This window comes from Betaproteobacteria bacterium, assembly GCA_009693245.1.
GTDB lineage: Bacteria > Pseudomonadota > Gammaproteobacteria > Burkholderiales > SHXO01 > SHXO01.
The window spans coordinates 1-53231 of record SHXO01000009.1 but is presented as its reverse complement, the minus strand read 5'-3'; the positions used below and the strand labels follow the sequence as shown (position 1 = coordinate 53231).

Below are 53231 nucleotides of genomic sequence, written 5' to 3'. Positions count from 1 at the left end.
GTGAAGAAACGCACGCGGGCTCCTCTGTTCTCACGTCTCACGTCTCACCTCTCACGTCGCTTCCTCCCCGGTCTTCAACTTACGCGGCTTGCGCTTCTGCTCGATACGCTCCTTGAGGTTGGCGGCCATTTCGCGGGCGCGCTCCTTGTCGCTTTCGCTCAAACGAGCTTCCAGGGATTGCATGTCCTTGGCGTTCAACGCGATGTCCTCCGTGTCCGCGGAAATATAGTAGCCGGCGGCGGTCGCGTACCACGCGTGGGCTTCAGGAATACTGGGCGGCAAGCCCTTGCCTTCTTCCATTAGGTGGCCGATGCGGTTCATGGCATAGGCGATGCCACGATCCGCCGCCAGGCTGTACCACTTCATGGCCGCCTTGAAATCTTGCGCGGCGCCCTTGCCACGCTCGTGCAAGGAACCCGCGTTGAACATGGCCAAACCTTCACCAGCATCCGCGCCGCGCTGGTACCACTCCAGTGCCAGCACATAGCTTTGCTCCACGCCCTGGCCACTTTCATACAAGTCGCCAATGTTGTTCATGGCCCAGCCGTTCCCGAGTTCCGCGGCTCGCATCCACCAATCGTAGGCTTTCTTGGGATTTTTCTCCACGCCATGGCCATTGGCGTAGAGCAAACCGATGTTGTTCATGGCCAGGGGATAGCCGCGCTTGGCCGCCTCCTTCCACCAGCGCATGGCCTCCTCGAAGTTTGGCTTCGGAAGACCCACGCCCTTCGCCCACAAAAGCCCAAGGTTATTCATGGCACGCACGTCACCGCGGTTGACGAGGTCGATCAGCTTTTGCGGATCCGCCGAGGTTTCGTTCGGGGTGATTTCGCTGAAGGTCTCTTCTTGAGCGCGGATGAGGCCCACGCTCAAGAAGAGCGTGAGGAGGAGAATTGTTTTCATGAAGGGCTCCATGTGGCAGGCTTCGATAGGACCTCTGTGCTTACCGGCAAGTTCGCGGCCCTCACTTCAAATATGCTTCGATGCGCCGCACGCCTTCCTCCAGCACCGCGATGGGCTTGGGATAGGAGAAACGCACATGCTCGGCGGCACGGTGGTGTCCGAAATCCACTCCTGGGGCGATCGCCACACCGGTGCGTTCGAGCAAATCGAGACAGAATCGGTAGCTATCCTGCGTATGCCTAGCGGCGTTGGCGTAGAGGTAGAAGGCGCCCCGCGGGGTCACCGGCACCTCGAACCCCAGGGCACGCACGGCGGGCAACAGAAAATCGCGCTGGGATTGAAAGGCCGCGCGGTTTCTTTCCGCCTCCTTGAGCGTATCGGGGTGGAAGGCCGCCAGCGCGGCCTGTTGCGCGATGTCTGGGCTGGAGATGAATAAATTCTGCGCCAGTTTTTCCAGCGCCTCCAAATACGGCACGGGCGCCACCAGCCAACCCAAGCGCCAGCCCGTCATGCAAAAGTATTTCGAGAAACTGTTGATGACGAACACATCGTCCGCGAATTCCAGCACCGAATGAGCGTCCTCGCCGTAGGTGAGGCCATGATAAATTTCGTCCACGATCAAACGCCCGCCACGCGCGGCCACCACCGCGTGAATGCGGCGCATTTCATCCTGGGGAATCATGGTGCCCGTGGGATTGGAAGGCGAGGCCACCATCACCGCCACGGTACGCGGTGTCCAATGCTGTTCCACCAGTTCGGCGGTCAGTTGATAGGCCGTGCCGGGGCCCACGGGGATGCACACCGCGCGGCCTTCCATGGCTCGCACGAAATGGCGGTTGCACGGATACCCTGGATCCGTCATCAACACTTCGTCGCCGGGGCTCAACAATACGCCCATGGTCAGTAGCAGAGCCGCCGAGGAACCGGTGGTGACGCCGATACGGCCGGGCGGCACCTTCGCCTGGTAGCGTGTCGCGTACCAATCCGAAATCGCCTCGCGCAGCGCGCTGGAGCCCATGGCTCCCGTGTAACGGATCTTGTTCTCGCGCAGCGCGCGCATGCCAGCCTCCACGATGGGGGCAGGCGTTGGAAAGTCCGGCTCGCCCACCACCATGCCGACGATGCCGCGGCCTTGCGCCTGCAATGCTTGCGCGCGCGTGACGAGGGCCACCACGTGGAAGGGTTCGATCTCGGCCATGCGGCTGGCCAATCGTGAAGGGCGCTCGGAACTATTCATCTGGCTGCGTCATGACAAGGCGTCCGAAAGGTTACCATTAGCGGGTCATGTCACAGGTCAAATGGCAGCAATGAAAATAGCGGTAATGGGCACGGGCGGAGTGGGCGGATATTTCGGCGGGAGGCTGGCCGCCAGCGGCGAGGACGTTACCTTCATCGCGCGCGGCGAACATCTCAAGGCCATTCGGCAAAATGGCCTGCAAGTGCTGAGCGCCAACGGAGATTTCGTGGTGAAGCCCGCCAAGGTGACGGACGATCCCAGCCAAGCCGGGCCGGCGGACGTGGTGATCATCGGCGTAAAGCTGTGGGCCACCGATGAAGCCGTCGCCGCCATCGCGCCGTTGATGGGGCCCAATTCTGTCGCGGTGTCGTTCCAGAACGGTGTCATCGCCAAGGACAAGCTAATCGCGGCCTACGGCAAGGAACGCGTGTGGGGCGGGGTATCCAACATCGCCGCATTGATCGAGAAGCCGGGCGTGATCCGGCACAACGGCACCATGGCCGTCCTAATCCCTGGCGAACTGGACGGCCGCCGCACACCGCGCCTGGAAGCCTTCATCAAGGCCTGCGAAAAGGCGAAGATCGAAACCCGCGTTCCGGAGAATATCGACACCGCCATCTGGGAAAAATACATATTCCTGGCGGCGATGAGTTCCATGACCGCCCTCACGCGGCTTCCCGTCGGGGCCATTCGCGAAGATCCAGATACGCGCGCCTTGCTGGTGCAATTGATGGGCGAAGTGCAAGCCGTGGGCCGCGCCAAGGGGGTGAAGCTGGACGACGGCACCCTCGCCAGACTGACCACCCGCATGGACGGCCTGCCGCGCCCCATGGTCGCCTCGATGCTGGGCGATCTGGAACGCGGTAACCGCCTCGAATTACCGTGGCTGGCCGGTGGTGTGGTGGAGATGGGTAAGGCCTTGGGTGTCCCAACACCGGCCACGAATTTTGTCTACACCGCGCTGAAGCTCTACGCTAACGGCCGACCTGCGGACGCACGAAACTAACCATATGAATTCATCATGGCAAATACTCCTGTTGTTCGAAACATCATCGCGCGCGCGGTCACCCCTCCATTCAAGCGCCCCCCAACCTCGGCCTCCGGCGCGATTCCCCATGCATCCTTGGTACTGATCGACGTGGAAACGGATGCCGGCATCACGGGTCGCGCCTACGTCTTCACCTACACCATCTCCATGTTGAAACCCATGGTGGAAACGCTGCGCGGCTTGGGCGAATTGATCAAGGGCGACGCCGTGGCACCCATCGATTCCGATGCGAAGGTGCGCGGGCGCTTGAAACTGCTCGATACGCCAGGCTTGATCGGCATCGCGCTCTCCGGCATCGATCAGGCATTGTGGGACGTGCTGGCGCAAGCCCGGGGCGTTCCACTAGCCGTGCTACTAGGCGGGCAAATCAAACCCATCCGCGCCTACAACAGTTGCGGCCTGTGGATTCAGCCGCCCGAATCCGCCGCCAGTGACGCGGAGAAATTGGTCGCCGAAGGAAACTTCAAAGCCATCAAGCTGCGCGTGGGACGCGACGATTTTTCGCAGGACGTCGCCGCCGCGCGCGCGGTGAAAAAACGCGTGGGAGACGGCATCACGCTCATGTGCGATTTCAACCAACGCCTCACCGTGGCGCAAGCCATCGCGCGCGGCCGCGCACTTGACGATGAGGGCTTGTATTGGATCGAGGAACCCACGCGGCACGACGACTACGAGGGTTACGCCAAAATCTGCGCGGAAGTGAAGACGCCCATTCAAACGGGTGAGAACTTGCTCAACACCTTCGAGCTTGTGCAAGCGCTGCAAGCGAAGTCCCTGGATTATGTGATGCCTGACGTGCAACGCATAGGCGGCGTCACTGGCTGGATGCGGGCCGCGGCCATCGCTCAAGCCCACGGAGTGGAAATGTCCAGCCACCTCTTTCCCGAATACAGCGCGCACTTGCTGGCGGTGACGCCGACGGCGCACTACTTAGAGTACATGGACTGGGCCAATCCCATCCTCAACGAGCCCATCCAGATCAAGGACGGCAACGCCTTGATCCCGGATAGGCCAGGGTCCGGCGTCACCTGGAACGAAGAAGCGGTCAAGCGTTACCAGGCCCCTTGAACATGACGGACCTTACGCCCGCGAGCGCCCATCCGTGGAGTTTGCCCGAACAGCACCTGAAAACACTCGTCGGGTTAGGTGCCACGCGCGCTTATCCCAAGAACACGGTCATCGTGAGCGAAGGCGATGAAAGCGACAGTATGTACGTCGTGTTATCGGGCCGGGTAAAGGTCTACCTCTCAGATGAAGCGGGCAAGGAACTCTTGCTGCGCGAAATGGGGCCCGGTGAATACTTCGGCGACGTGGTGCTCGATGACCAACCGCGCTCGGCATCGGTCATGACGGTGGAGCCCTCCAAGTTCTCCGTCATCAATGTGGGGCAGTTTCGCCGATTTCTCGCCGAGAATCCCGATGCCGCCTTCGAGATTTTGCGCAGTTGCATGCAGCGCATTCGCGACTTGACGCGCACCGTGGGTAATCTGGGGCTCATGGATGTCTACGGCCGTGTCGCGCAATTATTGATGGACCTCTCCACCGAGGAGGGTGGCAAACGCATCATCAAGGCCCGTCTCACGCAACAAGACATCGCCAGCCGGGTGGGATGCTCGCGCGAGATGATTAGCCGCATCTTGAAGGATCTGCGCGCGGGCGGATACATCACGGACGAGGGCAACAACATGATCATCGCCAAGAAGCCCCCCAAGGCCTGGTGACCTATCCCATCGTAGCCCGCCCCACCCAGCCCCCGGTCCCGAAGCCCCAGTCCCCGCCGCCGCGCCGTGAATTATTCACGGCGTGGATGGCAATACTGCCGCGATTCTCCCTTCGGTAGTACGTAATCTTTCGCACATGGGCAACGTGCTCATGAATCGAAAGGTTCGATCTCAACTCAACCGAATGGGGCTTTCAATGAACGCCAAACTCATCACCCTCGCCATCGCTTCCCTGGTTTCTTCCTCCGTTTTCGCCGCTGAATGCCCCGGACGCGCCGGTGTGTGCCACACCTACACCGCGACCCCTAGCAGGCCCGCCAGCTACGTGGGAACGCCTGTCTCCGAAGTCAGCGGCCGCGCCGGCGCGGCAATCGCCAAAGTCTCCTCGCCCAAGGCGAAAGAACCGGTCGTATCCTACGAACGCTTGTACAGGCCAGGACGCGCGTAACCGTTTCACTGAAATCCTTCTGCTGTCTCCTCCTCCCCCTTTACCCCCGAGCTATCCTAGGGGGTTTTTGTTTTCCGCGGCGAAAACCAACTCGTTTGATGCAAATGGCGCAATGGGAGCCCTTGGAGACTGCAGGGAGCAACGTGATTGCAAACGAGTTTAGGTGTATGCTTTTGCGCAATAGGGCCAAGCAACGCAGTTGGAAGCGCCGCCAAAATTCTAGAATCCGCGCACTCTCTTCGAACTGACAAGGGGCGAGAACTTGTCACTGTCCAGATCAGGACATAGCCAGTTTCTTGGCGGCTTTCGCCAAAATTAGGTGTTCCAGCGGGGGGGCGCAGTTAGGTGTATGCTCCAATAATCCGCTTTATACGCCACGGCAATTTGTACGAAGTACGGATTGGGAGGCAATGCGGCACGACCGGCGAAGAACCCGCGCACATAGGCGAAAAGGTCTTCGCCCGGCTAAAAGTCGGCAATACGGAGGAGCTTTTGAACCACCAAATACTTTAATTCCCATGCCCTGCCTTCGCGACTTGCGCGAACGCTGCTGACCAAAAATGGGCCAGTATCCGCCAAGTCCCAACAAAAATTCAAGAGTCCTGGATTCGATTCAACTCAGCCCGCCGAACGGTTGCGAAGGATGGGGTCAAGGCAGTAACGCTTCACATCCACAACTAGGAGGAAAGCAAATGGCTACTCAAAGGCACATCGGCGTTCATTTGAGCGACGAGGAATATAAAACAGTTACTCCAGCAGACGAAACCGCGTTCCACTCGCCGATCCCCACTCAAATCGTCTCCAATGGCGAATACAACCCGCTGCCGCAAACCGAGAGACAGGCCAAGGTCGAGGCCCTGATCAAGGAAATGGCGGACGTTCAGGCAAAGCGTCACGGCATGGACCGCCGCCAATTCCTGGCCACCAGCGCCGGGATGGCAACCGCGTTCGTGGCCATGAACAAAATTCATGGCGACATCTTCGATGTGTCCGAGGCGGAAGCCAACGACATGCAAATGTCGGATTACCGCAAGAAGCAGTTGGCGAACCAGTTCATATTCGACGATCAAACCCACTTCATGCGCGATGATTTCAAGCAGGACGGAATCCTGGGCCTGACCAAGTGGGCCGTTGGGGCGAAGGTGAACCCCAACATCAATAGCGCGCCCATGACCCTGGCACGCCTGAAGATGGAAAATTATCTGAAGGAGATTTTCCTGGACAGCGACACCAAGGTGTCCTTGCTCTCGGGCGCTCCTTTCGATGACCCGTCCTGGTGGTTCCTATCCAACGACGCCATCCAGAACGCCTGCCGTTCGGTGAACAAGATGGCCGGCAGCACCCGCATGCTGGGCCACACCATCATCACCCCCACGTACCCCAACTGGATGGACGAAGTGGATCGCGGCATCGAGACCCTCAAGCCTTGCAGCTGGAAGTCCTACACCCTGGGCGATCCCTTGGGGCCATCGAAGTTCGCTTGGCGCCTGGACGACGAAAAGGTCATGTATCCCTTCTACGAGAAGGCCATCAAGTCCGGTATCAACACTCTGTGTATCCACAAGGGCTTGATGCCGCGCGACTACACCAAGGCCTTCGCCGGGGTGTGGGAGCACGCTTCCGCTTGGGACATTGGCAAGGCCGCGAAAGACTGGCCGGGCATGAACTTCGTGATTTATCACGGCGCGCTACGCCCGTGGCTCGCGGACCAGCCCGACGCCGATCTGCAGAAGTTCATGGATACCGGCTATGTCGAGTGGTCCACCGATCTCGCCCGCATTCCCGAGAAGTTCGGCGTGAACAACGTGTACGCGGAAATTGGCACCACCTTCGCGTCCACCGCCGTCACCAATCCGAAATTCTGCTCCATGTTCCTGGGCCAGTTGGTCAATATGATGGGCCCGGAGCGCGTGGTGTGGGGCACGGACTCGGTGTTCTACGGTTCGCCCCAGTGGCAAATCGAGGCCATGCGCCGCTTGGAAATTCCCGACGACGTCATGAAGAAGATGGGCTGGAAAATCAAGCTGGGCGGTCCGAACAGCGAAGTCAAACAGAAGATCTTCGGCCTAAACTCCGCTCAGCTCTACGGCCTGGACATCAAACTTGCTCAGGGCCCGGCGTTCACCGAAGACAAGCTGGCAGCCATCAAGGCGGAGTACCTAGCCTTGGGTGGCGACACCGGCCGCAGCAACGCTGCCTACGGCTTTATTGCCAAGAAGTACCAGGTGGCATAAGCCGCTTGGTGTAGTTCGCTTCACCTAAAAGAGCCGGGTCTAACACCCCGGCTCTTTTTTTGTGAGAGCCAGTATCGAAGGCGGCATGCTTAAAAGCGGCCGCGAGAGATATTTTCGCGAGAACCCAGTTCCCATCGGCTTGCGGATTGGTGTAGTCTCTGTAGAACCTGCGCATGGCGTAAGGCAGGGGCCAGCTTAGCCCCGCCGAGAACCCCTTGCGAAACAGCGCGGGGCGCGAAAGGTAGGGCAAAGACTCAGCCATAATGCGCAAAGTGAATACCTCCGTGAAGGGGGTAGCCGTCAGAAAAAACTATTAGGAGGAGTCTATGAAATACCTAGTCCTTGGTTCCCTATGTCTAGCCTTCGCCATCAACGCAAGCGCGGCCGACAAGAAAGACGAGCGTGCGGGCAATTGCACTGATGCAAAGTCCCAGATGGACTACTTCTGTAACGAGAAGAACGCCGCGAACGACAGCATGGTCGCCATCGGGACTGCCTGCAATAATGCCAAGAAGAACGTGGCGGCGGCCTGCGAGGGTAAAGTCGAAGAAGACAAGGCCTATAAGTTCGATAAATAAAAGAATCTGGACCTGGTCCGCGCTGGCGCTGGATACCGGCTAGCCCAGATCAGGTCGAGAATGTAGCGCTACCTTAATAACACTACGAGAGGAAACCGAATGGCTATTCAAAGGCATATTGGCGTCCATATGAGCGACGAGGAGTACAAGACGGTGGTACCGGCCGACGAGGCCGCGTTCCGCTCGCCTATCCCTACTCAAATCGTCTCCAATGGCGAATACAACCCGCTGCCGCAGACCGAGAAGCAGGCCAAGGTCGAGGCCCTGATCAAGGAAATGGCGGATGTTCAAGCAAAGCGCTACGGCATGGACCGGCGCCAATTCCTGGCCACCAGCGCCGGGATGGCAACCGCGTTCGTGGCCATGAACAAAATTCATGGCGGCGATGTTTTCGACGTTTCCGAGGCGGAAGCCAACGACATGCAAATGTCGGATTACCGCAAGAAGCAGCTGGCCAACCAGTTCATCTTCGACGACCAAACCCACTTCATTCGGGACGACTTCAAGCAAGAAGGTTTGCTCGGTCTGACCAAGTGGGCCGTGGGCGCCAAGGTGAACGCCAACATCAACAGCGCGCCGATGACCTTGGCCCGCTACAAGATGGACAACTACCTGAAAGAGATCTTCCTGGACAGCGACACGAAAGTATCGCTGCTCTCGGGCGCTCCTTTCGATGATCCGTCCTGGTGGTTGCTATCCAACGATGCGATCCAAAACGCCTGCCGCTCCGTGAACAAGATGGCCGGCCAAACCCGCATGCTGGGCCACACCATCATCACACCCAAGTATCCCAACTGGATGGACGAGGTGGATCGCGGTATTGAAACCCTGCACCCCTGCAGCTGGAAATCCTACACCATCGGCGACCCCTTCGGCCCCTCCAAGTTCGCTTGGCGCCTGGACGACGAGAAGCTGATGTATCCCTTCTACGAGAAGGCCATCAAGGCCGGCATCAACACCATCTGTATTCACAAGGGCTTGATGCCACGCGACTACACCAAGGCCTTCGCCGGAACGTGGGAACACGCTTCCGCTTGGGACATTGGCAAAGCCGCCAAGGATTGGCCCGGCATGAACTTCGTGATCTACCACTCGGCGCTGCGTCCATGGCTAGCGGACCAACCCGAAGCGGATCTGCAGAAGTTCCTCGACACCGGATACGTCGAGTGGGCAACGGATCTGGCCCGCATTCCCGAGAAGTTCGGCGTGAACAACGTCTACGGGGAAATCGGCTCCACCTTCGCCTCCACCGCCATCACCAACCCAAAGTTCTGCGCCATGTTCATCGGCCAGTTGGTCAATATGATGGGCCCGGAGCGCGTGGTGTGGGGAACGGATTCCGTATGGTACGGTTCGCCCCAGTGGCAGATCGAAGCCATGCGCCGCATGGAAATTCCCGACGACGTCATGAAGAAGATGGGCTGGAAGATCAAGCTGGGCGGTCCGAACAGCGAAGTCAAACAGAAGATCCTCGGCCTAAACTCCGCTCAGCTCTACGGCCTGGACATCAAACTTGCTCAGGGCCCGGCGTTCACCGAAGACAAGCTGGCAGCCATCAAGGCCGAATACTTGGCCATGGGTGGGGACACCGGCCGCAGCAACGCTGCCTACGGTTACATCGCCAAGAAAGATCAGTCCGCCGCGTAATTTAGAAGACTGATCTGTGTTGCACACTGGAGCCGGGGCTTAACGCCCCGGTTCCTTTTTATGTCTACAGATCCCTGGCGACGCGAAATCCCACGTGATAAGCCCGTTGCGCCGGGTCCAGCGTGTGCCGGTAGGCGGAGCGCACGGTTTGGAACCCGTCGATCCAACTCCCGCCGCGAACGATGCGCTTCTCACAAGTGCTTTCCTGCCAAGCCGAACCATCCGCGGGCGCGCCGGTGTAATTCAGATGAAAACAATCCTCGATCCACTCGCGCACGTTACCCGACATATCGTGCAGTCCAAAGGCATTGGGTTTGAACTTTCCGGTCGGTGCCGTCTCCGCATAACCATCATCGCAGGGATGGGCAGACCATACGTACAAGGGATGGGCGGCGCTGCTGCTTTCGTCGTGCACGTTGGCGTATTGGCAGGTGCGCAATGATCCTTGGCTACCTTCGGAAACACCCCAGTACCAAGCCGTCGTAGTTCCGGCCCGGGCTGAGTACTCCCACTCCGATTCCGAAAGCAAGCGGTACTTCTTCCCCGTCTTTTGCGAGAGCCACTGGACGTAGCTTCGCGCCTCGCTCCAATTGATGTTGATAGCCGGCCTGTCACCCCGGCCCAGATCATCATCGCTCGCCTTCGGGCACTTGCCTTCCGCCGTGCAGGCATCCCATTGGTCGAAGGTCACCTCCAGCTTGCCCACCGCGAAAGGCTTCGCGATCTTCACTTTGTGCTGGGGCTTCTCGTCGGTCTGGCCGCTCTCCTCGATGGGCGAACCCATCACGAACTCGCCGGGGGGAATTACAATCATCTCGGGGCAAACAGGACAGTCCTTGAAGGTCGTACCGGGCTTAGCCTCTTGGGCGAAACCCCCGGTGGAAAAAACGAGAAGGATCATGATGCCGAAAATTGTCTTCATAATGGATTGGCGTTGTTGTATGAGCGGAAAAGATAGAGAGTAACGAAGAGCGTGCGGTTGATCCAGATCAACCGCCTCGATTTTAGAGGGTAAGTCTTCACCGGCATCCCAGCGCTGCTCAAGTAGCGCGGCTGGTACACTAGGGGCCACTGGAAAAAATCAAGGAAAACGCATGAACATGCCAGCCGAGCGCATTCAAACCGCCGTCGAAGAATTAAGGGCGCTACTCGGCAGCCGGCTTTCCACCAGCACCGGGGTGCGTGACCACCACAGCAAGGATGAGTCGTGGCATATTCCTCACCGGCCCGACGCAGTCGCCTTTCCCAATACGACCGAGGAAGTTTCCGAAATCGTGCGCATCTGCGCCCGGCACCATACCCCGGTGGTGGCCTACGGCACCGGAACCTCGCTCGAAGGCAACGTGATTCCAGAGCATGGTGGCATCGTGGCCGATATGGCCAACATGAACGAAGTGCTGAAGGTCAATGCCGAAGATCTCGACGTCACCGTTCAAGCCCGCGTCACGCGCAAGCAGTTGAACGATTACATCCGCGACCAGGGATTGTTCTTTCCCATCGATCCGGGTGCCGATGCGTCCCTTGGAGGCATGGCCGCCACGCGCGCCTCGGGCACCAATGCCGTGCGCTACGGCACCATGCGCGAGAACGTGCTGTCACTCACCGTGGTGCTGGCCGACGGGCGCATCATCCGCACCTCGCGCCGCTCGCGCAAGTCCGCCGCCGGTTACGACCTCACGCGCCTGTTCGTCGGCAGCGAGGGTACGCTGGGCATCATCACCGAAGTCACTTTGCGACTCTACGGTATTCCGGAAGCGATGGCGGCAGCGGTGTGTTCCTTCGATTCACTGGAAGGGGCCATCAGCACCGTCATCCAAACGATTCAACTAGGTGTGCCCATCGCGCGCATCGAGCTCCTCGACGATGTGCAGATGGATGCGATAAACCGCTTTTCCAAATTGAATTACCCAGTCAAGGACACGCTCTTCGTCGAATTCCACGGAACCGAAGCCGGCGTCAAGGAACAAGCCGTAACCGTGCAAGCCATCGCACAGGAGAACACCGGCGGCGAATTCAAGTGGGCCACCAAGGCGGAGGATCGCACCCATCTTTGGCAAGCTCGCCACGACGTCACCTACGCCAATAAGGCGCTACGCCCTGGGTGCGAGATCTGGGCGACGGACGTGTGCGTTCCCATCTCCCGCTTGGCGGAGTGCATCATCGAAACCAAGAAGGACCTGAAAGAGAGCTTCCTTACCGCCCCGCTCGTGGGTCATGTGGGCGACGGTAACTTCCACCTAGGCTTTCTTATTAACCGCGACGATCCCAAGGAACTGGCCGAAGCCGAGCGATTGAATGACCGCTTGGTCATGCGCGCCCTGGCCATGGACGGCACCTGCACCGGCGAGCACGGGATCGGCCTGGGCAAGATGAAATTCCTCGCGGCCGAGCACGGCGAATCCGTCAGCGTCATGCGCGCCATCAAGAAAGCGCTGGATCCGCTCAACATCATGAACCCTGGGAAGATCTTCACGGCGTAAGGCGCCGTTGCACACGTATAACTAAAGTCGTATAGGCAAACGCAGTCCGCGTAAGTAACGTTCGTCGCGCGGAGTTTCGTTACGACTCATGTGGTCTTCGGCCCACTCCAGCGCACTTTCCCCGGCGCCGGAACTACTACGTGACGAACTCCGCGTCCCTCCCTTCCCCCCGCTTGGCCCCGCCCCGGCGATACTGCATCCGCCGGGGATGACGGGCTCGTATATGGAATGTCGCGCCGCTCGCATGTAAGGACTGAGTGCGCCGGCAGACCAATGCTTTATACGAACAGGATCCGCCATGAATAGACGCCAATTACTCGTAAGCATTCCAGGGCTTTGGCTCTGCGCAGTGCTGCCCGCCACCGCCAAGGAAAACCGTGTGACTCCTCTTCAAAAACCTAAATCGGAGTGGAAAACTCTGCTTCCTCCCACGAGCTACAACGTGCTGTTCGAGGAAGACACCGAGCGCCCCGGAACCAGTCCTCTAGACAAGGAAAAGCGCGCCGGCACCTATGTCTGCGCGGCGTGCTATCTACCGCTTTTCAGCAGCGGCACGAAGTACGAAAGCGGCACCGGCTGGCCGAGTTTCTTCGATTCTTTGCCGGGTGCGCTCGGCACGAAGAAGGACAGGACCATCATCTGGGTACGCACGGAATATCACTGCGCGCGCTGCGGCGGTCACCAAGGCCACGTGTTCGATGACGGCCCGAAGCCCACGGGGCTGCGTTATTGCAACAACGGCGTGGCACTGCGTTTCGTGCCCAAGGAAGAGCAACTACCGGAGCTACGAACATGAAGCGATGGATCATGGGTTTTATCGGTGGTTTGCTGGCCATGGCGGCGCCGGTGAATGGCGCGCCAACCGATACTGCCATCTTCGCGGGAGGCTGCTTCTGGTGCATCGAAGCGGATTTCGAGAAGCTGCCCGGGGTGATCTCCGTCGAGTCCGGATATACCGGAGGCCAAACAGACAACCCAACCTATAAACAAGTAAGCGGCGGGGACACCGGCCACACGGAAGCGGTGCGCGTTGTCTTCGATCCATCGAAGGTCGGCTACGAACAGCTCGTGGAATACTTCTGGCGCCATATCGATCCCACCGTCAAGGACCAGCAATTTTGCGATGTGGGCTCGCAGTACCGCAGCGGCATTTATTATCAGGGAGAAGCTCAGAAGCGCGCGGCGGAAGCGAGCAAGAAGGCACTTGAATCCAGGTTCGCGCGCATTTACTCGGAAATCGCGCCCGCGGCGAAGTTCTACCCAGCGGAGGAATATCACCAGGATTACTACAAGAAGAATCCCGTGCGCTACAAGTATTACCGCTTCAGTTGCGGGCGTGACGCGCGCGTGGCCGAGGTTTGGGGAAAGTCCTAGCGCCTAAGGTCGATGTGCGATCACAGCCCACACGCGGTGCGGCACATGCAAAGGATCGCCCGGAAACCGGCTGGCCAGCGCTAAGCGGTGTTCATCATCGAAGTCTCTAACCTTGCTCTCACTCAGCACGGGGCCTATTCCAGCGCTTGCACGCACCCGGCCAAGCCACGCTTCATGGGAATACAGGGCATCGGTGTCGAAACTGAAAGTGCGCAATCCTTGAAAACCAATCTCCGAGAGGGCCGGCATGAAACGCGGATGAATCCCCACTCCTCCTGACAATTGCCATTGCGGACTGTGTTTCAAAATGAGTTGCTCCGTTAGCTGCACTACGCTTCCGGCGAGCGGTAACCAATCGAAGTGCGCGATCACCAAGCGGCCGCCCGCCCGCAGAATGCGAAGGGCCTCGGCCGCGGCGCGCGACCGGTCGAACCAATGCCAGCATTGTCCCGCGGTCACGACATCGTAACTTGCGCCCTCCAAGCCCGTATCCTCCGCTTGTCCTTTTAAGTAACGGGCACCGGCGCCTGCTTAGTCATCGAGCTGCTTGGCCTGCGCCAGCATGTTCTCTGAAATATCGATGGCGGTGACGTCGCATCCGCCCAGAGCAAGCTGGCGCGCGATGGTTCCAGTGCCAGTGCCAAGATCAACCACGCGCTGTCCCGACACACCGATGCCATGGCGTGCAAGCTCCCAATAAAACTCCGGCGGAAATCCAGCGCGGTGCTTGCCGTAGTCCGCCGCGGTCTTTCCGAAATCGACAGGTTTCATGCGATGTCTCCCATTACCTACCCGGCCTAGGCCGGGTAGGTCTCGTGAAGTAACTGGGCTAAGATGCCGAGCCCTCGGTGAGCATCCTCCGCGCAGGCGTGGCTGAAATTTAGCCGCATGGTACCCAGGCCTTCACCCTCCTCGGGATAGAACGCCTCTCCGGGCATGAAGGCCGCACCGCGCTCTATCGCCTGGGACAGTAGGCTGCGAGTATCGATCCTGTATTTGAGAGCGAGCCAGAAGAACAATCCGCCGGGCGGTGCTTGCCACGTGGCCAAGTCACTCATGTAACACCGCAAAGCATGATCGAAAGCATTGCGCTTGCGTAGATAAGTGGCGTCTAAGCCATGCAAGCGCTCCCCGCGCCCGGGATTGTTCAAATCTTGCAACACCAGCCATTGGCTGATTCGGTTGCTGTGCAAATCGGCGGCTTGCTTGAGCCGCGTGAGATGGGGCACGAGATCCGCGGACGCGGCCAGGAAGCCCAGACGCAATCCCGGCGCGAAACTCTTCGAGAACGAACCTTGGTAGATCCACGATGCGCGCTCGAGCCGTGCGCACACCGGTGTTCGGTCGCACGCCTCATAGACCAAATCGCGGTAAGGGTCGTCCTCTAACAACACCACTTCGGCGGCATCGCAGGCTGCCGCCAGGGCATCGCGCTGCCGTGCCGAATAACAATATCCCGTTGGATTCTGAAAGGTCGGGATGATGTAGGCTAAGCGGGCTTGGGAGTGTTCCAGAGCGCCGGCCTCCATGGCGCCGGGACCGAAGGAAACGAAGCGCGCGCCAAAGTACCGCAACACTTGCAGAGCGGCGAGATAGGTAGGGGATTCCACCGCGACCGGCGTACCGGCGTCCACGAAGAGCTTGCCGGCGAGATCGATGCCTTGCTGCGAGCCGGAAAGAATCAGCACTTGCTCCGCCGTGCACTTCATTCCCAATTTTCCGAGCTCTTCGGCCACACGGGAGCGCAGTGCCGGCTCCCCTTCCGTGGGCCCGTATTGCAGATAGTTCGCGGGGATCTCGCCGGGATTGATGCCCGGAAACGTTTCCGGCGCTGGCAATCCGCCGGCGAATGAGATCATGCCCGGCCGCTCGATGACGGCCAGGATCTCGCGGATGGGCGAGGCATGCAGGTTTCGAGTGCGTTCCGATAACAGTACTGGCATGGCGTCCCTCCGTAAACGTCAATATACTTGCCCTATCTGCAAGATACCCGCGCTCAAATGGTAAGTCAATATGATTGACCTAAATCTCCAGGCCCAGCTCCGAGAGGCCATCGAATTGTTCTACTTCGGTTACCGCGCCTTCACGGCGCACCCGGACCGCGTGCTGGAACAGCGCGGCCTTGGCAGGGTGCATCACCGCATCCTGTACTTCGTGGGGCGCAATCCCGATACCAGTGTGAACGCGCTCCTCGGTGTATTGGGCGTAACCAAGCAGGCATTGAACGGCCCCTTGCGCCAGCTCATCCAAATGAAGCAGATCGCCATGCGAACGGCGCCCCACGACGGGCGCGTCAAGCAACTGCGCTTGACCTACGAGGGAGAGAAGCTGGAGGCGCGCCTCACTCAAACCCAAATGAAGCAACTCGATGCGGTATTCTCCGAGGTTGGACCTCAAGCCGAAGCCGCGTGGTGCGCGGTGATGCACGCGCTGTCGAAGCAAGAGTAATCTGGCTGGGCACACGTACAATCGAAAAAATCCTCGGAGGAGACCAAGATGGACCTGAAGGGCAAAGTGGCGCTCGTGACCGGCGGTAATGGCGGCCTCGGCCAGCGCATCTGCCACGCGCTGGCGCGTGCGGGCTGCGATGTGGCGGTGATCTATGCAAGCAGCCAGGCCGATGCCGAAAAAGTCGCGAAGGATTTGCGGATCACCGGGGTTCGCGCGCAGGCCATGGCGTGCGACGTGACCGACCCCTCGCAAGTGCAGGCATTGTCAGAGCGCGCGCTGAACGCCTTCGGGCGGGTGGACATCCTGGTCAACGACGCCGCCTACAACAAATGGATTCCCTTCAGCGATCTGGACGCCATGACGTTCGATGAGTGGCAGAAGATCTTGTCGGTGAACCTCACCGGCCCCATGCTGTGCATCAAGCACCTCGCCCCAGCGCTGCGCCGCAACGGCACGGGGCGCATCGTCAACATCTCGTCCATCGCGGGATTGGGCCCTCAGGGCTCTTCCATTCCCTACGCCGTCTCCAAGGCGGGCCTGATCCATCTCACGCGCTGCATGGCCGTGGGGTTGGCGCCCGCTGTCCTGGTGAATTGCGTGGCGCCGGGCTACCTGGAGGACACGCGCGCCACCAGCAATCTCGATCCAGCCTACCGGCAACGAGCGCGCGAAGGTTCCATTCTTAAGCGGGCGGCGGACAAGGACGACGTAGCGCGCCAAGTGGTCTCTCTATGCGAAACCGACAGCATCACGGGGCAGACCATCGTGGTGGACGCCGGCCGGTTCTTCCACTGAAGGCGCGCATCGTGAGTCTCGATACCTTCGATTACTCCGCGCTACTTCGTGCGGACCTGCCTCCCGCGGCGGTGAAATGGGCCGGCTTTCCAAAGTACAACTTCATTGGCGGGCACAACGATTCGGCGAGCGTACCGGTCGCGGATCTGATTTCCGCGGCAACCCGCGTCCTGGAGCGAGAGGGGAAAACGCTCGCGACCTACGGCCTGCAAAGCGGCGCGTTAGGCTACCGGCCCCTGCGTGAATTCATCGTGCGCAAACTCGCCAAGGATGCGGGAATTCAGTGCACCGCGGATGAAGTGCTTATCACGTCGGGTTCGCTGCAAGGCCTCGACTTGGTGAACCAGGTCCTCCTCAATCCGGGAGACACGGTCATCGTGGAGCAGATGACCTATGGCGGAACTCTCACCAGGTTGAACCGGCTGGGCGCCCAGATCATCGGCGTTCCGGTGGACAAGGAAGGTCTCGATACCGATGCGCTCGCGAGCGAGCTGGCCCGCCTTAAGAAGCGCGGCATTCGCCCCAAATTCATTTATACGATTCCCACCGTGCAAAACCCCACGGCCACGATCATGACCATGGAACGGCGCCGTAAACTGCTGGCGCTCGCTGAAACTCATGGCGTTCCAGTGTTCGAGGACGAGTGCTATTCCGATCTGGTGTGGGATGGCAAACGCCCCCCTGCCCTCTACGCCATGGCTCGCGACGATCGCGTGATTCACATCGGTTCGTTCTCCAAGTCCATCGCGCCCGCCCTTCGCACCGGCTACCTCGTGGCGAGCTGGCCCATCATGAGCCGCATTCTCGCCATCAAGAACGATGGCGGTTCCGGCGCCTTGGAGCAGATGATCCTGGCCGAGTATTGCAACGAGCACTTCGACACCCATGTCGCCGAACTGAGGAAAACATTAAGGCGCAAAGCCGAAACGCTGATGGATGCGCTTCGCGCCCAGTTTGGCCCGGAAGTCCAATTCGACGATCCTTCCGGCGGAATTTTTTTGTGGGTCACGTTGCCCAAGCAAGTCAACACCACTCAACTCGCGCTGACTGCCTCCCGCGCGGGAGTGGCCATCAACCCTGGCGCCGAGTGGATGACGAGCGAAGCGGAAGGCAAAGTGCGCGCGCGCATCTGTTTCGCGCACCCATCGGAGCAAATCATCCGCGAGGGAATCGCCGCCTTAGCCGAGGTGTGCCACCGGGAGTTCGGGGTTCCGAAACGGGAGAGCGGAGCGCACCGGTGACCGATAATTTAGCGCCAGTAATTTAGCGCTTCTGCTCGCGAACGAATTGGGCGAGGCTTGTCGCTCTGCGCATGACACGGCGCGCGTCCTTGCTATCGCGAATGCGTACGCCGAAGCGCTTGCTGATAGCGACCGCGGCCTGCAAAGAATCGAGGGAATCCAGTTCCAATGCGGAGCCCTCGCCCTGGTCTTGCCAGCTCCATTGGGCCCCAACAACGCGAAGAAATCGCATTCCGCGACCGCTAGGCTGGCACCATCCAAGGCGGGACGGGAGGCGCCCCGGTACGTCTTGCCAAGCCCATTGATCTGGACCGCCACCGTGGAGCCAGTGCTGATCAAGTAGTTCGCTCCGCCTCGATAATAGAGGCAGACACCGCCGTCGAAATAATCCTCCCAAGAAAGAGTCCCGCGCTGGCCAGGAGAAATTCGTACTCTTCCGCCGTTCGCTCTTTCCCGCCAGTTACCAGCATCATTTCAAGATCGATGAACTTGGAAGGATGAGGCTCATTGCCCGCTGGCACCACGTGCTCCACGACGAGTACGCGGCCATTGTCTTGCATGGCCTCGCGTATGTGGCGCAGGATCGTGATCGCATCCGCATCGTTCCAGTCGTGCAGAACGGTGGAGAGCACATAAATATCTCCGCCCGATGGAACCCCAGTGAAAAAATCTCCCGCTTGCGTCGCGCAGCGGCCAGCCACATGATCCAACACGGCATCCGCGCCGGATAGCACCTCGGCCCGGTCCACGAGCAGGCCGCTCGCATGCGGGGCAGCCTCGAGGATGGCGGCTAGCAAGGTTCCTTGGCCACCGCCTACGTCCACAATCAATCCAGCATTACTGAAATCGTAGGCATCCACCACGGCGGCGTGCACATGCGCCGCGTAGCCCCCCATGGCGCCATTGAATATCGCCGCCGATCGCTCGTGCACGGCCAGATACTGGAAGCAGTTCGGCGTGCCGTGCATCAGAGTCATCGCGGACATACCAGAGCGAACGCTTTCGGCGATGGCCCCCCAGGCTTGCCAGTGCCACGCATCGCCCTGGAAGCGCGAGAACGCCGCGAGATCGCCCGGCATGTCACTGCGCAACAGCGCGCCCATCGGCGTTTGCGCGAAACTTCCTGGGGCAACCTCGGTAAAGATTCCCACGCTGGCGAGCGCGCGCATCAGCCGGTAAAGCGAGGGTTCGTGGGATTGCGTCAATCGCGCCAGCTCACCTACCGGGCGGCCTTTCTTGCCAAGCAAATCGGCGATGCCCAGTTCGGCCGCCGCGTAGATCGCCTGCCCAACCCAATAGCCTGAAATGAGATGCAGCAACTGGCCCGCAGGCTAGTATCCCTGCACCGGACTGGCGCCGTCTTGCTCGTGATTGGACAAAGAAGTCTGGCTACCTGTATAACGACCGCGCTCGGATGATGTCGTGCCTTGCCGGACGCAAGGCGGCGAATCCTACCAAGAAATCCCATCCCGAACCACCATTTGGCTACGGCGTGCCGTCTTGCAAGGTTCGGCGCCATTCCCCCGTGCTCGCGCATAATGCGAGGCACGTGAGCAACTTCGCCGAGGAAGGAAAGGAACGACATGAAGGAAATTTGCCGGGGCTTGAGATTTCCTGAGGGACCAGTTGCGATGGCGGATGGTTCGGTCATCTTGGTCGAGATCGAGCGCCGCACACTCAGCAGGGTGACTCCCGAAGGCGAGATCGGCGTAATCGCCCATTGCGGCGGCGGCCCGAACGGCGCGGCCATGGGCCCGGATGGCCGCATGTACCTATGCAACAACGGCGGATTTCAATGGACTACGCAAGGCCCCATCCTGCGTCCTGGTGATGCCTTGGCACCCGATTACCAGGGCGGCAGCATCCAGGCGGTGGATATCGAATCGGGCAAGGTCGCAACTCTCTACACCGCTTGCAACGGCGAACCATTGAAGGGGCCCAACGATCTGGTGTTCGATGCCAATGGTGGTTTTTATTTCACGGATCTAGGCAAGCGCCGCGGGCGCTCCATAGACCGGGGGTCAATCTATTACGCCCGGCCCGACGGCAGCTCCATTCGCGAGATCGTTCATCCCATCGACACACCCAACGGTATTGGCCTCTCGGCGAACGATTCCACGCTCTACGTCGCGGAGACTGGCGCAGCGCGCTTGTGGGCCTTCGATATCGAAAGCCCCGGCAAATTGGGCCCCGCGCCGCACGCCTTTTGGCCCGGCCGCCTGCTGTACAAGTTCACCGGTTACGAGCGCCTGGATTCGCTGGCCATGGATTCTGAAGGCAATGTCGTCGTCGCCACCTTGGGTACCGGCTGCGTGACGGCCATATCGCCAGACGGCGTGGTGCGCGCGCGCATACCGGTACCAGAGTTCGATCTCATGGTCACCAATGTGTGCTTCGGCGGCCCGGATCTGAGAACGCTATACATCACCTCGTCGGGCCTAGGCCGTCTATATGCCATGCAATGGCATTGCCCAGGCTTGCCGCTGAATTTCTTGCAGCGGTGATTCCGCTGGCGCGCAAGAGCGGGGATAAGCCACAAACCTAAGCTGCCCGAAAGGGTGGCTGTTGCGTAGTACGCCGCCTCAGACCGGCGCCTGTGCCATGCTAGATACCTCATTGGTCATCGTCGTGCGGCGCATATCGCGCATATCGCGCGGATCGTAGCGGCGCGCGCGGTGCATCGTCACCCGGTTGTCCCACATTACCAGGTCCCATTGGCGCCACACATGCGCGTAGACGAACTGGCGCTGGGTTGCGTGTTCCATCAGGTCACGCAAAAACGAGCGCGCCTCGGGCACCGGCCAGCCTTCAATCGTGCCGGCGTGGCCCGACAGGTACAGCGACAAGCGCCCGGTGGTGGGATGCCTCCGCACCAGGCGCTGGCGTACTGGCGCCCACTTCGCGCGCTCGGCCTCGGTGAAGTCATCAAAGCCCAGAATACCGCGCGAAAAAATCTGGCTGTGCGTGCAGATCATGTCGTGCACTTCCCGCTTCGAAGAATCGTCCAGCGCATCGTAGGCGGCGCGCATGTCGGCGAACTCGGTATTGCCGCCGGTTGGCGGAATCTTGCGCGCCGAGAGCAGAGAATACTTGGCCGGCACGTCCTTGAACGAACTGTCCGAGTGCCAAAGCATATTGCCCAAACCGAACAAGCGGCGCCGGTCGTCGCGGGGCAGCAACTCGCCGTGCTTGTCGAGGTTGGAAATGTCGTTCACTTCCATGCTCAAGCGGCGGTCCTGCACTGGCATGATGTCCCCAGTCGCCTGTTCGAGCGGCCCAAGCTGGCGGCTGAAAGCGACCTGTTGCTCGTCCTCCAGGTGCTGGTCGTGAAACACCAGCACGCCAAAGCGGTCCATGCCGGCGTGAATGGCGGCTACCTCGGCGTCTGTGAGGCGGCGCGTCAGGTCGATGCCTGAAACCTCGCCGCCGAAGATGGGCTTGGCGGGATCGATGGGTTGGATGGTGTGGGGCACGGGGCACTCAGCGTGGGATTTAACGAGGGATTATTCTCGCGCAATTTGAACCGGCCAGGGGTGAGCTGCGAATCACCGGCCGATTACCGATGATCTGGAAGGGAGGCGCGGCACATGACGCGCTATCTGCTCATAGCCACCTTACACTCCGGCTAACACGGCCCCTCGCGTCATAGTGACGCCGGCGCTTGCCAACGGCAATTTCGCATCGCCGGATTCGATGAGGACGAGTGACCCGTCCACCCCCCCGGCGATAGACCTCGATGCCGTATGGTGGGTGCGAATTGACGAACACCAATTCCTCGAGGTTCGCGATCGTGCCGTAGACCGCGAACTTTTCCGTGCGGTCGAATTCCTCGGTGCTAGGTGACAGCACTTCGATGAGCAGTTTTGGATTTTCAATCTCGGTTGCTTGCGCTGGGAGCGGCGGCCCGCAATGGACAAAACGTCCGGATAGAAATACGCGGTCTCGGTGCGGCCCGCGGCGGCGGCGACCCGCAACCGCATGTCCGCCATGTAGGGTGCGCGAGGAGTGCCCTGCAACGCCGCGTTCAGCGCCGTGGCGATGTTGAGCGAAATGCGATGGTGGGCACGAGAACCCCCAGCCATGCTTTCCGGTACTTGCCCTTGCCAAGCATAGATCACCCCTTCGAGATACTCGTGCTTGGTGCGGGCACGCGTTTCCAGCGCCAGATACTCGTCGGCGGTCAAGAAGGCGGCGGCTTTGCGGGCGTATCCCATAGGTTTGCGGAAAAACAAAGTCTGTGAGCGGAGATTGTACCGACATAAGCCTTCTTTGCAGTGAGCGCGGACTATGATCCGAAATAGGACAGACCACATTTGTACAATGCTACGCTGGGTGAAGAACTAATGCCATACTTCGCCGTGCGCGGCTGAGGGCCGCCGCGATACATTAGTCAGCGTGGCAAAAACTGCGGCCCCCTTGCGCGATCCGCGCGACTACCGCTGGGCAGATCTTCGTGCGGATGCCAATACCCGCAAAGATGCCCCGGCCACGCAGATGCAATGCCGGGACCTCAGCAGGAAATAGGGTAATCAGGTTCAAGGCAGCCGCATCCAAGTGGACTGGAAGGCCGTTAAAACTCTATGCTGCGGAAAAGCCGCGCAAGGGCTGATATGCGATGATTACGCCTCGACATTCACTTTGCATGCCATGACTGAATCCATTCGTCACGAGAACGCCGGCCTCGGCGATGTGCGACTGCATTATCTGATCGCGGGCAAGGGGCCCGCGGTGGTACTACTCCACGGCTGGCCGCAGACCTCGCACATGTGGCGTGACATCATTCCCGGGCTGGCCGCGCGCTACCGTGTCGTGGCGCCCGATCTGCGCGGCCTGGGCGATTCATCACGACCAGCAACCGGCTATGACAAGAAGACCGTGGCCAACGACGTGTGGCGGCTGATGCACGACGTGCTGGGCGAGAAGCGGCTATTCGTGGTTGGCCATGACTGGGGCGGCCCCACGGCCTATGCGCTCGCGGCGCAGCACCGCGACGCCGTGCGCCGCATGGTGATCCTCGATGTGCCGGTGCCGGGTGATGGCACGCCGGTAATGTTCAACAATCGCTGGCACCACGGTTTTCACTGGGAAGCGGACATGCCAGAGGAACTCACCGCCGGGCGCGAGCATATCTATCTCGGCTTCTTCTACAAGATGTGGGGTGCGCGGCCGGACGTGATTTCGCCCGAGGCGCAGGCCGAGTACATCCGCTGCTACCGCCAGCCGGGAGCGATGCACGCCGGGTTCGACTACTACCGCGCCACGCCGCGGGACGTGAAGGACAACGAGGCTTTCCTCGCGCAGGGAAAGCTGGCAATGCCGGTTCTTTGCTATGGCGGAGACAAGGGCCGCGGCCGCGGCATGCTCGCGATCGAATCTTGGCGGCGCGTGGCGGAGAACGTGACCGGCGGGGTGGCCGATGGCTGCGGCCACTGGATTCCCGAAGAGAAGCCGGAGTGGGCGCTGCGGCGGATTCTCGATTTCTTCGGCGAGGAGAACGATTAACCGGCTCTGGCGGCGTCTATTGAGCATTCCCAAATACGTGACAGGCCAGGTTCATTGCCACCGTTTCCCTCACCCTCGTTCCCTCTCCCGGAGGGCGAGGGAGGAAAAGCCCTTCTCCCTCCGGGAGAAGGGGCCAGGAGACAACTGCGTTGGGCTACCGGCTTGGCGCCCTCGGGACCTTGGCGAAGACTGCACGAGCGGTTCGTGCGGGCTGAATCGAGCCAGGGCGTGATGGCTTGTAGCAGCGCCGGTGGGCGCTCGCTACGCGGTATAACCGAGCCCGCGATCAGCGGCCCGCCTGGCGTTTCGAGCACTAGCAACACACGCCGTGTGCCAAATATTGCTGCCACTTCTTTGGTGAGGAATGCTCGCATCTCGCCCTCGGTTCGCAAGCTGTTCATGCGCACACCCAAGTCCTCCAGGCGGTCAAGGGATATGCGCCGGTTAGCTGGGGTCTTGCGCTTCTTTTTTGGGGACGGCATCAGCCCTGAGTCGTTCGTCGACGATGAATGCATCGTATCAGTTTCTCGGATCTTCTCTTCTTCCAGCCTGCGGGGGCGCCTATCAAGGCTAGGCTGTTGGTTATGCCGTAGAGGTTTCAAGAAGGCGCACCGAGTTAACGCAGCGTGGCCGCGATGTTGGTGGACGTGATCCTGCGCCTCGTTCGCGCCAACGCCAAGAAAGACGGCCCCATCCCATAGGGACAACCAAGATCCTCCGCGCGTCACGGAACGAGCTAAAGAATCACCGGTCAAGCCTTCCGTTCGTGGTGAGCTTGTCGAACCATGAACGGAAGGCTTAGTCAGGCCAACGTATTGCCAGGAATGCACTTCGATCGTTCGACAGGCTCACGATCAGGGCGAACGTGCTTAATCAGCGTTTCCGTATTCAACCACCGCTCGTTGTTATGTACAATTACACGTACATTAAAAGAGTGCTCCCCAATGGACACCATAACTTACTCCGCGGCACGCGCAAACCTCGCCAGCACGATGGACAGGGTGTGCAATAACCATGAAGCTCTGATCATCACTCGCAACGGCGAGCAGTCCGTCGTAATGCTTTCACTCGAGGACTTCAAGGCCTTGGAAGAAACGGCGTATCTACTGAGGAACCCGGCTAATGCGAAGCGCCTGTTGTCGGCCGCCAACCAGTTGAACTCCGGTAAAGGCGTTGCACGAAAGCTGGCCAAGTGAAACTTATCTTCGCGAATGAGGCATGGGAAGATTACCTCTACTGGCAAAAGCAAGACAAACGTATGCTGGAGAGAATCGACAAGCTGATACGCGAGACACAGCGCGAGCCGTTCGCCGGGGTTGGCAAGCCTGAGCCCATAAAGCATGCCCTATCTGGATATTGGTCACGGCGAATCACCGACGAACACCGCATGGTCTACAAGATCGAAGGTGACGGCCTTCTCCTGGCGCAGTTGCGCTACCACTACTAAGGCGCCAGGCCTGCACACCGCGGCCATTGTCAAGTGCTACCATCCTCCCAGAGCAATTTGACCGAGGCTAGGCCATGTCCGCCGTACTAAACCCACCCCCCGCCCAAACAACCAAGTTGTACGACGTCACCCATTACATAGGTGGCAAGCGCGTGCCATCGCAGTCCGGGCGCCATGGGGATATTTTCAATCCCTCCCACGGCGGCGTGGCGGGGCGGTTGCACTTAGCAAATGAGGCAGAAGTGGCGGCGGCGGTGGCCAACGCCAAGGAAGCCTTTTCAGCTTGGTCGCAAACGCCCGCCTTGGGCCGCGCGCGCATCCTGTTTCGCTATCTTCAGTTGCTGCAAGACAAGCGCGATGCGCTGGCGGAGTTGATCGTCGACGAGCACGGCAAGGTGTTCTCCGATGCCGTGGGCGAAGTGATGCGCGGCATCGAAGTGGTGGAGTTCGCCACCGGGATTCCCCAGCTTCTAAAAGGGGAGATCACTGAGCAGGTGGCCCGCGGCATCGACGCATGGTCCATTCGCCAGCCACTGGGCGTTTGCGCGGGGATTACGCCTTTCAATTTCCCGGTGATGGTGCCCATGTGGATGTACCCCGTGGCCATTGCCTGCGGCAACACTTTCATTTTGAAGCCCTCGGAGCGCGATCCCTCGCCCAGCCTGATGATGGCCGATCTGCTCAAGGAAGCGGGCCTGCCCGATGGCGTATTCAACGTGGTGCAAGGCGATAAAGTAGCGGTGGACGCGATTCTCGCCCATCCAGATATTCAGGCCGTGAGTTTCGTGGGTTCCACGCCCGTGGCCAAGTACATTTACGCGACCGGCGCGGCTCACGGCAAGCGCGTACAAGCGCTGGGCGGCGCCAAGAATCACATGGTCGTCATGCCTGACGCCGATCTGGACCAGGCCTGCGATGCGTTGATGGGTGCGGCATACGGTTCCGCGGGCGAGCGTTGCATGGCCATTTCCGTGGCCGTGGCGGTGGGCGACGCGGCCGACAAGCTGGTGAACGCGCTGGAACCGCGCGTGAAAGCGCTGAAGATCGGCGAAGGGCACCAGCCGGGCGTCGAGATGGGCCCGGTCGTAACCGGTGCTGCCAAGCAGCGCATCGAGACGCTCATCGGCAAGGGCGTGGCCGAAGGCGCTAAACTCGCCGTGGATGGCCGCGCCTGCAAGGTGGCTGGGCTGGAGAAAGGTTTCTTCGTGGGCGGCACCTTGTTCGACAACGTGCAAGCGAACATGAGCATCTACCGCGAGGAGATTTTCGGCCCGGTGCTGTGCGTGGTGCGCGTGCCGGATCTGGCCGGTGCGGTGAAGTTGATCAACGAGAATGAATATGGCAACGGCGTGGCCATCTTCACCCGCGATGGAGGCGTGGCCCGCGAATTCGCGCACCACATTCCGGTGGGCATGGTGGGGGTGAATGTGCCCATCCCCGTGCCCATGGCCTTCAATAGCTTCGGCGGATGGAAGAAGAGCCTCTTCGGCGATCATCACGCCTACGGCCCCGAGGGCGTTCGCTTTTACACGCGGCAGAAAGCGGTGATGCAGCGCTGGCCGGATAGTATTGCGAAGGGAGCGCAGTTCGCGTTTCCGCAACTGAAGTAAGAATCTGCCCCCACCCTAGCTCTCCCCCGCAGGCGGAGGAGGGAATGAATGAGAGGTCCCCCGCAAGCGGGGGAGGGAATTAAGCCGGGGACGGAACGCAAGGAAGATTAGAGGAGACATGACCAGCTTTACGGTGCAAGAAGCAAACGCTGTGGCGGGCCTAGAAGCCGAACGCTTGGAGGACGTGCGTTCGCGCGCACGCGCGGCGGCGGATGCGCACTGGGGTAAGACTGTGAGTTACTCGCGCAAGGTCTTCATTCCGCTAACCACCTATTGCCGCAACACCTGCGGCTATTGCACTTTCTACAAGGTGCCGGGGCAAGCGGGGGCGCGTTACATGACACCGGAAGAAGTGCTGGACGTCGCGCGCAAGGGCGAACGGCTGGGCTGCAAGGAAGCGCTGTTTTCCCTTGGCGAAAAGCCAGAGCTGCGTTACCAGGAAGCGCGCGCTGCGCTGGCCAAACTGGGCTACGAACGCACCCTCTATTACCTGCGCGATATGTGCGCCTTGGTTCTGCGCGAGACTTCGCTCATTCCGCACGTCAACGCGGGCACGGCCACGGTGGAGGATTTGTTGGCGCTCAAATCCGTGTCCGGCAGCATGGGCATGATGATCGAGAACGTGAGCCGCCGCTTGACCGGCGCGGGGCAGGTGCACCACGCGTGCCCCGACAAGACGCCTGTGCAACGCCTGCGCACCTTGGAATCGGCTGGAAAAGCCGGCGTACCGTTCACCACGGGAATCTTGATTGGCATCGGCGAGACCTGGGAGGAGCGTATCGAGAGCCTCGCCGCCATCGACCAGTGCCATCGCAAATACGGCCACATCCAGGAAGTCATCGTGCAGAATTTTCGCGCCAAACCCGGCACGCCCATGGCGAACCATCCAGAACCTTCCCTTGATGACATGGAACGCACCTTGGCAGTCGCGCGGCTGTTGCTCTCGCCAGAAATTAGCCTGCAAGCACCGCCCAATCTGGAAGATGACTTCGAGTCCTATCTCGATTGCGGCATCAACGATTTGGGCGGCATCTCGCCGCTCACCTTGGACTACATCAACCCCGAGCGCGCCTGGCCCGCGATCGCGGAACTCGCCCGGCGCACCCAGGCGAAGGGATACGGGTTGCAAGAGCGCCTTACGGTCTATCCGCGCTATCTCAAGCCCGGGCAAGGCAGCCGTTTTCTCGACCCGCGTCTGGCTCATCTCCTGTCGAGAATGGCCGGCCCGAGCGGCATGGCGAGCGCACAGGTGCTGTCATGACGGACGCGCTAAACAAGGCCTCCACGGAAGTGCGTGCCATATTGGAGCGCGCGCTCGAAGGCAAGGAGATCTCCCGGGAGGAAGGTGAGGTGCTGTTCCGGGCGCAAGACGCCGATCTCGCCGCCTTGCTCGCCACCGCCGACCAAGTGCGCCGCCAGCTTGTGGGCGAGAACGTGAGCTTCGTCACGGTGCGCAACATCAACTTCACCAACGTATGCTACATGGCGTGCCGCTTCTGCAATTTTGGGGTGCACCGGGAAGCGCCCGAAGCGCAGTGGTTGTCCCTGGAGGAAGTGGCGCGCCGCGCGCAAGAAGCGTGGCAGCGCGGCGGCACCGAGGTGTGCATTCAAGGCGGGTTGCATCCGGATCTTCCCGCGGATTACTACCACCGCTTGGTGGAGGCGGTGAAGGCCAAGGTGCCGCGCATGCACATTCACGCCTTCTCGCCTTTCGAGATATGGTATGGCGCGAAGAAGGCGCGCATGACGCCGCGCGCCTTGCTGAGCGAATTGAAAGCGCTGGGTCTGGGCACTATCCCCGGCACGGCGGCGGAAATTCTCGACAAGGAGATTCGCCTGCAGCTCACGCGCAACAAACTCTCCGCCGAAGAGTGGGTAAGCATCGTGCGCGATGCCCACGCCGTGGGCCTGCGCTCCACCGCCACCATCATGTATGGCCATATCGACGGCCCGCGACATTGGGCGGCGCACATCGATTTGATTCGCTCCATTCAGAAGGACACCGGCGGTTTCACCGAATTCGTGCCCTTGGGCTTTATCCACGACCAGACGCGCTTGTTCGCGGAGCATGAAGATGCACGGCCTGGCCCCACCCTGGACGAACATCTGCGCATGCACGCGGTTGCGCGCTTGATGCTCGCGGGGTTCATCGACAACATCCAAGTCTCATGGGTGAAGCTCGGGCCGCAAACGGCGCAAGCCATTCTCACCTGCGGCGCCAACGACATGGGCGGCACCTTGATGAACGAGAGCATTTCGCGCGCGGCGGGCGCCAAGCACGGCCAGGAGATCACGCCGCTGGAAATGGTGGAGATCATCCGCGCGGCGGGCCGCATTCCCGTGCAACGAGACACGCTCTATCGCACGCTGGAAGTCTTCGACGATCACGATCCGCCCGAGATTCCCCCGCTGGTGGAGCGCAAGCCTGGAGTGAGTCCCGTCGCGTTTCTGCATCGCGCTCGCGCGCAGGTGGCCTCATGAGCACGCTGCTGATCGTTCCCATGAAAGACCCCGCCAGCGCCAAGACGCGCCTGAGTGCCGCGATGCACGCGGAGGAGCGCGAGAACTTGGCCAGGATGCTATTCGCCAACACGCTTTCCTTCTTTGCCAAGCAGCACCCAACGATGCCCCGGTTGGTGGTGACGGAATCCGAATCCATCGCCTTCGCGAGCCTGCGCCAAGGCGCGCAAGTGCTGCGCGAAACCCATCGCCGAGGATTGAACGCCGCCGTGGAAGCCGCGGCTCTGTGGGCGGTTGAGCGCGGGTTCACCTCGACCCTCATCGTCGCCGCGGACGTGGCGGTGTGGGAGGCGAGCGAGGTGCAGGACTTGTTCGTCGCCAGTATCGGGCGCACGGTGGTCATTGCCGAAGCGGTGGACGGAGGCACCAACGCGCTGCTGCTGCCCGCCCCCAATGCCTGCCCGTTCCGCTATGGCCCTGGCTCGGCCCTGATGCACGAGATCGCCGCCAAGCAACGCGGTTATCGCACGCAGCGGCTGCATCTGCCTTTTCTCGCGCGCGACGTGGATACGCCGGGGGATTTGGAGTTGTTCGAGATTCCCGAACGGCGCGGACCGAGGACTCAGAGAAGCGAGTAGTTCGTCCATGGAGTTCGGCATCACCTTCAAGGGCTTCGTTGAACCGGACAGGGCTCGCTATCTCGTGCGCATGGCCGAGCACGCGGGCTTTGGCTATTGCTGGTTCTACGATTCGCACATCTTGTGGCGCGAGTGCTACCCGGCCATCGCCATGTGCATGGAACACACGCGCACCATGCGTTTCGGGCCGCTGGTCACCAACCCGGACGTGCGCGATTGGTCGGTGGCCGGTTCCTTGTTCGCCTCGCTCGCCAAGCAAAGCGGCGGGCGCATGGACGTGGCCGTTGGGCGCGGCGACAGCTCGCGGCGGGTTATGGGCAATAAGCCCGCGACCCTGGAGCGGGTCGCCAAGTTCGTGCGCGCGATGAAGGCCATGGCGCGCGGCGAGGACGTGAGTTATCCGGAATGCCAGAATCCAGTGAAATTGGCCTGGGCAGCGGGATACGACATGCCCGCGTGGATCGCGGCGTACGGCCCGCAAGCGCTGAAGTGTGCCGGTGAAAATGCGGATGGCTTGGTGCTGCAAATCGCCGATGTGGGCCTGTGTAAATGGTTCACGGACCAAGCCTTGGCCGCGGGACGCGCCGCGGGGCGCGACATGTCGAAGTATCGCTCCATGGCTGCCGCGCCCGCGTACTTTGGATCCGCGCAACAATGTTTCGAGGCCACCAAGTGGTTTCCCGCCATGGTGGGCAATCACGTGGCGGACATCGTGGAGAAGTACGGCAAGGATGCGCACGCCGTTCCCGAAAGTCTCACGGCCTACATCGAGAAGCGGCGCGGTTACGACTATTCCAAGCACGGCCAAAGCGACAACCCATATCTGGACTTCATCACTCCGGACGTGGTGGAGAGCTTCTGCGTGCTGGGAACCGCGGAACAGCACGTAACCAAGCTGCACGCGCTGAAAGCGGCCGGCATCACGCAGTTCAACATTTATCTGGACAACGGCGACGAGGAAAACATCATCGCCACCTACGGGTCGAAAGTGATCCCATCCCTTCGGTAAATCATGCTCAAACTCGGATACAAAGCCTCCGCCGAACAGTTCTCGCCCAAGCAGTTATTGGAGTACGCCTGCTTAGCGGAGGAACTGGGCTTCGACTCGGTGTTCATCAGCGATCACTTTCAGCCCTGGCGGCACACGGGTGGCCACGCGCCCTTTTCCCTATCGTGGCTGGGAGCGCTCGGCGCGCGCACTTCGCGCATCGTCATGGGTACCAGCGTGCTCACTCCCACCTTTCGCTATCACCCTTCCGTCGTCGCTCAGGCCTTCGGCACCTTGGGGGATATGTTTCCCGGCCGTATTGTGCTGGGCGTGGGAACTGGCGAGTCGCTCAACGAAACGCCGGCGAGCGGCATGGTGTGGCCAGAGCAGAAGGAGCGCACGGCGCGCTTTCGCGAATCCATCGCGCTCATCAAGCAGTTGTGGCAAGAAGAACGCGTGTCCTTTCGCGGACAGTATTACCGCACGGAAAACGCAACCATCTATAACCGCCCGGAGGAGGCCGTGCCCATCTACGTAGCGGCGGCAGGGCCGGTCATTGCCCAATTCGCGGGCGAGCACGCGCAAGGTTTCATCTGCACCAGCGGCAAGGCGGAGGGACTTTACCGAGACACGCTGATGCCCAGCTTGAAGACAGGGCTGGCGAAGTCGGGCCGCGCCCAGGACGACATCGACCGCATGATCGAAATGAAAGTGTCCTTCGATACGGAGCACCACCGCGCCCTACACGACACGCGTCATTGGGGCGCGCTGGCGCTCTCGCCGGAAGAAAAAATGAACGTGGAGGACCCCATGGAAATTGAGCGTCTCTCTGACGCTATGCCCGTGGAACGCACCGCCAAGCGCTGGATCGTCTCCACGGACCCGGAGGAGCACGTAGAGAACATCGAGCCCTATATCGATCTGGGGTTCAATCACCTGGTCTTCCACGCCCCTGGGCCCGATCAAGAGCGGTTTCTTCGGCTATACGCGAAAAGCGTGCTGCCCTTGCTGCGTGAGCGCTTCGGTACTTGAGGATTTCCTAATCGATGGCATGGAGAATTTATTCAAAATGGTTTCCCTCATCCCCACCATTCTCCCGGAGGGAGAAGGGCTTTTTACTTCCCACTCGGCATTCTTCCCGCTCGGGCGGGAAGCACGACGCTCCCTTCTCCCTCCGGGAGAAGGGATGGGGATGAGGGAGAGGGACTGAGGGTGAGGGAAAGAGCATGTCATGATTTACGAAGAGGCCGATGGAGGAACACCCTGTCTAACGCTCAGAGCACTCCAAGGCATCGGAGAAGTTCGTCCCGGCCAGTTGATCGAGGACATCCTCATCGAGGCCCTGGAGCGCAACGCCATCGCGCTCGCGCAGCACGATGTGGTGGCGGTGTGCCAGAAGGTGGTGTCGAAATCCGAAAACCGTTATGTGGATCTCGACAGCGTTGAGCCCAGTACGAAAGCCCTGGAACTGGCGGGGAAGTGCGCAAAGGATGCGCGTTACGTGGAAGTGGTGTTGCGCGAAGCTACTGCCGTGGTGCGCTGTGTGAAGGACGTGCTCATCGTGCGGCACAGGTTGGGATTTGTGGTGGCCAACGCGGCCATCGATCAATCCAACGTAGAAGGGGGCGATCACCGAGTCTTGCTGCTGCCGGAAAACCCGGACCACAGCGCGGCGCGCTTGCGTGAAGCCATCATGAAGCGCACGGGCACTGACGTCGCGATCATCATCACCGATAGTTTTGGGCGCGCGTGGCGCATGGGCGTGTGCGGCGTGTGCATCGGTTGCGCGGGGCTGATGCCGCTTGCCGACCAGCGCGGGAAGCCTGACCGCTTCGGCCGTGCGCTGCGCATCACGCAAGTGGCGATTGCCGACCAAATCGCCAGTGCGGCCACCCTCGTCATGGGAGAGGGCAGCGAAGGTTTGCCCATGGTGATAGTCTCCGGTGTACCGTCCCAGGCATTCGGGCGGCCGGCGCCGGCCAGCGCGTTGATACGTCCCGCCCAAGAAGACTTATTTTGCTAGGAGCACCTATGCGCACAGATACATTGAGCATCAACGGCCAGCGCCTGTGGGATTCGCTCATGGAACTGGCCAAGATCGGCGCCACGCCCAAGGGCGGCGTATGCCGCCTGGCCCTCACCGATTTGGATAAACAGGGGCGCGATCTCGTCGTGTCTTGGGCCAAGGCAGCGGGGCTGCAAATCACCATCGATAAGATCGGCAACTGCTTCATGCGCCGCCCGGGCCGCGATAACAGTAAGCCGCCCATCTGCATGGGCAGCCACATCGACACGCAACCGACGGGGGGCAAGTTCGATGGCAACTACGGCGTGCTGGCGGGGCTTGAAGTGATGCGCGCATTGAACGACGCCAAGGTGCAAACCGAAGCGCCTTTGGAAGTCATCTTCTGGACCAATGAAGAAGGCTCGCGCTTCGTGCCGGTGATGATGGGCTCGGGCGTGTTCTGCAAGGACTTCACCTTGGAGCACGCCTACAACTCCAAGGACGTGAACGGTAAAACCGTGAAGGAGGAACTCGCCCGCATCGGTTACGTCGGAACCGAGGAACCTGGCCAACATCCCATCGGCGCCTACTTCGAGGCGCACATCGAGCAAGGCCCCGTGCTGGAAGCCAACGACAAAGTGATCGGCGTGGTGGAAGCGGTGATGGGGCTGCGCTGGTACGACTGCATCGTCACCGGCTTGGAATCTCACGCGGGTTCCACGCCCATGGAAACCCGCAAGGATGCGTTGCAAGCCGCAACCCGCATCATGCAGGAAGTGGTGGCCATCGCCAACCGTTATGCCCCCAACGGGCGCGGCACCGTGGGCTTCGTGCAGGTTTTCCCCAACAGCCGCAACGTCATCCCTGGGCAAGTGAAGTTTTCCATCGATTTTCGCCATCCAGAAAAAGACACCCACAACCGCATGGACGCGGACCTGCGCGCCTTCATGGCCAGAGTAGGCAAGGACACGGGATTGCCCATCGAGTTGAAAGAAGTGTCCTACTACCCACCCGTGCCCTTCCACGAGGCTTGCATCGGCGCCGTGCGGCGCGCCACCGAGAAACTTGGTTACTCCAACATGCCCACGATATCGGGACCTGGCCACGATGCCATCTTCATGGCACGCTTGGCACCCGCTGGTATGATTTTCATTCCGTGCAAGGACGGCATCAGTCACAACGAAATTGAAGATGCGAAAGCCGAGCACATCGAAGCGGGATGTAACGTGTTACTGCACGCGGTTCTGGAACGAGCCGGCGTGGCCAACTGAAGTGGTCTAAGCGAGGCGGTCTAACCGAGGCAGTCCAATTGTCTAACGTAGGAAAAATGAACAAGAGAGCACTTATCAATTTACTCATAGCCGCTACCGCCCTGGGACTTTCCGGCGGGCTGCGCGCGCAAGCCAAGATCAAAGTGGCCGCCATCTACACGGTCCCCGTGGAGCAGCAGTGGGTGAGCCGCATTCACAAAGCGCTGAACGCCGCGCAGTCGCGTGGAGACATCGAATAAGTCTTCTCCGAAAGCGTGGCCAACGCGGATTACGAAAGGGTGCTGCGCCAGTATGCCGAGGCGGGACATCAGTTGATCGTGGGAGAATCCTTCGCGGTGGAAGCCGCCGCACGCAAAGCCGCCAAGAGTTACCCGAAGATTTCCTTCCTCATGGGTTCTTCGGGCAAGCCTCAGGCGCCGAACTTTTCCGTGTTCGACAACTACATCCAGGAACCCGACCATGCGCAGCGCTTAGGGTTGCAGGGGCGCGTGACCGGATCGCACTTGACCTCCATGCACTCCATGGACAACTACTATGTGTCCAAGCTGCTTCCACTCATCAAGGAAGCCGGCGTGTCAGTGGTGGCCAATCCGCTCATCAACATCACCATTCAGGGACGCCACGATACTTATCCGAAGCGGCGCGGTATGACGCGCGTGCCGGAAATGCTCGCCGCCGGCATTGCCGTGGCCTTCGGTCACGACTGCGTGATGGACCCTTGGTACAGCCTTGGCTCGGGCGATATGCTGGAGGTGGCCCACATGGGCCTGCATGTGGCGCAGATGACTGGACAAGAAGCCATGGCCGCGTGCTTCGCCGCGGTGACCGAAACTCCGGCGCGTATTCTCGGACTGGATGGCTACGGCATTGCACCGGGATGCCATGCGGATCTGGTCGTACTCGATGCACGCAATCCCATTGAAGCGATTCGGCTGCGCGCTCAAAGGCTGCTGGTGATGAGGCGCGGACAAGTCATCGCTCGCAGCGCTCCGGCACACTCGCGGCTCACGATAGCCGGACGACCTCCGGCGGTGGATTTTCGGCTGTCAGCGTAATGTTTGAAACTAGAGGACACTCCCATGGCGAGTAACGAACAAAACTTTGTCGCGCACCCCAGTCATCAGCGCAAAGCCTCTGTTGAAGAAGCCTCGGCTTTGCTACCCGGCCCGGAAGCCAAGCCGCGTTCGGCGGGAGTGTTTCGCCACGGCTCCATGCTGGTCAAGTTATTTGCCCCGCGCGGTGCCGATGTGCAGACGCCGCACAAACAAGACGAGCTGTACTTTGTCGCGCGCGGGTCAGGCTGGTTCGTCAACGCAGACACGCGCACCCGCTTCGGGCCGAACGACATGCTATTCGTCCCTGCCAATGTAGCCCATCGCTTCGAGGAGTTCAGCGACGACTTGATGGTGTGGGTCGTGTTCTACGGGCCGGAGGGCGGGGAATAGTGGTGCAAGACAGTTCCAAAACCGATTTCTGGGAAACACGCTAGCATCATCCAACTCGACGATTTTTTCGAGTTCGGTTTCGGGGCACCCTACGATGTGGTCTATGAGCGCACATTCCTCTGCGCCTTGCCACCCAGCATGTGGGATCGCTACGGCAAGCGCATGGCCCAGATCGTCAAGCCCGGTGGTTTGCTTGCCGGCTTTTTCTTTTTTGGCGATACACCGCGCGGACCGCCATTTGGTATTGGCAAAGAACGCTTGGATGCACTCCTCGTACCCAATTTCGAACGGGTGGCGGACCGCGAGGTACACGACTCTATCGCGGTATTCGAGGGCAAGGAACGCTGGCAGGAGTGGCGGCGGGGCTAGTGATAATATTCATTCAGGGTGGATGGCGGAAAAAAGCAGACTCTTAGTAGAAAAGTCACCCGCCTTTTATTTTATTTTCTATCGGAGACATTAGTGAAAAGCGGTATTTCTCAGCCTGAAACTTCTCATTCCAGTTGCACTTCCTGTGCGGAATTGCTCACCACCAACTTCGGCCGCCGCCGTTTTCTCAATGTGGCCGCCGGTGGATTGGCCATGGCTGCGTTCGCGCCCATGGGCGTCTTCGCTGCCTCCGGCAAATACGAAGCGATGGTACTTTCCTGCATCGATCCGCGCTTCCAGGAACTGGTATCCAAGCACACCGCCTCGCGCAAACTCACCGGCAAGTACAGCCAATTCACCATGGCCGGTGCCTCCGTCGGAGTGGTGGCCCCAGCATTCAAGGATTGGCACAAGACCTTTTGGGATAATTTGGGCGCCTCGATCCAGTTGCACAAGATCGATAAGGTCATCGTGATCAACCACCGAGATTGTGGCGCCGCCAAGATCGCCTATGGCGAGGCCGCGGTTGCTAATCGCGACACCGAAACCAAGACCCATCGCGAGGCCTTTGCCCAGTTCCGCAAGGAATTGGCCGCGCGTTTTCCGGCGATAAACGTGGAAACCGGGCTCATGGCCTTGGACGGAAGTATCGAGTTCCTCTCTTAAGAAATCTCGCGCGCCGGCGCAACGCCCGCATGCTTCATGCGGGCGTTGTTCTTTGTTGGACGAGCTACTTGCCCGTCCGGCTGAGCTGGACGCCCTGATCTCTCCGGGCAGGCGTGTACGCCCGGCGAACACCTCCAAGGATTCACGTGACGTAGTATTCCTTGCCCCGAGCCGGTCCGAACACAGGCCGCCAGATCGCGGCCACACCCCACATCGCGCCGATCGAGCATAGCGCGGTTCCAGTTCGCTGCTGGTCGCCCAGTAGATAGGCGAGGCAAAGGCGCTCATCGGTGGCGAGGTAGGCCCAGCCAAAGCGCATGAAGGTGGCAACGATCTCAACATGGATGACGCCGCGCGCTATGGGAGGGCATCGATACCACGATAGGGAGGTCGCGCTTCCCGCGAGCAGCGGTACGCTCAGAAACTTGGTGGCGTCCCACAAGATGTCCAAGCGCGCGCTGTCCAGCGTGCTGGGCAACATCCACAGTGTCATGGTGGCGGTGGCGATGAGCAGTCCAGTAGCGCCCCAGCGGTTTGCAAGTTGCAGGCGCCCGGTCACGGGATGATGCGCTATTCGCCTTCCCAAGATCCATCCAATGGCGATGAGTAGGGGAAATTGCAGGATCATGTGGCGAAACATGGATGCCTCGAACCAGTTTCTCAGGGGCGGTAGAAAAAGCACCGCCCACAAGAACAGGGCGCACATTCCCGCGGTTCGTGGATTAACGCGGCCGAACATGGCGAATCGCCTCCTCGGTATCTCCCACATTGGCAATCGCTTGCAGGCGTCCCTCGGGATTGACGACGTGGATCGCCGCATTGTGCGCAAAGCCGCCAGCCCCATCGGGGATAACCACCACACCGAACGAGCCGAACCAATCCTGCAGGTCCTCCAAGGAAGGACGCGCCATGTCCCATCCTAGGGCCGATACGCTGTGACGCGCCCGGTACGCCAATAGTTGCGCGGCGGCGTCGCGAGCGGGATCGAAACTCACCGAGAGCAAGCGCACATGCCCAGAGGCAATCTCGCCGCCCAAGCGTTGCTGTAGTTGCGCGTACACGGAACCGAGCGAAGTGCACAGCGTCTGGCAACCCGTGTAGATGAAATCCACCAGCACCCACTGGCCGGCGTAGCGTTGAAGTTGGACGCGCTCGCCTTCCGGTGTCGCGAACGCCAAGTGAGTGACCGCGCGTGGCGCACGCAATGCTTCCAGGCGGCGGGCGGACTCCAGCGTGAAAGCCTGGAATCCGTCCGTGACCCTCGCGCCAACGCCGAGAGCCGTGGCGAGTGCAATGGCGAAAGCTAGAGCGGTGGCAAGCGTGCTTGCTGGCACGTCGAGATCAAAGCACCGCGTGAGGCAAACGCCTGAGCAACTTCGCGCCGAGATGCAGCGCCGAGATCACCACCAGAATCGCCGCGGCCGCGCCGGTCTTGGCATAGGGCACCCACTCAGTCGCGTGCTCGGCGAAACGGCGCGGCGTACTCTGCACGCCTCCAGCCAGAAACATCATGCAGAACACCAGGCCCGCCACGCCGTATACCCAGAACATCGCCTGGTCGGCACGGCTCTCTTGCCAGTTGTTGCGCGTGGTGGCGTAGAACAAGGTGCCGAGCAACATGGGCAGCAGTCCCAGCAACAGGTAAAGATGGAAATGCCCCGGCACCCACAAGGTGTTGTGCATGACAAGATTCACGCGGATGGTGGCATCCACGATGGCAGGGATGACCACTATGGACCAACCCAGCACCGAAAACACCAACAGTCGCAACGGCAGATCCCATTTCACGCCGGAGCGATGAATGTTGGCAAGCAAGCCCCATGTGGTGACCAGCAACACGGGAATACCGCTCACGTAGGAGAGCACTTGGCCAAGAACCAATGCCCAAGGCGGCATGACGAAGTCCATCAGCGTGTGATGGGGATAAACGGCGAGTACCACCAGCGTGACGGCGGCCCAGGCGGCGAGGAAGGGACGGCTAATCTTCCACGGCCGCCCCGTATAGGCGGGAACGATCTCATACACGCCGATGACCGCCATGTAGATAGTGGCGTTGATGAACACGTGGCCGAAGAAGAAGATCATGTTCTTGACCAACAACGCATCGAGCGCGAAAGACGGCACGTACAAATTGACGAGGCAAATCACCAAGACCACCGCGCCCGCCAGGATGCCCAGGATGTTGATGATCGCCACCATGGTGCTCGCCACCACGGTAGGCGGATGTTCCGTATCGATGCGGCCGCTGAATAGCTGGTCCAGGCCAAGCCCCTTTACCAGCGAGCCATGGCGTTTGATTATGGCGATGGCGCAATCAAGGTAGAAGAGCAAGAAACCCACGCCGATGAAGAGTAATCCGCCGATATATCCAGCCGCGGCGTGCGCACTCCACATGCCGTTGCTCTTGGCGGGCAGCGGAAACAAGAAAGTCCATCCGGCCGCGAAGCCTCCGATCAAGATGGCCGCGAGGATCATCACCACGCCAATCAAGGACAGCACGAGCATCGTCACGAAAATACCCGTGGAAAGCTTCACGTACTTGCGCAGGAAATACCACATCACCGCCGCACCCGCGAGACCGGCCGTGCCCACCATCCCCGCACCGTGCAGAGTCATGATCTGATAAAACACGTTAGCGGGAATACCGAGCCAGGTCCCTTGCGCCATGCGCAGTACCGCACCCGCCAGCATCATGAGAAGAAACACCAGTACGCCGGTGCCCGCGTAGGATTGAAAAGCGAGCTTCGCCCCGGAAGTGTTTGCCGTTGCCGTATTCATGTTCGCTCCTCCTATTTCACGATGATCTTGGCGGCCATGCCGTGATGCGCCACCCCGCAATACTAAAGACAGAGCACTTCGTACTCGCCGGGCTCGGCGAACGTGTAGCGCAGCTTATTCACGTATCCCGGCATCACCTGGGTTTGGGTGAGGAGTTGGGTCTTGTTCCTATAGAGGGCGAAGCCGTGATTGACATCCGCGCTGGTCACCTGAAACTCGACTTCCTGCCCCGCGGGGACCGTGTCCTGCGACAGATCCCAGCGCCACTGGTGGCCGGTGACCTTGATCACAACATCCGGGGCGGCGGCGGATTTGGCGTGTGCCACCAGCGGCCATGGCGTAAGCGTCTGGTATGCGATGACAGCACCGGCGGCGAGGGCGATCCAGAACAAAGGAACCCTTAACCGGTAGGGGCTAGCGCTAGCGGCGGATTTCGCCGAGGCGTTCCATACAACCCACATAAAGATTGCGACAATGACCGCCATCAAGAGCAAAGATACCGCCCAAGCTGTTTGCTGCATGGTTGCCTATCCTATAGAAAAGACGAAACAAGCGCCCTAAATACGAATCGAAACGTACCTCCAGATCATGCGTTGCCCCACGCCGGGAAGGGTGGTCAAGGATTGCCTCGTGCGATGCTTGCCTAGAAAATAGATACGAAGTCCCATACTACTTTACTGTTTGGGTTGTTCCTTCTGCTCGGAACTTTTTTCTTCCTTCTGCTCTTCCGCCGCGGGTTTGCTAGGCGGCGCGATCTTGGCGCCCGAAGCGGACATCTTGTTCCCGCCCAAGGCGGGTGCGACACCGGCTTGCGCGGCCAGAGCGGCCAGCTCCAAGGCCCCGGCAACTACGGCGGTCAATCTTTTCATCATGGAAATTCTCCAAATCAGGGTAGGCTCAAGGAACCCCGCTGAGGATCATGACGAAGGCTGGCGGCGTCAATCTCGCTACCCTGGTCCCGCCAACAATACCGTGTGAATCCGCTACACTCCGCGACTCCATTAGCTCTCCCTCCCATGCTTGGCACCCGGCCCAATACCATATACCTGCGGGACTACGCGCCCCCTGAGTTCGCAATCTCCGCGGTGGATCTAGACATCGCTCTGTTCGGCGATCACGCCATCGTCAAGGCCCGGCTCGCCGTTCAGCGCCGGACTACAGACACGAAACTACCCCTGATATTGCAAGGCGATGAGTTGCAACTCATTTCGGCCAGCGTGGATGGGCGCACGCTCGGCCCCGGCGATTACGACTGCGATTCGAACCAGCTCACGTTACCGGACCTGCCGGATGGGTGCATGGTGGAAACCGTGTGCAGGATTCATCCCCATGAGAATACCCAGCTCATGGGGCTCTACGCCTCGAAGAACGGGTTCTTCACTCAATGCGAGGCGGAGGGGTTCAGGCGCATCACTTATTTTCTCGACCGGCCCGACGTAATGGCGAAATACACCACGACCATTCACGCGGACAAGGCAAAGTACCCTTTCCTGCTCTCCAACGGCAATCCCGTGGCGAGCGGTGACGAGGCGGGCGGGCGGCACTGGGCGAAATGGGAAGATCCCTTCCCCAAGCCTTCCTACTTGTTCGCCATGGTGGCAGCGGATCTGGACCGGCTGGAAGACAGTTTCACCACGATGTCGGGCCGCGAGGTGAAGCTCTCCATCTTTGTCGAACACGGCAAGCTGGACCAAAGCAACTTCGCCATGAAGGCGCTGAAGAAATCCATGAAATGGGATGAGGACGTCTTCGGCTTGGAGATGGACCTGGATAATTACATGATCGTGGCCGTGGGCGATTTCAACATGGGCGCCATGGAGAACAAGGGCCTCAACATCTTCAACACCAAGTACGTGCTGGCACGTCCGGATACCGCCACGGATTTGGACTACATGAACATCGACCGCGTGGTGGCGCACGAATACTTTCACAACTGGACGGGCAACCGCGTCACCTGCCGCGATTGGTTTCAGCTCTCGCTCAAGGAAGGGCTCACCGTATTTCGCGACCAGGAGTTCGGCGCGGACATGTATTCGCGGGCGGTGCAGCGCATCCAGGAAGTACGGGGCCTGCGCGCGGCGCAGTTTCCCGAGGATGCCGGGCCCATGGCGCACCCGGTGCGGCCGCAATCCTACATGGAGATCGGCAACTTCTACACGGCCACCGTTTACGAGAAGGGCGCCGAAGTGGTGCGCATGATCCACACCCTTGTTGGCAAGAAGAATTTTCGCACGGGCATGGATTTGTATTTTGAGCGCCACGACGGACAGGCGGTGACCACCGACGATTTCGTGCAAGCTATGCAAGATGCGAGCGGCGTGGACCTCGCTCAATTCAATCGCTGGTACGACCATGCCGGCACACCCGCTCTGGATGCAAAGGGAGTGTACGATTCGGCCGCGAAGACCTACACGCTGAGCGTTACGCAGTCTTGCGGCCCCAGCCCAGGCCAGCCGGATAAACAACCTTTCCACATTCCCTTGGCGGTCGGGCTGGTGGGACCCGATGGCAAGGACATCCCGTTGCGCTTGGAAGGGGAGCCCGAGGCTGCGAATGGAACGCGTGTACTTTCTATGAGGAATGCCACGGAAACTTTTTGCTTCGTAGGCGTTCCCGCCAAGCCGGTGCCTTCGCTGCTGCGGCAATTTTCCGCGCCCGTGGTCCTCAAGCACGATTACAGCGACGGAGACTTGGCGCATCTCATGGCGCACGACAGCGATTCCTTCAACCGCTGGGAAGCCGGGCAGCGCCTCTCCATGAGTTTACTGCTGCGAGGCATTAGCGCGCACCAAGCTGGCCAAGCACCGGAGTTACCCGAGGCCTACTTCCACGCCATGGCGCGTTTGCTGGAAAACGCTGCGCAAGACCCGGCGTTCGCGGCGGAAGCCTTGTCGCTGCCATCGGAAGGCTACATCGCGGAGCAGATGAGCGTGATCGACCCCGATGCCATCCACGCCGTGCGCACCATGCTGCGCACGCGGTTGGCGCGCACGCTCTCAAGCGAATTGCTGAAGGCTTATCACGCTTTCCGCACGCCGGGCGCCTACAGCGCCGGTGCGAAGTCCGCCGGGCGGCGAGCCATGAAGAACTTGTGCCTGTCGTACTTGATGGAGTTGAATGACACTGCCGCGCGTGCGCTGTGCCTCGCGCAATTCGATGGTGCCAATAACATGACGGATTCCATGGCCGCGCTCACGGCCTTCGCCAACACGTCTTGCGACGAACGTGAAGCCGTCATGCAAAAGTTCCATGACCGTTGGAAGGATGAAGCCTTAGTGCTGGACAAGTGGTTCGCGGTGCAGGCAACTTCGCGGCTACCGGATACTCTTGGTCGCGTCAAAGCGCTGCTGGCTCACTCCGCCTTCGATCTGCGCAATCCCAACAAGGTGCGCGCCGTGATCGGGAGTTTCTGCCAGGGCAACCAAGTACGCTTCAATGCCGCCGACGGTTCGGGTTATTGGTTCGCCGCCACCCAGATCGGTGTGCTGGACAAACTCAACCCGCAGGTGGCGGCCCGATTGGCGCGAGCGTTCGATCGTTGGAAAAAGATCGACACAACCCGGCAGCAGCATGCGCGCGCCGCGCTGGAGACCATCAGAGGTCTTGACGGTCTGTCGAAGGACACCATGGAGGTGGTGACCAAGGCCCTCGCTTGATGAGCATTTCCACATACGTGAAAGGCCGGGCCGCCGTTTCCGTCACACTCGTTCCCTATCCCGGAGGGCAAGGGAGAAAAAGCCCTTCTCCCTCCGGGAGAAGGGTAGGGATGAGGGAAAATAACGCGTCATGAGCCAAGAAAACATCATTAAAACCCAAAAGCCTCGCGCATGACGTGATAGATCCAATTCTGTTCCATGGAACCATGCACCAGATGCGACTTGGGTCCGGTGGCATAGATGGCGACATCTTCGCCGCCGTGGGTTTCAGCGCCCTCGGTGGGAACCGCCGCCTCCTGCAAGAAGCTGGGGCCCGCGGTATCCACGGCGCTCAAGTCAGGGCGCTTGGCACCGCTGGCGAGCGCGTCGCGCCAGCCTGGCCCGTTGGCATATCCCAGGGTGGTGTAGGGTAAACCCAGGCGGTCTTTCTTGGTCTGAGGCGTTTCGCCATCCTTGTTGGGCACCTCGCGCACCAGACCGAGGATGTTGTTCCCGCGATGCGGGTAACCGGCGATCGTGAAGGTGTGGCTGTGATCGGCGGTGACGATGATGAGCGTTTCCTCCGGGTCGGTCATCTCATAGGCTTTCTTGATGGCGCGGGAAAATTCGATCGTATCGAGCAGCGCGCGCTTGGCATTGCCGGCGTGGTGCGCGTGATCGATACGCCCCGCCTCCACCTGCAAGTAGAACCCCCTCGGATTCCTGGAGAGCAGCTTGATTGCTTTCTCCGTCATTTCGGCGAGCGATGGTTCACCCGCCTTGTCGTTGCCGCGGTCCGCCTCGTACTGCATGTGCGAGTTCTCGAACAGCCCAAGCAGGTACTCTGTATGAGCGGGATCGATGGCATCGAATTGCGCCTTGTCCCACACAAAGCTTGTCTTGGGCCCCCGGGTGCCTACCCATTCGGCGGTGAGGTCGCGGCCATCCTTGCGCCGCCCTGGCGCGCCGTTCTCCGGATCTTTCACGCTATTGGGCAAGAAGTAGGTGCGCCCTCCGCCCATGGCCACCTTCAAGCTCCGCTTGGCGCTTTCCGGGAGTTCGATTAATTGGCGTGCGATGTCCTTGGCGCTCACCGTGCCGCCCGGCAATCCATTCTCGGCTTCGTAGTCGCGAATCTCCTTGTCGCTCTCCCAATCGCGCACGGCGGTGTGCGCGTAATTGGCCGCCGGCGTGGCGTGCGTGAGACGTGCCGTGGACACCACTCCCGTGTGCTTACCGGCGGCAGCCGCTTGTTCGAGAATGGTCGGCAAGGATTTCGCGGCGATGGTTTTTGCGTCGCTTTCGAAACGCGCCGTCGTGTGATTCACCGACAACATGCCTTCGCGCGCCTTGTAGCCCGTCACCATGGCCGTCATGGTGGGGGCGGAATCGGACGTCTGCTGGTCCCAAGAATAGGTCTTGCTGAGAGCAACGTAGGGAAAGGTCTCGAAGAACAGACGGTTCTCCTCGCCGGGCTTGCCATTGAGTTGCCCTTCCAGAATACGCGCGGCTGTGACAGTGGAAACGCCCATGCCGTCGCCCACGAATAGGATCACGTTCTTGGCGAGCCGGTCCGCGCGCTTGAGGGCGTAGCCATCTTGAATGAACTTCTGGCCTGCCTTGTACCAGTCTTCGACACTCTCCGGGCCTTGCACGGCGGGCCCAGCGGCAAGCGCGAAGGATGTTGCGCTCAAGGCGAGTGCGGCGATAAGCGCGGTGGTTCGCGCTTTCGGATAGGAACGCGGCATGGGGCGAAACTCCGGGAAATGGTAAATACGGATGTTAGTGTAGTGCCTCAGGAGTGTTTGTGCTGGTGGCAGTGAAGCACTGCACTCTCTGGGCGGCATACAACTCAGCCACACCGGACGCACACAGATAGCGCTGTTCCAGTTGACGTTTTAAGCCGAGTTTGTTCGGGGCGATGGATGATGCCGCGCGCGGGCCGCCAAAAGTATCCGGTTCAAGTTGGAGTAATCTCCCTCTCGAACTAAGCACCCGTGCGGGACAGTTGTGGGGACAACCGATGAAGCACATGGCAATCGTAGGCTTGGCACTGATCCTACTGCAAGGCTGCGGCGGTAACTCCATTAATCTTAGAGCCGCGAGAAACTATGCGGCGGCTGGTTACCAGGCGATGCACGCTGGCGATTGGAAGAATGCACAAACGTACTTCAGCCGGGCCATTCTCAACGCCCAACTGGCGAAAGCCGGCCCGCGTGCCATGGCTGTTCTGAAATATGAGTACGGAAGATCGTCGGGCGTGATATGCGATTGGGGCGAGGCGCAAGCCGGCTTGAACGAGGCATATGATCTCGACCGTCAAAATGCAGGCCCCGCCTACATGTCACTATACGAGCTTGCCCGTCTGAATTTAGACCGCCGAGATTACCCGAAAGCGAAGGAATACTTTGAGCAGGCGTTCGCGGAATTCCAGAAGATTGGCGCGGATACCCGCGATCCTCTCGCGTACGCGGAGTTTCTGGAGGAGTACGCTGTAACGCTTGAGAACACGTGGAGCGGAACGGAGGCGTTTGCACATCGTGAACGTGCATTGGAAATTCGCGGGACCTTTCCGGCGGGAAAAAGCCACACTGAAAAAACGCCCTATGGCGCCCAATGCGCGCCCGCCTCGGGTGACGCAGGCGATGCAGATCGCCCCGCTAAGGAGATTGGCTTTAGCCGGAGGCGTAATTCGCCGGAGGCCGCATGCATCAGAGGTAACAGTCCAAGCTTCCTGAAGCATCTTTTTTGTTGACAGACGGTGAGGCACAAGTTGAAATAATGGAAATAGATGGCCTAGCGTCGATGTCCATATTGGGCAACAGATGGGACAAGTATTGCGTCGCTCCAGGAAAACATTCGCTTGGCGTGGGTGCGTATCACAACTATCGCACTGCGCGCAATGAAGTGGAACTGGAATTCGAGGCAGGAAAAGATTATTGGCTACGAGCCAAACTGAGTGGCGGGATATTTGTTCTCCAGTTTATAGATGTGAGCGGGCGGGAGAATAAGAACCTCGCCGAATTCAACTGGAAAGCCGGCCCTCCAACTCCCGTGGAGGATATTTTGACGCCTGCCATCATCCTTTTACGATGAACTCTTCGTTACCCGATTCAAGCCGCCGAACCGTATTGAAGTTGCTCGCGGGCGCTGGGCTTGCCGCGAGCCACGGCGGTTGGTCGCAGGAACTGCCCAACAAACCCATCCGGGTCGTCATCCCTTTCGTGGCCGGCTCTAGCATCGATTCTCGTATGCGGGTCATGGCGCAAGCCCTGAGCGAGCGCCTCAAACAGCAAGTGATCGTGGAGAACAAACCCGGAGCGGGCGGAGCCCTGGGCACGGCTTTCGTGGCGCAGGCGCCCGCGGATGGCACCACCTGGCTCTTCACCAACAACAGCTACGCCATCAGCCCTTACGTATACAAGAACGCGGGCTACGATCCGCTCAAGAGCTTCGCGCCTCTGAACCGCGCCTATATCTCGGCATTGGTAGTGTTGGTCAACGCGCAACTCAAGGCGAATTCATTGAAGGAATTGGTGGCGCTGGCGAAGGCACAGCCTGAAGCGGTGAACTACGGCTCCAGCGGCATGGGCAGCTTGCCACACTTCGCGGCGGAATTATTCTTCCAAGTAGCCGGCATCAAACCGCTACACGTCCCCTTCAAGGGCGACACGCAAGTCTTGAGCGAGATGCTGGGAGGGCGCATCAACATCGCCTTCAGCGGAATCCCCTCCGCCCAACCGCATATCAAGACAGGCAGATTGCGCGCCCTGGCGGTGACCTCGGCGCAGCGTAATACCGCTCTGGAAACCGTCCCCACCATGGCCGAAGCGGGTTTCCCCGGCTATAGTGACCTGATCTGGACTGGCTTCTTCGTGCCCGCGGCTACGCCCAAGAAAGTGGTCGATTACCTTAACAACGAAATCGCCGCCATGCTCCACCTACCGGCCATCAAGGCGCACATGGATGCCACGGGGGCGGAACCCGCGCCCCTGCCCGTCGCGCAATACGAGGCTTTCATTCAAGGCGAAGTCGCGCGTTACGCCAAGTTGGTGAAGGATGTCGGGTTGAAGTTGGAGTAGTCCGGAGATGACAGCGCACGGCTGGCCGCGGAGGAACCGGTGTAGCATCCTCGCGGCCAGAACTTATCCGCTTGGCAAGGCAAGGACGTGACACTGGGCGTGCGCCCGCAACACATCAGCCGTGCCGGCGCGCCACGAGACGGCTAAGCCCGAGTCCATGTAAAGATAGAGTTGCTGCAACCCACGGGCGCGCGCACCTACGCGACGTTCCGCCTGGGCGGCAACGAGACCATCGCCGAATTGCTCGCGCACGACGTGTCGCGCCCCAACGAGAACGTTGAACTCGCCCTCGATATGAATCGCGCGGTGTTGATCGATCCGGCGACGGAGAAAGTATTGTGATTTGGGGAGGAGGGAGGAGGGAGGAGGGAGGTGTAAACCCCTCCTCGCCGCAGTCAACTAGAGGCTGCAAGGCGAGAATAATGCAAAAGGCTGGCCTTTCTCCTCCCGCCTCCCTCCTCTCACCTCCCAGTTTACGAAGGATAACTTCATGACCAAAGTCTCACGCGCCATCGCTCTGTGCGGCACCGAACAACCCGACGTAGCGGGGAAGATCTTCACCGCCGGTCCCATGAGCGTGGAGTTCGACAACGGGCAATTACGCTACCTCAAAATCGGCGGCACCGAGGTATTGCGGATGCTGGCTTTCCTGGTACGCGACGAGAACTGGGGCACCTACGTTCCCGTGCTGAGCAACCTCAAGACCGACCAGCGCAAGGACGGATTTTCGGTTTCCTATCATGCGGTGTGCTCGCGCGGGGCACAGGAAATCGCCTTCGGCATCCAGATCGAGGGGCGCGCGGACGGCAGCCTCGAATTTCAAGGCACGGCTGTTCCCAAGACCGATTTTCTCACCGCGCGTACGGGCTTCGTCGTTTTGCATCCGCTCACGGGAACCGTGGGTCATGCCGTGGAGTTGGAGCACACCGACGGCAGCACGGAGAAATCCATCTTCCCGGAAATGATCAATCCGGTTCAGCCGTTCTTGAACCTGCGCGCCATGACTCACGAAATTTTTCCGGGCGTGAAGGCCACGGTTCGGTTCGAAGGCGATACTTGGGAAACGGAAGACCACCGCAATTGGACCGATGCCTCCTTCAAGACCTACGTGCGTCCGCTGGCTTTGCCTTGGCCCTATGTACTGAACGCAGGAGAGATGGTCAAGCAGTCCGTGAAGGTCACGCTTGCGGGTAACTTGCCCAAGGGCAAGAAGACGAGCGGCGCGCAGGCGATCGAGGTGAAACTGGGTGCGCTGTCGAAGGAGACCGTCATGCCCGTTGGGCTCGGCGTGCCCGCCGAGGAAATCGGTCATACGGTACGACGTCTGGATCTTCTCAAACTGGCGGCACCTAAGCTCCTCATCGGACAAATCGATCCGCGCAAGAATCACGGGTTGAAGGAACTCTACGGCTATCGAGTGTTGAGCGAGCAGACGGGCGCCGAAATGATGCTGGAAGTGATCGTGGAGAGTCTGGATCGTTTTGCCCGCGAATTGAAGGGGCTGGCGGAACAAGTGCAACAGTCCGGAATCACGCTCGCCGCCGTGGCCGTGGTGCCCGTGGGCGATCTCAAATCCGTCTTACCTGGAGGTCCGCGCCCGCCTGCCCCCGAACTCGATGAACTCTATAAAGCCGCGCGCGCGGCCTTTCCCGGAGTGAAGCTGGGCGGAGGCATGTTCTCCTTCTTCACCGAACTCAATCGCAAGCGCGTACCGGTCAAGCAGTTGGACTTCGTCACCAACACCACCTGTCCCACGGTGCACGCGGCCGATGACCGCTCGGTAATGGAAACCCTGGAGGCCCTGCCCCACCAGATCAAGACCGCGCGCACCTTCATCGGCAAGACAGCGTGCCGTATCGGGCCGAGCGCCATCGGCTGCCGCGATAACCCCCATGGCGCCACCTACACTCCCAACCCAAACAACGAACGCGTGTGCTTGCCGCTGGTGGATCCGCGCATGCGGGCGCAATTCGGCGCCGCGTGGATCGCGGGCTACCTCGCCACCTTGGCGCGCACCTGGGTGCAAAGCGTTTCCATCGGGGCTTCCACCGGGCCTCTGGGCATCATCTACCGCAAGGGCGAACACGCTCAACCTTACTTCGACCAGGCAAAGGAGACGTGCGTGTTTCCCTCCTTCCATGTCATCAGCGGTCTCACTCGGGCCGCCGGAAGAAAGATCGTCTCCAGCACATCTTCCAACACCTCGGAAGTCGAGTGCATCGCCTACAAGGAGAGGAAGGGAACCCTGATCTGGCTCATCAACCTGACGGCGGACGAGCAGACCGTGTCCCTTTCCGGTCATGGAACGGGCGCGAAATTCATCGGGATGCTGGATGAAACCAGCTTCGAACAGGCGACGACCGACCCGCGTGGATTTCAATCCCGGTGCAAACCGCTGGAAGCAAATACCGTGAAGCTAAAGGCTTATGCGGTAGCTTTCGTGTCGGTCAACGACTAACCTTGAAACCTCACCACAGAGACACAGAGGCACAGAGAAAAACCATATTCCATGAACAGCCGCCAGGATCGTGGTTAGCTTCGGGGTAGGAGCAGAAGTCCCCTCACGAAGTCGCTTTTCCTCCGCGCCTCTGTGTCTCTGTGGTTCCGCCGCGTTTACATTTGAGATCTGAATGAAACCACTGAAATATTTTTTGGTCTTCCTAGCTGCCCTGGCTATGCCGGTTCGCGCCGAGAAACCCATCACTTTGCACGGTGCCGTGCAATTCAACGACGAGCACGCCTACAACAAGGCGCTGCTCAAATTCGAGGAGTTGGTGAAGAAGTACTACGGCAAACCCTTGGAGTTCGTGCTGCACCGGAACAGCGAACTGGGCCTGGAAAAAGAGTACTTCGCCTACATGAACCAAGGCATCTCGGTGGATTACGCCATCGTATCGCCAGCGCACATGTCCACCTACTCGAAGGCCGCGCCCTTCATAGACATGCCCTTCTTGTTCCGCGATCTGAACCATCTAAACAAAGTGCTCGCGGCAGGGATACTGCAACCCATCGCCGACGAAGTGGCCAAGAAGGCGGACGTGATTCTCATCGGCTATCCCGGTGGCGGCACGCGCAACCTCATCTCCAACACGCCAGTGCGCACCATGCAGGAGTTGAAGGGATTGCCCATGCGCGTGATGGGCGCCCCCATTCAAACCAAGATCTTCAACGCCATCGGCGCGGCGCCCACGGTCATCGCCTATAGCGAGACCTACAACGCCATTCAGTCCGGCGTGATCAAGGCGCTCGACAACGAGGCCGCCGGGATGATCCAGATGCGCTTCTACGAAGTGGCACCGGAAATCTCGCTCACCGAACACTCCTTCACCATCCGGCCCCTCTGCTTCAGCGGGAAAACCTTCAAGCGGCTACCGAAGGAATTGCAGGCCGCGATCCTCAAAGCCGGAAAGGAAGCAGGCGACTACGGCCGCCAGATCGAATCCAGCGAAAACAACATGAAGCTGCAACAACTCGCCAAGGAAGGCAAGATCAAGTTGCACAAATTCCCCGAACGGCCCAAGCTGTTGGAACTCGCCGCGCCGGTCAAGGCGGCCTACGCCAAGGAGATTGGGGCGGAGGCGATTTTGGCGAAGATAGACGCGTTGAAGTGACTCGCGGATATTCAACCTCTTTCAATACGAAGCGCGAGGATTTCCCTCCCTCGCCCTCCGGGAGATGGACCGAGGGTGAGGGAAAAACCTATCATGAACTAGGAACAATCGCTCCCTCGTGTTTCTTCGCGCCCCCCTTCGTGACTCATCGTGTTAAGAGCGGTTAGGTGCGCCCTGTGAAGTCCGCCCTCGCAGCCCTGCACCGGGTACTGAGCTGGCTTCTCGCCTTGGCGGTGGCCATTCTCATCGTGCCGGTCTTTCTCCAGATCTTTTCCCGCTATGTGGGATTCATCCCGCGCTACATCTGGACCGAGGAGCTGGCGCGCTTTTGTTTCATCTGGATGATCATGATCGGTGCCATGGTGGGTGTGCGCGAAGGCACGCATTTCGACGTCGATCTCATTCCAACGCTTCCTCCGCGCGCAACGGCCGCCGTCAAATTGCTCACCCAGTTCGCCGTATTGATATTCGCCTTCGTCTTTCTCTACTACGGCTACCAGTGGGTGGACGCGGGTTGGGAGCAGACCTCAGAGCTGGCGGATTTGCCCATGTGGATGATCTTCATATCGTGGCCGCTGGCGGGCTTGATATGGATCTTGTTCTTGGGTGAGCAATTCGTGCATGAAGCGAAGGTACTGATGAGCAAAGCGGCATGAGCCCAGCCGAGGCCAGCGCGTTGCTCTTCGGGGTGTTCTTCGCCTTGATGGTTCTGCGCGTGCCTATCGCCTTCGCGCTGGGACTCGCGTGTCTGCCGGTACTCTTCATCGAAGAACGGCTCTCGCCTATCGTGCTCTTCAACGAGACCTTCAAGGCCTACAACTCCTTCATCCTGCTCGCCGTGCCGTTCTTTCTGCTGACCGCAAATCTGATGAACGCCGGCGGCATCACCGATCGCATGCTGCGTTTGTCGCGTGCGCTCGTGGGGCATTTGCCCGGCGGCCTGGCGCAGATGAACGTGGTGCTTAGCATTTTCTTCGCCGGCATTTCAGGCTCCAGCACCGCGGACGCCGCCAGCCAAGGCAAGCTCTTTATTCCCGCCCAGGTAAAGGAAGGCTACGACATCAGCTTCTCCGTCGCCATCACGGCCGTATCGGCGGTGCTCGCGGTCATCATTCCGCCCAGCATTTTGATGGTGGTATGGGGAGGCGTGCACACCGTTTCCATCGGCGGGCTCTTCATCGCTGGCATCTTGCCGGGCTTGATGCTGGGTGGCGTGCAAATGGCCACGGTGCATGTCTACGCGAAGCTGCGCAACTACCCAACCTACCCGCGCTCGACGTGGATTGAAATGCGCAACGCTTTGTTCTTCTCCGTACCGGCACTGATGACGCCGGTGATCATCATCGGCGGAAAAGTATTCGGCTGGTTCACCGCCACCGAATCCGCCGCCATCGCGGTGATCTATTCCTTGATCCTATCTACTTTTCTCTACCGAGAATTGACGAGCAGGAAGATCTACGACGCCCTTCTGGAAACGGGAAAGCTCGCCGCAATCGCGTTGTTCTGTGTCGGCGCCGCATCCGCCTTCGGTTGGCTACTGGCCTACTACCAGATCCCGAAGAGCTTGCTCGCCTCCGTCTCCGCGATGAACCTCGGCATCACCGGCACCGGCTTCTTCATCGCCGGCGTGTTCCTGGTCGTCGGCTGCTTTCTGGACGCCATCCCCGCCATCATCATCGTGGGCACCATCCTCTCCCCCATCGCCGAAGCCGCGCACATGCACCCGATCCACTTCGCGCTGGTCGGCATCGTCTCCCTAGCCTTCGGCTTGGTGACACCGCCCTATGGCCTATGCCTGCTCATTTCCTGCGCCATCGGCAACGTCCGCCTGATGAGCGTGATGAAAGACGTGACCATCATGCTGATTCCGATGTTGCTCGTGCTGGTATTCATCATCATGGCACCGGAAGTGTTTCTGGCGCTGCCAAGATGGTTCGTGCCGGATTTCGTGAACTGAAGCGCGGTGTATACATGCCCGGCATTTTGACGGTAAAAGTGCTGGCCGTCCTGGCATTATTGCGAACCCAGGGACTTATGGACCATCGCAACATCCCCACCATCAATAGCACTTAGATCTCCGGAGACAAGGCGGGGGACGAGAATTTCGGCCTCGCGTAAAGCGCTCTTACGCCTTTTCTTCGGGCATTTCCACCCGAACGATTTAGATTCCCATCAGCAGTGCGCGAAAATACGGAAACTGTCCGTCTATCCAACAAGCCTCAGCGCGCTCCATCTGCTGGTGTTTCTTGCTGCGCGCTTGGCAAGTCGTTGAGTAAGTAGTAGCCTTTTTGCCCAAAGTGGAGGGTCTTGGAATGCGAATGGCAAGTTGGAAGTGCGTGATAGACGGAAGATGTCCGTGTTGTAACACGGACATCTTCCGTTGATTACCTGTTAGCCCATTGGGAAATTTTGCAACTATAAAGAGGGCTTCGGATTTTCGGACACGCGGATAATTGATAGCCTTGCTTCCAACCAAGAGGAGCAAGACCATGAGCAAGAGAAGGCCACGACGGAAATTGACCGCGAAGTTCAAGGCGCAAGTCGCGCTGGCGGCGATGAAGGGAGAC

Annotated in this window: 51 protein-coding genes and 2 pseudogenes; 38 read left to right on the top strand and 15 right to left on the bottom strand. The window is 60.0% G+C overall.

Features of this window, described 5'->3' with window-relative positions; genetic code table 11:
• Positions 1–51 precede the first annotated feature (51 nt).
• Positions 52–915 (bottom strand): sel1 repeat family protein, encoded by an 864-nt coding sequence (locus EXR36_02785; GenBank protein ID MSQ58586.1) that lies wholly within the window; start codon positions 913–915, stop codon positions 52–54.
• Between the two features lie 49 nt (positions 916–964).
• On the bottom strand, positions 965–2140 hold the full coding sequence (locus EXR36_02780) for a pyridoxal phosphate-dependent aminotransferase (GenBank protein MSQ58585.1): 1176 nt from the start codon (positions 2138–2140) through the stop codon (positions 965–967).
• Here EXR36_02780 and EXR36_02775 point away from each other — a divergent pair.
• The 7 genes from EXR36_02775 to EXR36_02745 all read left to right on the top strand — a co-directional run bounded on the left by EXR36_02775 (position 2016) and on the right by EXR36_02745 (position 9816).
• Positions 2016–3146 (top strand): 2-dehydropantoate 2-reductase, encoded by a 1131-nt coding sequence (locus tag EXR36_02775; protein MSQ58584.1) that lies wholly within the window; start codon positions 2016–2018, stop codon positions 3144–3146. The two genes, EXR36_02780 and EXR36_02775, sit on opposite strands and share 125 nt — an antisense overlap.
• Before the next feature lie 15 nt (positions 3147–3161).
• The gene (locus EXR36_02770) at positions 3162–4256 is read left to right on the top strand and encodes a mandelate racemase (GenBank protein ID MSQ58583.1); all 1095 of its coding nucleotides are present in this window, start codon (positions 3162–3164) and stop codon (positions 4254–4256) included.
• Between the two features lie 2 nt (positions 4257–4258).
• On the top strand, positions 4259–4909 hold the full coding sequence (locus tag EXR36_02765; protein MSQ58582.1) for a Crp/Fnr family transcriptional regulator: 651 nt from the start codon (positions 4259–4261) through the stop codon (positions 4907–4909).
• A 196-nt stretch (positions 4910–5105) separates the two neighbouring features.
• Positions 5106–5357 (top strand): hypothetical protein, encoded by a 252-nt coding sequence (locus EXR36_02760; GenBank protein ID MSQ58581.1) that lies wholly within the window; start codon positions 5106–5108, stop codon positions 5355–5357.
• A gap of 692 nt (positions 5358–6049) precedes the next feature.
• On the top strand, positions 6050–7591 hold the full coding sequence (locus EXR36_02755) for an amidohydrolase (GenBank protein ID MSQ58580.1): 1542 nt from the start codon (positions 6050–6052) through the stop codon (positions 7589–7591).
• Between the two features lie 326 nt (positions 7592–7917).
• A complete protein-coding gene (locus EXR36_02750; protein ID MSQ58579.1) occupies positions 7918–8169 on the top strand; it encodes a hypothetical protein in 252 nt (83 codons plus the stop codon).
• Positions 8170–8268: 99 nt separating this feature from the next.
• Complete coding sequence (locus EXR36_02745) at positions 8269–9816, top strand: amidohydrolase (GenBank protein ID MSQ58578.1); 1548 nt, start codon at positions 8269–8271, stop codon at positions 9814–9816.
• Positions 9817–9880: 64 nt separating this feature from the next.
• On the opposite strand, the gene EXR36_02740 is transcribed toward EXR36_02745, so the two are convergent.
• Positions 9881–10738 carry a formylglycine-generating enzyme family protein gene (locus EXR36_02740; protein MSQ58577.1) on the bottom strand — a complete coding sequence of 286 codons (858 nt, stop codon included), beginning with the start codon at positions 10736–10738 and terminating at the stop codon, positions 9881–9883.
• Between the two features lie 172 nt (positions 10739–10910).
• On the opposite strand from EXR36_02740, the gene EXR36_02735 reads away from it, so the two are divergent.
• From EXR36_02735 to msrA, 3 genes are all read left to right on the top strand, one after another.
• Positions 10911–12296: an FAD-binding protein gene (locus EXR36_02735; GenBank protein ID MSQ58576.1), complete on the top strand. Its 1386-nt coding sequence runs from the start codon at positions 10911–10913 to the stop codon at positions 12294–12296.
• Between the two features lie 298 nt (positions 12297–12594).
• Complete coding sequence (gene msrB, locus EXR36_02730; protein ID MSQ58575.1) at positions 12595–13092, top strand: peptide-methionine (R)-S-oxide reductase; 498 nt, start codon at positions 12595–12597, stop codon at positions 13090–13092.
• An 11-nt stretch (positions 13093–13103) separates the two neighbouring features.
• Positions 13104–13670, top strand: coding sequence for a peptide-methionine (S)-S-oxide reductase (gene msrA / locus EXR36_02725; GenBank protein MSQ58574.1), 567 nt, complete (start codon positions 13104–13106; stop codon positions 13668–13670).
• Positions 13671–13673: 3 nt separating this feature from the next.
• Here the strand turns inward: msrA and EXR36_02720 are convergent.
• Together EXR36_02720 and EXR36_02715 are read right to left on the bottom strand one after the other, a co-directional pair.
• Positions 13674–14441 (bottom strand): annotated as a pseudogene (locus tag EXR36_02720) (class I SAM-dependent methyltransferase).
• Positions 14442–14467: 26 nt separating this feature from the next.
• On the bottom strand, positions 14468–15613 hold the full coding sequence (locus tag EXR36_02715; protein MSQ58573.1) for a PLP-dependent aminotransferase family protein: 1146 nt from the start codon (positions 15611–15613) through the stop codon (positions 14468–14470).
• A gap of 70 nt (positions 15614–15683) precedes the next feature.
• Between EXR36_02715 and EXR36_02710 the strand changes: the two genes are divergently transcribed.
• Genes EXR36_02710 through EXR36_02700 form a run of 3 tightly spaced genes read left to right on the top strand, consistent with a single transcriptional unit; the run spans position 15684 to position 18157 of the window.
• On the top strand, positions 15684–16118 hold the full coding sequence (locus EXR36_02710; protein MSQ58572.1) for a MarR family transcriptional regulator: 435 nt from the start codon (positions 15684–15686) through the stop codon (positions 16116–16118).
• Between the two features lie 48 nt (positions 16119–16166).
• Positions 16167–16916, top strand: a complete 750-nt coding sequence (locus tag EXR36_02705) for an SDR family oxidoreductase (GenBank protein MSQ58571.1) — start codon at positions 16167–16169, stop codon at positions 16914–16916.
• Positions 16853–18157, top strand: coding sequence for a PLP-dependent aminotransferase family protein (locus EXR36_02700; protein ID MSQ58570.1), 1305 nt, complete (start codon positions 16853–16855; stop codon positions 18155–18157). Before EXR36_02705 ends, EXR36_02700 begins: the two co-directional genes overlap by 64 nt.
• A gap of 22 nt (positions 18158–18179) precedes the next feature.
• Here the strand turns inward: EXR36_02700 and EXR36_02695 are convergent, their stop codons facing one another.
• Both EXR36_02695 and EXR36_02690 read right to left on the bottom strand, forming a co-directional pair.
• On the bottom strand, positions 18180–18389 hold the full coding sequence (locus EXR36_02695) for a hypothetical protein (GenBank protein ID MSQ58569.1): 210 nt from the start codon (positions 18387–18389) through the stop codon (positions 18180–18182).
• Positions 18390–18492: 103 nt separating this feature from the next.
• Entirely contained in the window at positions 18493–19476 is a 984-nt protein-coding gene (locus tag EXR36_02690) for a methyltransferase (protein MSQ58568.1), read from the bottom strand.
• A 264-nt stretch (positions 19477–19740) separates the two neighbouring features.
• Between EXR36_02690 and EXR36_02685 the strand changes: the two genes are divergently transcribed.
• Positions 19741–20661, top strand: coding sequence for an SMP-30/gluconolactonase/LRE family protein (locus EXR36_02685; protein ID MSQ58567.1), 921 nt, complete (start codon positions 19741–19743; stop codon positions 20659–20661).
• Between the two features lie 78 nt (positions 20662–20739).
• On the opposite strand, the gene EXR36_02680 is transcribed toward EXR36_02685, so the two are convergent.
• Positions 20740–21630: a TauD/TfdA family dioxygenase gene (locus EXR36_02680; GenBank protein ID MSQ58566.1), complete on the bottom strand. Its 891-nt coding sequence runs from the start codon at positions 21628–21630 to the stop codon at positions 20740–20742.
• Between the two features lie 141 nt (positions 21631–21771).
• Complete coding sequence (locus tag EXR36_02675) at positions 21772–22470, bottom strand: hypothetical protein (GenBank protein MSQ58565.1); 699 nt, start codon at positions 22468–22470, stop codon at positions 21772–21774.
• Between the two features lie 334 nt (positions 22471–22804).
• On the opposite strand from EXR36_02675, the gene EXR36_02670 reads away from it, so the two are divergent.
• The 16 genes and pseudogenes from EXR36_02670 to EXR36_02595 all read left to right on the top strand — a co-directional run bounded on the left by EXR36_02670 (position 22805) and on the right by EXR36_02595 (position 36558).
• Positions 22805–23659: an alpha/beta hydrolase gene (locus EXR36_02670; GenBank protein MSQ58564.1), complete on the top strand. Its 855-nt coding sequence runs from the start codon at positions 22805–22807 to the stop codon at positions 23657–23659.
• 944 nt (positions 23660–24603) lie between these two features.
• Entirely contained in the window at positions 24604–24855 is a 252-nt protein-coding gene (locus tag EXR36_02665; GenBank protein MSQ58563.1) for a type II toxin-antitoxin system prevent-host-death family antitoxin, read from the top strand.
• Positions 24852–25106 (top strand): Txe/YoeB family addiction module toxin, encoded by a 255-nt coding sequence (locus tag EXR36_02660; protein ID MSQ58562.1) that lies wholly within the window; start codon positions 24852–24854, stop codon positions 25104–25106. The genes EXR36_02665 and EXR36_02660 overlap by 4 nt, the downstream gene beginning before the upstream one ends.
• Before the next feature lie 74 nt (positions 25107–25180).
• Positions 25181–26716, top strand: coding sequence for a CoA-acylating methylmalonate-semialdehyde dehydrogenase (locus EXR36_02655; protein ID MSQ58561.1), 1536 nt, complete (start codon positions 25181–25183; stop codon positions 26714–26716).
• 118 nt (positions 26717–26834) lie between these two features.
• On the top strand, positions 26835–27977 hold the full coding sequence (gene cofG, locus EXR36_02650; GenBank protein ID MSQ58560.1) for a 7,8-didemethyl-8-hydroxy-5-deazariboflavin synthase subunit CofG: 1143 nt from the start codon (positions 26835–26837) through the stop codon (positions 27975–27977).
• On the top strand, positions 27974–29197 hold the full coding sequence (gene cofH / locus EXR36_02645; GenBank protein ID MSQ58559.1) for a 7,8-didemethyl-8-hydroxy-5-deazariboflavin synthase subunit CofH: 1224 nt from the start codon (positions 27974–27976) through the stop codon (positions 29195–29197). The genes cofG and cofH overlap by 4 nt, the downstream gene beginning before the upstream one ends.
• A complete protein-coding gene (gene cofC / locus EXR36_02640) occupies positions 29194–29814 on the top strand; it encodes a 2-phospho-L-lactate guanylyltransferase (protein MSQ58558.1) in 621 nt (206 codons plus the stop codon). Before cofH ends, cofC begins: the two co-directional genes overlap by 4 nt.
• Before the next feature lie 7 nt (positions 29815–29821).
• Positions 29822–30823: a TIGR03842 family LLM class F420-dependent oxidoreductase gene (locus EXR36_02635; GenBank protein ID MSQ58557.1), complete on the top strand. Its 1002-nt coding sequence runs from the start codon at positions 29822–29824 to the stop codon at positions 30821–30823.
• Between the two features lie 3 nt (positions 30824–30826).
• Positions 30827–31834, top strand: a complete 1008-nt coding sequence (gene fgd / locus EXR36_02630) for a glucose-6-phosphate dehydrogenase (coenzyme-F420) (protein ID MSQ58556.1) — start codon at positions 30827–30829, stop codon at positions 31832–31834.
• 199 nt (positions 31835–32033) lie between these two features.
• Complete coding sequence (cofE, locus tag EXR36_02625; GenBank protein MSQ58555.1) at positions 32034–32825, top strand: coenzyme F420-0:L-glutamate ligase; 792 nt, start codon at positions 32034–32036, stop codon at positions 32823–32825.
• An 8-nt stretch (positions 32826–32833) separates the two neighbouring features.
• Positions 32834–34078, top strand: coding sequence for a Zn-dependent hydrolase (locus EXR36_02620; protein ID MSQ58554.1), 1245 nt, complete (start codon positions 32834–32836; stop codon positions 34076–34078).
• A gap of 56 nt (positions 34079–34134) precedes the next feature.
• Entirely contained in the window at positions 34135–34317 is a 183-nt protein-coding gene (locus tag EXR36_02615; GenBank protein ID MSQ58553.1) for a hypothetical protein, read from the top strand.
• 228 nt (positions 34318–34545) lie between these two features.
• Positions 34546–35133, top strand: a pseudogene (locus tag EXR36_02610) (cytosine deaminase).
• Positions 35134–35157: 24 nt separating this feature from the next.
• Positions 35158–35523, top strand: a complete 366-nt coding sequence (locus EXR36_02605; GenBank protein ID MSQ58552.1) for a cupin domain-containing protein — start codon at positions 35158–35160, stop codon at positions 35521–35523.
• A gap of 24 nt (positions 35524–35547) precedes the next feature.
• Complete coding sequence (locus EXR36_02600) at positions 35548–35892, top strand: hypothetical protein (GenBank protein ID MSQ58551.1); 345 nt, start codon at positions 35548–35550, stop codon at positions 35890–35892.
• Positions 35893–35997: 105 nt separating this feature from the next.
• On the top strand, positions 35998–36558 hold the full coding sequence (locus EXR36_02595; protein ID MSQ58550.1) for a hypothetical protein: 561 nt from the start codon (positions 35998–36000) through the stop codon (positions 36556–36558).
• A 142-nt stretch (positions 36559–36700) separates the two neighbouring features.
• Here EXR36_02595 and EXR36_02590 read toward each other — a convergent pair whose 3' ends face one another.
• From EXR36_02590 to EXR36_02570, 5 genes are all read right to left on the bottom strand, one after another.
• Positions 36701–37297, bottom strand: coding sequence for a hypothetical protein (locus EXR36_02590; protein MSQ58549.1), 597 nt, complete (start codon positions 37295–37297; stop codon positions 36701–36703).
• The gene (locus EXR36_02585) at positions 37281–37946 is read right to left on the bottom strand and encodes an SCO family protein (protein ID MSQ58548.1); all 666 of its coding nucleotides are present in this window, start codon (positions 37944–37946) and stop codon (positions 37281–37283) included. Before EXR36_02585 ends, EXR36_02590 begins: the two co-directional genes overlap by 17 nt.
• A complete protein-coding gene (locus tag EXR36_02580) occupies positions 37900–39336 on the bottom strand; it encodes a cytochrome C oxidase subunit I (protein ID MSQ58547.1) in 1437 nt (478 codons plus the stop codon). The genes EXR36_02585 and EXR36_02580 overlap by 47 nt, the downstream gene beginning before the upstream one ends.
• Positions 39337–39398: 62 nt before the next feature.
• Positions 39399–39857 carry a cytochrome C oxidase subunit II gene (locus tag EXR36_02575; GenBank protein MSQ58546.1) on the bottom strand — a complete coding sequence of 153 codons (459 nt, stop codon included), beginning with the start codon at positions 39855–39857 and terminating at the stop codon, positions 39399–39401.
• Positions 39858–40010: 153 nt separating this feature from the next.
• Positions 40011–40208, bottom strand: a complete 198-nt coding sequence (locus EXR36_02570; protein ID MSQ58545.1) for a hypothetical protein — start codon at positions 40206–40208, stop codon at positions 40011–40013.
• Between the two features lie 144 nt (positions 40209–40352).
• On the opposite strand from EXR36_02570, the gene EXR36_02565 reads away from it, so the two are divergent.
• Positions 40353–42992 (top strand): aminopeptidase N, encoded by a 2640-nt coding sequence (locus EXR36_02565; GenBank protein MSQ58544.1) that lies wholly within the window; start codon positions 40353–40355, stop codon positions 42990–42992.
• A 149-nt stretch (positions 42993–43141) separates the two neighbouring features.
• Here EXR36_02565 and EXR36_02560 read toward each other — a convergent pair whose 3' ends face one another.
• Complete coding sequence (locus EXR36_02560; protein ID MSQ58543.1) at positions 43142–44719, bottom strand: alkaline phosphatase; 1578 nt, start codon at positions 44717–44719, stop codon at positions 43142–43144.
• A 275-nt stretch (positions 44720–44994) separates the two neighbouring features.
• Between EXR36_02560 and EXR36_02555 the strand changes: the two genes are divergently transcribed.
• The 7 genes from EXR36_02555 to EXR36_02525 all read left to right on the top strand — a co-directional run bounded on the left by EXR36_02555 (position 44995) and on the right by EXR36_02525 (position 52621).
• A complete protein-coding gene (locus EXR36_02555) occupies positions 44995–45726 on the top strand; it encodes a hypothetical protein (protein ID MSQ58542.1) in 732 nt (243 codons plus the stop codon).
• Positions 45723–46067 carry a hypothetical protein gene (locus EXR36_02550; GenBank protein MSQ58541.1) on the top strand — a complete coding sequence of 115 codons (345 nt, stop codon included), beginning with the start codon at positions 45723–45725 and terminating at the stop codon, positions 46065–46067. Before EXR36_02555 ends, EXR36_02550 begins: the two co-directional genes overlap by 4 nt.
• Positions 46064–47053, top strand: a complete 990-nt coding sequence (locus EXR36_02545) for a tripartite tricarboxylate transporter substrate binding protein (protein MSQ58540.1) — start codon at positions 46064–46066, stop codon at positions 47051–47053. Before EXR36_02550 ends, EXR36_02545 begins: the two co-directional genes overlap by 4 nt.
• Positions 47054–47543: 490 nt before the next feature.
• Positions 47544–49511, top strand: a complete 1968-nt coding sequence (locus EXR36_02540) for a hypothetical protein (GenBank protein ID MSQ58539.1) — start codon at positions 47544–47546, stop codon at positions 49509–49511.
• 172 nt (positions 49512–49683) lie between these two features.
• Complete coding sequence (locus EXR36_02535) at positions 49684–50664, top strand: TRAP transporter substrate-binding protein (GenBank protein MSQ58538.1); 981 nt, start codon at positions 49684–49686, stop codon at positions 50662–50664.
• Between the two features lie 167 nt (positions 50665–50831).
• Positions 50832–51320 (top strand): TRAP transporter small permease, encoded by a 489-nt coding sequence (locus EXR36_02530; GenBank protein MSQ58537.1) that lies wholly within the window; start codon positions 50832–50834, stop codon positions 51318–51320.
• On the top strand, positions 51317–52621 hold the full coding sequence (locus tag EXR36_02525) for a TRAP transporter large permease (GenBank protein MSQ58536.1): 1305 nt from the start codon (positions 51317–51319) through the stop codon (positions 52619–52621). Before EXR36_02530 ends, EXR36_02525 begins: the two co-directional genes overlap by 4 nt.
• Positions 52622–53231: the final 610 nt, after the last annotated feature.

What these genes read in the sequence shown, in the direction of transcription:
- EXR36_02765 (MSQ58582.1), top strand. Translation starts at nt 4,259, where the DNA reads ATGACGGACCTTACGCCCGCGAGCGCCCATCCGTGGAGTTTGCCCGAA.
- msrB (MSQ58575.1), top strand. Translation starts at nt 12,595, where the DNA reads ATGAATAGACGCCAATTACTCGTAAGCATTCCAGGGCTTTGGCTCTGC.
- cofH (MSQ58559.1), top strand. Translation starts at nt 27,974, where the DNA reads ATGACGGACGCGCTAAACAAGGCCTCCACGGAAGTGCGTGCCATATTG.
- EXR36_02695 (MSQ58569.1), bottom strand. Translation starts at nt 18,389, where the DNA reads ATGCGATTTCTTCGCGTTGTTGGGGCCCAATGGAGCTGGCAAGACCAG.
- EXR36_02655 (MSQ58561.1), top strand. Translation starts at nt 25,181, where the DNA reads ATGTCCGCCGTACTAAACCCACCCCCCGCCCAAACAACCAAGTTGTAC.
- EXR36_02750 (MSQ58579.1), top strand. Translation starts at nt 7,918, where the DNA reads ATGAAATACCTAGTCCTTGGTTCCCTATGTCTAGCCTTCGCCATCAAC.
- EXR36_02780 (MSQ58585.1), bottom strand. Translation starts at nt 2,140, where the DNA reads ATGAATAGTTCCGAGCGCCCTTCACGATTGGCCAGCCGCATGGCCGAG.
- EXR36_02710 (MSQ58572.1), top strand. Translation starts at nt 15,684, where the DNA reads ATGATTGACCTAAATCTCCAGGCCCAGCTCCGAGAGGCCATCGAATTG.
- EXR36_02570 (MSQ58545.1), bottom strand. Translation starts at nt 40,208, where the DNA reads ATGATGAAAAGATTGACCGCCGTAGTTGCCGGGGCCTTGGAGCTGGCC.
- cofE (MSQ58555.1), top strand. Translation starts at nt 32,034, where the DNA reads ATGATTTACGAAGAGGCCGATGGAGGAACACCCTGTCTAACGCTCAGA.
- EXR36_02700 (MSQ58570.1), top strand. Translation starts at nt 16,853, where the DNA reads ATGCGAAACCGACAGCATCACGGGGCAGACCATCGTGGTGGACGCCGG.
- EXR36_02605 (MSQ58552.1), top strand. Translation starts at nt 35,158, where the DNA reads ATGGCGAGTAACGAACAAAACTTTGTCGCGCACCCCAGTCATCAGCGC.
- EXR36_02740 (MSQ58577.1), bottom strand. Translation starts at nt 10,738, where the DNA reads ATGAAGACAATTTTCGGCATCATGATCCTTCTCGTTTTTTCCACCGGG.
- EXR36_02555 (MSQ58542.1), top strand. Translation starts at nt 44,995, where the DNA reads ATGAAGCACATGGCAATCGTAGGCTTGGCACTGATCCTACTGCAAGGC.
- EXR36_02675 (MSQ58565.1), bottom strand. Translation starts at nt 22,470, where the DNA reads ATGTGGTCTGTCCTATTTCGGATCATAGTCCGCGCTCACTGCAAAGAA.
- EXR36_02545 (MSQ58540.1), top strand. Translation starts at nt 46,064, where the DNA reads ATGAACTCTTCGTTACCCGATTCAAGCCGCCGAACCGTATTGAAGTTG.
- EXR36_02540 (MSQ58539.1), top strand. Translation starts at nt 47,544, where the DNA reads ATGACCAAAGTCTCACGCGCCATCGCTCTGTGCGGCACCGAACAACCC.
- EXR36_02620 (MSQ58554.1), top strand. Translation starts at nt 32,834, where the DNA reads ATGCGCACAGATACATTGAGCATCAACGGCCAGCGCCTGTGGGATTCG.
- EXR36_02590 (MSQ58549.1), bottom strand. Translation starts at nt 37,297, where the DNA reads ATGTTCGGCCGCGTTAATCCACGAACCGCGGGAATGTGCGCCCTGTTC.
- EXR36_02760 (MSQ58581.1), top strand. Translation starts at nt 5,106, where the DNA reads ATGAACGCCAAACTCATCACCCTCGCCATCGCTTCCCTGGTTTCTTCC.
- EXR36_02615 (MSQ58553.1), top strand. Translation starts at nt 34,135, where the DNA reads ATGAACAAGAGAGCACTTATCAATTTACTCATAGCCGCTACCGCCCTG.
- EXR36_02685 (MSQ58567.1), top strand. Translation starts at nt 19,741, where the DNA reads ATGAAGGAAATTTGCCGGGGCTTGAGATTTCCTGAGGGACCAGTTGCG.
- cofG (MSQ58560.1), top strand. Translation starts at nt 26,835, where the DNA reads ATGACCAGCTTTACGGTGCAAGAAGCAAACGCTGTGGCGGGCCTAGAA.
- EXR36_02665 (MSQ58563.1), top strand. Translation starts at nt 24,604, where the DNA reads ATGGACACCATAACTTACTCCGCGGCACGCGCAAACCTCGCCAGCACG.
- cofC (MSQ58558.1), top strand. Translation starts at nt 29,194, where the DNA reads ATGAGCACGCTGCTGATCGTTCCCATGAAAGACCCCGCCAGCGCCAAG.
- EXR36_02565 (MSQ58544.1), top strand. Translation starts at nt 40,353, where the DNA reads ATGCTTGGCACCCGGCCCAATACCATATACCTGCGGGACTACGCGCCC.
- EXR36_02580 (MSQ58547.1), bottom strand. Translation starts at nt 39,336, where the DNA reads ATGAATACGGCAACGGCAAACACTTCCGGGGCGAAGCTCGCTTTTCAA.
- EXR36_02635 (MSQ58557.1), top strand. Translation starts at nt 29,822, where the DNA reads ATGGAGTTCGGCATCACCTTCAAGGGCTTCGTTGAACCGGACAGGGCT.
- EXR36_02705 (MSQ58571.1), top strand. Translation starts at nt 16,167, where the DNA reads ATGGACCTGAAGGGCAAAGTGGCGCTCGTGACCGGCGGTAATGGCGGC.
- EXR36_02770 (MSQ58583.1), top strand. Translation starts at nt 3,162, where the DNA reads ATGGCAAATACTCCTGTTGTTCGAAACATCATCGCGCGCGCGGTCACC.
- EXR36_02755 (MSQ58580.1), top strand. Translation starts at nt 6,050, where the DNA reads ATGGCTACTCAAAGGCACATCGGCGTTCATTTGAGCGACGAGGAATAT.
- EXR36_02525 (MSQ58536.1), top strand. Translation starts at nt 51,317, where the DNA reads ATGAGCCCAGCCGAGGCCAGCGCGTTGCTCTTCGGGGTGTTCTTCGCC.
- EXR36_02785 (MSQ58586.1), bottom strand. Translation starts at nt 915, where the DNA reads ATGGAGCCCTTCATGAAAACAATTCTCCTCCTCACGCTCTTCTTGAGC.
- EXR36_02775 (MSQ58584.1), top strand. Translation starts at nt 2,016, where the DNA reads ATGCCGACGATGCCGCGGCCTTGCGCCTGCAATGCTTGCGCGCGCGTG.
- EXR36_02745 (MSQ58578.1), top strand. Translation starts at nt 8,269, where the DNA reads ATGGCTATTCAAAGGCATATTGGCGTCCATATGAGCGACGAGGAGTAC.
- EXR36_02575 (MSQ58546.1), bottom strand. Translation starts at nt 39,857, where the DNA reads ATGCAGCAAACAGCTTGGGCGGTATCTTTGCTCTTGATGGCGGTCATT.
- EXR36_02560 (MSQ58543.1), bottom strand. Translation starts at nt 44,719, where the DNA reads ATGCCGCGTTCCTATCCGAAAGCGCGAACCACCGCGCTTATCGCCGCA.
- EXR36_02735 (MSQ58576.1), top strand. Translation starts at nt 10,911, where the DNA reads ATGAACATGCCAGCCGAGCGCATTCAAACCGCCGTCGAAGAATTAAGG.
- EXR36_02535 (MSQ58538.1), top strand. Translation starts at nt 49,684, where the DNA reads ATGAAACCACTGAAATATTTTTTGGTCTTCCTAGCTGCCCTGGCTATG.
- msrA (MSQ58574.1), top strand. Translation starts at nt 13,104, where the DNA reads ATGGGTTTTATCGGTGGTTTGCTGGCCATGGCGGCGCCGGTGAATGGC.
- EXR36_02670 (MSQ58564.1), top strand. Translation starts at nt 22,805, where the DNA reads ATGACTGAATCCATTCGTCACGAGAACGCCGGCCTCGGCGATGTGCGA.
- fgd (MSQ58556.1), top strand. Translation starts at nt 30,827, where the DNA reads ATGCTCAAACTCGGATACAAAGCCTCCGCCGAACAGTTCTCGCCCAAG.
- EXR36_02715 (MSQ58573.1), bottom strand. Translation starts at nt 15,613, where the DNA reads ATGCCAGTACTGTTATCGGAACGCACTCGAAACCTGCATGCCTCGCCC.